Here is a 57671-nt window from a genome sequence, read left to right as displayed (position 1 = left end):
CCGCGGTCCGCATAATCGAACAACCGCTTGATGAGATCGCCTTTATCCAGTTGCTCGACCCACCAATCCAACGCGTGCCCGCATTTATCCTCGCGCCAGGCGAGATAGCATTGCGTATGCTCGCGCACGCCGGTGACGCGTTTCGCGACGAGCCTGCCTTCGCCTATCGCTCGTTCGGCCACGCGCTCAGGCAACATGCCCACCGCTATCCCCTCGCACAACGCACCCAGCTTGGCGGCCAGCGTGGGCACGATGATTACCGGCTGTCCGTCGTGCGTAGCCACCGATTGAGGCCGCAATTCGCGCGATGTATCGCTGATCACGACGCCGCGATATCGGGCAATCGTGCCGCTATCCAACGGCTCGGGCATGGCCGCAAGCGGATGACCGGCTGCCACCACGAAGACATGCCTCATGGTTCCAATAGGCTGTACCGCGATGTTCGCCGCGTGCGGCGGCTCGCCGACCGCGCCCACGGCGAGATCGGCGCGCCGCGTGATCAGTGCGTCCCATACGCCGCCAAGCACCTCAGTCGAGAAGCGCAGCCGCGTGATCGTTTCAAGCGTGTAGAACTCTCGAACCAAAGGCCATAACGAACCGAACGGCAATATCTCGTCAAGGCAAATACGCAGTTCGGATTCCCAGCCCTGATGAATGCCCTGCGCTTTCTCCTCCAGTTGCCGCGCCGCTTTCAACAACTGACGCCCCTCTTCGACGACCACACGGCCAGCCGGCGTGAGTTTGGCGCGTCTTCCACTGCGATCAAACAGCTCGACACTCAGGTCGCTCTCGATCTTCTGCACGAGGTACGTCAACGTTGACGGTACTTTGTGCAGCAGATCCGCCGCTTCGGCGAAGGTGCCTGTCCTGTCGATTGCGTCCAGTACTTCAAGCGCTTCAAGAGAAAGCTTTATCGCCATTCGGCGTCCCCGGTCCTGCCATGATATTGAAACTATGCGCGATGACGACGCACCGCATGCTCGTGCATCGCTCATTGCGAAGCGAAGAGATGAAGCGCGACACGCGAAGCTGCAGCGTCTGCACACCGCAAGCTGGCGCAACTCGAGCGTGGGAGGGGATTGTAAAGCGGACGTAAAGAAGCGACAAATACAATTAGCGCGGACGAGCCGCGCGCACAAGCAACGCAGACGGGATTCCGACGTGCAGAATCCGCCAGAGCGCTTAGAAGGAATGACGCATGCCGATACGCACGTCTGCCTGCGTGCTGGTGGACGACGGCGTGAAGCTGTAGCCAATGACCGCATTCACGCCGTCCGAGGCACGCAGGTAATCGCCGGAGATGTACACGTCCGTGCGTTTGGACAGCAGGTAGTGGAGTCCGAGCGATCCCTGGTTCCAGTGGTTCCCTTCGAACCGCGTGTGTTGATAGCCGCCGTAGAGCATCAACGCGGGCGTGAACGTGTAGGAAGCGCCGCCTTCGTACACCTGCATATGCGACGTTTGGCCAAGCCCCTTGATGGTCGTATACGTGAAGTTGCCGCTCAGCATCACGTTGCCGATCGTGTAGGCAGCGCCCACGGCAAACGCACCCTGCTTGTCGACCGGAAACGAAGTGGAGCTGTACAGATCAGTGACCGCTCCGGTTGCAGGATCGACCGAAACGGTGGGCCTGCCGAGGAACGTACGGGTGCCGATCATCGCGTACGGGTCGAACGCGTAAATGCCAAAGGGGTTGTTCAACTGCGTATAAGCGGCGCCCATGTTAAAGGGACCGTGCTCGTAGCGCGCCCCGACGCTCCATGCGCTCTTCTGGTGGAAGTCGCCCGCGGTGTTGCCGAACGAATACATGCCGCCGAAAGAAAAGCCGGATATATCGTTGGAGAGGAACTTGATGGAGTTGGGCAGCCGGTCGCCGTTCATGCGGTCGAAGTCGCCCTGGTGGATCGCGTAACCGCTCGCCCACGCAGAGATGTTGTACAGGTAGGCAAACTCTTCGGTCATATCGAGCTGATTACCGAACGACAAGGTGCCCCAGCTGTTCTTCAATCCGACATACGCCTGGCGGCCGAATTCGGCCCCACCGAATCCCAATTGACCATTGCCCAGGTGGAAACCCGACTCCAGCACGAAAACCGCCTGCAAGCCGCCGCCGAGATCCTCGGTGCCCTTGAAGCCGATACGGTTGCCGTATGAAATGCCGTCGTCGAACTTGACCTGGTGCGAGCCACCGGCATTATTCACGTAGGTAATGCCGGCATCCAGAATGCCGTACAGCGTGACGCTGCTTTGTGCGTGGACAGCCGTGGGGGCAAATGCGGCGCTTGCCGCAATGGCGAGTCCCGAAAGACCGACGGCATTTCTCTTCTTCATCTGATTCTCCCCTGCTCTATGACTGCGCAATTCGTTGGATGAAGCGATCCCTGCCGCGCTGTTGTGAGGCGCGCGGCACTTCTCGCGTGACGGGCAGTTCGAAACCGGTTGAGACCGGTCAATGAGGCCTGGCTACTATTTGTCGAGCATGAATTTCCGCGAGGCCTGGCATCGACGGGTCAAGAATACGAGTCCAGATTTATGGCGAATCGATCGGATGCGACATGAATCTGTCGCATCGCGACCTTGCGGTTGCAAGGTATCGTGTCATTTCACGCCAAGCGCCGTCTGAACGGCTTGCAAGCCATTGCCGCCGCTCGCTGTGTTCACGCCGTCAAGCCATGATTTGAGAAGTTCGGGATGGCGCTTGAGCGCTTCGGTGGCGGCAACATCCACACTGGTCTTCTTTTCGAGTACTTCGGTAATTACACCGTTTTCGAGGTCGACGTTAAACGTAAGCTGCCTGAAAAGACGGCCCACGTTTGGACACTGCTCTGCATAGCCGGTGCGCGCCACGGTATTCACGGTGGCGCCCCCATAGTTCGGACCAAAGTACTTGTCGCCGCCGTCCAGATACGTCAGCTTGAATTTGGTGTTCATCACATGCGGCTCCCACGCGAGAAACACAATCCACTTTTTCTCGCGAACCGCACGCTCCACCTGAGTGAGCATGCCGGTTTCGCTCGATTCCACGACCTTCCAGCTGTCGAGCCCAAAGGCCTTGTCGTCCACCATCTTCTTGATGTTCTGATTGGCCGGCGCGCCCGGCTCTATGCCGTATATCTTGCTGTCGAACTTGTCGGCATTCTTCGCGAGATCGGCGAACGAGTGCACGCCCGCGGCCGCCACGTAGTCGGGCACTGCCAGCGTGAACTTGGCATTGCTCAGGTTCGGATGCACGACCACAATCGACTTTTCTTCCTCGAACGGTTTGACGACCGGCGCCTGAGCGGGCATCCAGTTGCCGAGAAACACGTCGATTTGACCTTTTTTCAAGCCCTGATAGGTGATGGGCACCGACAGGTTCGCGACCTTCTGCTTGTAGCCGAGTGCCTTCAGCACGACGCCCGTCATCGCGTTCGTTGCATCGATATCGGTCCATCCGGGCCCCGCCATATTGACCTGCATGCACGATTGCGGCTCGGCGGCCGATGCGAGACTCGCCGCCGCGCATAGCAGCGCAACGCCGGATATGGCCTGTTTGAATAGCTTTTTCATCATCGCGGCTTCCTGTGGTGGGTGAATCATGAGGCCGCAGGGACATAGTTGCCCTGCGTTATCGATCAGTGCACGACAGCGGGAAACCGCGCCATGGCTTCCAGCGTATCGAGGTCGATGTGATTGCGCATGTAACGCTGGCTCGCATCGACCAATGGCTGCCAGTCCCACGATGCAACCGCGCCTTGCGTGGTCGCAGCGAAATGAAAGCGCCGGCGGCGCTGGCTTTCAAGCACCTGTTTGTGCAGTGCCGCGAGGTCCCAGCGGGCGGCAATTTCCTTGCGCCACGCGTCGACCTCGGCGGCGTACTCGGGGTTCGGCGCGAGATTCACACGTTCGAGCGGATCGCCCTGCACGTCGTAGAGCTGGTCTGGATCAGCGGGCGTATGAATGAATTTGAAACGCCCGCGCCGAAGCATCACGATCGGTGCAATCGCCCCTTCGGCAAGGTATTCGCCAATAGCCTCGTCATGACCATGCTGAGCGCTTTGCAGATGCGGCACGAGGCTATGTCCGTCGAGCGAATCGGGCCACGCAGAAGGCGCCTCGCCGCGCGCCAGTTCGACGAGAGTAGGCAGCAGATCAAGATGCGAAACAGAAGCCTGCACCCGATGCGCGTCGAACTGCTGCGGCGCATGCACGATCAGCGGTACACGGCAGCCGCCTTCGAAAAACGTCATCTTGTACCAGAGTCCCCGTTCGCCGAGCATTTCGCCATGATCGGAAGTGACGACGATGATCGTATCTTTCGCAAGCCCCGCCTGCTCCAGCGCTTCGAGAATCGCGCCGAACTGGTCATCGACATAAGAGATCGCACCGTAATACGCGCGCCGTGCGTTACGGACCTGCTGCGCGGTAGGAGGCGTGCGATCGGTTTCGCAAACGTGGCGTAAGCGCCGCGAATGTGGATCGGCTTGGTCGAATGAATCGTAATGGCGGGGCATGTCGATATCTTCGTCCTGGTACATGTCCCAGTACTTTTGCGGAACGGCATACGGATCGTGCGGATGCGTCAACGAGGCGACCATGCAGAAGGGCCGCGCGTCCTTGCCGGCATGACGTTCGCGCGCGATGTCGAATAGCTTCTGACGCGTCGTAAACGTGACTTCATCGTCGAAATCGAGCTGGTTCGTGCGCACGCATGGGCCCGCGTCGATCACGGAACTCATGTTGTGATACCACGTGGGCCGTGTTTCGAAGTCTTCCCAGTTGGGTGTCCAGCCGAAGTCGGCGGGGTAAATGTCGGTAGTGAGGCGCTCTTCGAAACCGTGCAATTGATCGGCGCCGCAGAAATGCATCTTCCCCGACAGAATCGTGCGGTACCCTTCGGCACGCAGGTAATGCGCGAACGTCAGCGTTTGCGACGGAAATTCCGCTGCATTGTCATAAGCGCCGATCGCAGACGGCAGCTTGCCCGAAAGAAACGAAAAGCGCGACGGCGCGCATAGAGGGCTCGCGCAGTACGCCGAATCGAAAACCACGCCCTGCCGCACCAGACGGTCCAGGTTCGGCGTTCTGGTCAACGGGTGTCCGTATGCGGCGAGCGCGAACGGGGTCATCTGGTCGGCCATCAGAATGAGAATATTCTTTTTGCTGTCAAGCATTGGGGCGTGCCTCGAATAAAATCATGAATGTCAGTGCAAGTACTCGTGCGGGCGCCACTGCCAGCGCTACCGCAACCACTCATGCTGTAGCAAACGGGCCTGCGGCGCGTGCACGGTATGAACGCACTATTGCCGGTCAATTCTGCGCTGTGAAGACGGCAATTCGTTATGTGGCTATAAGGGGGCGTTATGTCGAGGCTGGACCGTTTGCCGCCAATGCAGGCATTGACGATGTTCGAATCCGCCGCGCGTCTTGCGAGCTTTACCGCGGCTGCCCGGGAACTCGGCTCCACGCAGCCGGCGGTGAGCCAGCGCATCGTGCAACTCGAAGAAACGCTCGGCGCGCCGCTTTTCGAGCGAGGTCATCGTGGCGTGCGGCTCACGCACGACGGCGAGCGGCTTTTCGAGGCGGTACGTCATGCGCTTGATACGATCCGCGGCGCCACCGCCGAAATTCGCGCGCGTCGCACACCGCAAACACTCACGCTCTCCACAGACTTCGGCTTTGCGACCTATTGGCTGATGCCCAGGCTTTCGCAATTCAAGGCGCTGATGCCCGATGTCGACGTCAAGATCATCACCTCGCAAAGCGTATTCGAGCCCTCGCACGAGCAGGCGGACGTGGCAATTGCATTCGGCGACGAACATGCGGACTGGAACGCCCGCAGCGTCATCAAGTTGTTTCCCGAGCGCGTGACCCCGGTATGCAGTCCCGCGTTTCTCGCCGCGCATCTCCCACTCGCATCGCCGTCCGAACTACTGGTGCTGCCGCTGCTTCATCTCGAACCCACGCAACCGGCGCGCTGGCTGTCGTGGGCCGACTGGTTCACAGCGCACGACCTGACCGCCCCGGCTGCACATCGGGGCATCACTTTCAACAGCTTCACACTGGTCGCGCATGCGGCCATCATGGGTCAAGGCGTTGCGCTCGGCTGGGCGCCGCTCGTCGACGAACTGCTCGCCACAGGGCAACTGGTCGAATTGTTCGATGCGCCGGTAGTCACCGAGCGCGGCTATATGCTGGTCACGCAACGCGCGGCCACGCCCGCAGTAGATGCTTTCCGCCAATGGCTGCTCGGCGAATGCGGGCTCGACGCCGAATGACCGTCTGACGCTCCCGTTCCATTGCTGCGGCGATTCGCTTCTATCCGCGCACAGTGCCGATTTGTTCTACTGCGACGATACATGCCGCGCTTTGCGGCATGACACTATTGTCTCTGTGGAGAGCGCATGTCCGCCGATTCCCGTCCTGACCAACTGGTTCTCACCGTTGCCTGCCCGAGCGCCGCGGGCCAGGTTGCCGCCGTTGTCGGCTTTCTCGACCGGCATCATTGCTATATCGACGAACTCACCGTTTTCGACGACGAACTCAGCGAGCGCTTTTTCGTGCGCTGCGTTTTTCACGGTGTGGACAGCAAGGAAACGCTGAATATTGCAGCGCTCAAACACGAGTTTGAGCCGATTGCCCAGCGTTTTCACATGACGTGGGCAATGCATGACGTCGCCACGCGCCCCAAAGTGCTGATCATGGTGTCGAAGCTCGAGCACTGTCTCGCGGACCTTCTGTTCCGCTGGCGCATGGGCGAGCTCAAAATGGACATTGTCGGCATAGCCTCGAATCATCGCGACCTGGAGCCAATGGCCAGGCAGCACGGCTTGCCGTTTCATCATCTGCCAATCTCGGCAGAAACCAAGCCGCAGCAGGAAGCGAGTCTTCTGGATCTGTTCGAGACTTCAGGTGCCGAACTGATGATTCTCGCTCGCTACATGCAGATTCTTTCCGGCGAGACGAGCCGGGCCCTCGCCGGGCGCGCAATCAACATTCATCATTCGTTTCTGCCTGGCTTCAAGGGCGCGAAGCCGTATCACCAGGCTCATGCGCGCGGCGTCAAACTGATCGGCGCAACTGCGCACTTCGTGACGGACGATCTTGACGAAGGTCCGATCATCGAGCAGGCGGTGGAACGTGTCGATCATTCGTACAGCCCCGAGCGGCTGCTTGCAACCGGGCGCGACGTCGAATGCATCACGCTTGCACGTGCAGTGAAGGCGTTTATCGAGCGGCGCGTGTTTATCAACGGCGACAGGACTGTCGTGCTGCAATAGTGCTGCAAATAGTGCTGCAATAGTTGTTGCAGCAAGCAGCGGGGAATCTGGAAGTACAAAAAAGCACGCCGCTTTTATAAGCGGCGTGTTTTTGTACCACATGCTACGGCGGAACCGGCCGGCTCACTTCACCCAGCTATCCACCCGGTCGCCATGCGCACCGATCCACGCGTCCGCGGCAGCGGTCGGCTTTTCGCCGTTTTGCGTTGCGAGCATCACGCTGTCGATCTCGCCCGGCTTCCACTGGAATTTCTTCAGGAACGACACAACCTGAGGCGCCTTCTTCTCGAGCTCCGGATTCACAACCGTGTCGACGTGCTCCGCTTCGCCGAATACCTTCTTCGGATCGTCGAGGAATTTCAGCTTGTACTTCGCGAACATCCAGTGCGGCTTCCAGCCGGTCACGATAATGGGCTTGCTGGCCGCTTCAGAACGTGCGAGTTCTGCAGTCATCGCACTGCCGGAGCTCGGCATCAGCTTGTAGTCGAGGCCGTACGCCTTGATTGCTTCGCTGGTCTTCTGCATTACGCCAGCGCCCGCGTCAATGCCGACGATGCGCGAGCCGAATTCCGCCTTCTTCGCCTCCAGATCGCCCACCGTCTTCACGTCCAGATTCTCAGGCACGATCAGACCGATTTTCGCGTCGTTGAAGTTTGCGCCGAGGTCGACCACCTTGTCCTTGAAGTTGTTCCAGTACGCGCCATGCGTGACCGGCAGCCAGGCGGACAAGGTCGCGTCGAGGTCGCCGCGCGCCACGCCCTGCCACATCACCCCTGCCGCGACCGGCACGAGTTGCACTTGATAGCCGAGACGTTTTTCGATCACGCGTGCGGCCACGTTCGACGTCGCGACGCTGTCATCCCAGCCTTCCACGTAACCAATCTTGATGGTCGGCTTCGTGTCCGCGGAAACGCTCACGCTGCTTGCGGCGAGCGCCGCGCTCAGGGTGCTCAACACCAATATCTTTCTGATCAGTCTCATCGCCATTCTCCCGTTCACTTCCACAAACAACCCAATGAGCATTTAGAATCGCCAGCCAGAATTGCCAGGTAACGTTGTTTTGCGACATGCAGTTGTCCGCACGCGACCTGGCTCGTGGTCTTTCTGCACGCCGCGCAGCAGGCCTTTTTGCTGGCGCTCGCGCCGGTTACTTCTCCACTACGAGATCGCTGAGCGGCTTACTGCAGCACAGCAGCACCATGCCCTGGTCAATTTCCCGCTGACGAATGCCGCCCGCGTGTTTCATCGCCACTTCCCCGGACACCAGTTTGACTTTGCAGGTGCCACACATACCCTGCGTGCACGATGCCGGCAGTCGCACGCCCGCTTTTTTCGCCGCGTCCAATACGTGCTGGCCGCTGCCGCATTCAATCTCGCGATTGCTCTTCGTGAAGCTCACCTTGTAGCGCGTTTCGGTTTCGGGCGCAGCCGGAGCGGGCTCGAAAGCCGGCGCCTGTTCTCGCGCTTCTACGAAGCTGTCCGCAGTGACGGGTTCCGGCAAGGCTTGCAGCACATCGCCGACGTGAGCGGTCGTCAGTTGCGCGGCGACCTCGCTGACCGTTTCGAACGAGAAGCTTTCCTCGTGATAATGGCTGCGGTCGAACCCGCCCTCGGCGAGAAGATTGCGCACCGCCTGCATATAAGGCGCGGGACCGCAGGTAAAGATCTCGCGCTCGAGAAAGTCCGGCGCAATCAGCTTGAGCAGTGGCAACGTCAGAAAGCCCGTGACGCCAGGCCAATTCGTGCGCGCACCGACACGTTCGCACACGAACGCCGTGCGGAAATGCGCCTGATTCGACGCGATCAGATCGAGCTCCCGTGCGAAGATAATGTCGTCGGGAGTACGGGCGCTGTGCACGAAAACGATGTCGCTGTCCTCACCCAGTTCGTGATGCGCGCGGCTCATCGACATCAAGGGCGTGATGCCCGAACCCGCCGACAAAAACAGAAACTTGCGCGCCGGGTGGCGCGCACAGGTGAACTCGCCAGCCGGCCCAAGTACGCGGACCTCGCCGCCCGCCTGCAGATTGTCGTGAAGCCAGTTCGATACCTTGCCGCCCGGCACGCGCTTCACCGTAATCGAAATAGTGTGCGGTCGCGTGGGCGGTGACGAGATGGTATAGCAGCGGTTGATCGTCTCGCCGTCTATATCGAGCTCCAGTGTGATGAACTGTCCCGGCTCGAACACGAACGCCCGCTCAGAGGGCGCACGAAAGAAAAAGCTCTTTACGTCATGCGTTTCCTGCCGCACGTGACAGCACACCAGCGTGTCGTCGAGGTCGCTGTTCCACCGCGCGGGCAGCGCGTCCCAGAAGCGCGGCTGCGTAACACGGCTTGTTGCAGGGCTTGAGCCCGGCGTGACGCCTGGCTGGAACGTCGCCTGATCGCGCATCATTGTTTTCTCCCGCTCCTGGTTGCGCTCGTGTGCTCAGCGCACGAAGGACACGACGTTTTCGCCGCGATTGGCCGGCGTGGCATCGTGCGTTTGCGGTGCATTGCTGTAATCCGCGATGCGGCCGATATACCATTCGCAAAACTTCTCCACGAGACCTTCCGTGAACGGCGAATACGGGCCCGGTTCATAGGCGCTGCTCGCTGCGCCGCGTTGCGAATATTCGACGAGCGCACGGTCCTGATCGTTGGTCGCCCGCCATACCGCCGTGAGATTGTTCACGTCGTAGTCGATACCTTCGCGTGCGTCCTTGTGAACGAGCCACTTCGTGCGTACGAGTGTCTTACCGGCCGAGAGCGGAATCACCGAGAAGCTCACGATGTGATCGCTCATGAAGTGATGCCACGAATTGGGCTGCGTCCAGAAAGACAGACCGCCCAGATCGGCCTGCTCGAAGCCGCCGAGCAGTTTCTTCGACGCGACTTTGGCGTCCATAGTCTGCGATTCGCCGTCGCGATCGAGCGGAAGACGCTGGGTGCGAAAACCGGTGACGAGGTCTGCGAGCCGCTCGATTTCCGCCGACGGCAGCTTCATCGCTTCCCATTGCGCGGTGCGCCGCGCAACCGTCTCTTCAAAAGCCGCCATGCCCTCTTCGTTGGCCGGCGTGCGTTGATAGCCAAAGCCGTATTCGTAAAGCGAAATGGTCAACTCGGGATGGTTCGCGACGCAGTGATAGCACTCGCGATTGTTCTCCATTGTGAGCTTCCAGTTGCCTTCTTCGATAATGTCGATCGAAGCCGCGATCTTGCAGCCGGCCAGATCGTGAGGCAGCAGGTACGGCTCCATCGCCGCGCGCATCACGGAAAAGTCCGCAGGCGGGTTGTCAGCGAGACAGATGAAGATGAGACCCGCGAGGTTCTCCACGTGCACCTTCTTCAGGCTATGCTTGCAGCGGTCGAACTGATCGCCCATATGCTCGGCGAACATCAGGTCGCCGGTCAGGCTATACGTCCAGCTGTGGTACGGACACACGATGTTGCCAAGCGAGCCCTTGTCGGTATTGCACAGGCGCGCGCCGCGGTGACGGCACACGTTATGGAACGCCCTCACCTGCATGTCGTCGTCGCGAACGATCAGAATAGAATCCTGACCTAGCTCGACCGTGATGTAATCGCCCGGTTCGGGCACGTCCGGCTCCACCGCGACCTGGATCCAGTGCTGCCGGAAAATTGCGTCCATGTCGAGCGCGAAGATGTCTTCGCTCGTATAGAACGGCGCTTCAAGCGTGTAATTCTTCTTGCGGCGTTCGATCATTGCGCGAACGTCTGCGGAAACTTTCATTGTGTGCTCCGTTGCGTGTCACGTCTGGCGCCGCGCCAGGCCCTCCTGGCCGCATGCTCGCCTGAACCGGGAATCAGTAATCCACGAGTTGATGCTCGCGCAAATACGCGAGAATCACTTGTGCTTTTTCGACGGAACTCCCTTCAATTACGACGCTGCCGCCGCGGCTTTCCGTCGTGGTTGCCGAAAGCATGCGGGCATGGCCGGAGCGCTTTTCGGCAGCGGCAAGACGCACGGGTTTGGCGGTGGCCGGGCGAATCGTCCACGCCGGCCCCGCAGCGTTGGCGCGCGGGCTCATGGCGCCGCTGGAAACCGGGCGAATCGTGCCTTCGCGCATTCGTGCGTAGGCATAGGTCGGCGTGGCGTTTGCCATTGGATGCACGGCGATCAGCGCGGGCAGTTGGACCTCGACGCGTCTGCGCAAACCCTTCGGCATGAACTGGCGCACTTGCGCGCAACCGTCCTTCAGCGTCACGTCGACTGCTGCGCCGACAAGCGGCGTGCCAAGCGCATTTGCCACGCGATACGGCAACATGCCGCTGTCAAATGCGCCTTCCGCGCGCGTGCCGGTCAGCACGAGGTCATAGCCGGCAAGACGCGCGGCGAGCAGTGCCGACGCATCTACCTCGTCGCCTGCATCGCCAGACGCGAGCACTTCAACCGAGCGTGCGCCTAGCGCGAGGTATTCCTGCAACGCCGGATTGCTCGGGTCGCCCACATGCAGCACGTCGAGCGTCGTGTTCTGCTGCTTCGCGAGCGACAATGCCAGTGTCAATGCGGCCGCGTCGTTGCGGCTGTATCGCGCAACCCCGCTCACGGGATGGCGCCCCACGGAGACGAGTACGGCGATTTTCATGCGAGTGCTCCTTCCGCGACGGCCTTCGAATTCAGTAACGCAGCGCCGGTGCCGCGCGCGGAACGCGCGGCGGCGGCCGCATCGTTCAGCGCCGCGATGGTTTCCTGAGCATCCGCAATGACGGTGAGATTCGCGCGCTTCGCAATCGGCGCGCTCGCGTCGAGGTTCACGGCAATCACGTGGCGGCAATCCTTGATGCCCTGCAAATGCTGCACTGCGCCGGAAATGCCGAACGCGATATACACGCTCGCCTCGACTGTCTTGCCGGTCGCGCCGATCTGCTTGTCGCGGGTGAACTTGCCGTCGTCCACGGCCACGCGGCTCGCGCCGATCGCCGCGCCCAACGTGGCCGCAAGACGCTCGAATGCGGGCACGTCGCTCACGCCGTTGCCGGCGGAAACGATGAAATCCGCCTCCTCCAGCGCGAGTTGCGCCGCATCCATTTCCTCGATGCCGAGATCGCGCAGCTTGCCTTGCGCGGCTGCAGACTCGCCCCCGAAATGCCAGGCCACGCGTTCTCCCGCGCCGACGAACGGCAGTTTGGGGTCTACTGCATTGGGCGCGAGCAAGATCACTTCAGGCAGCGCGCGCGAAGCGAACGCGGTATTTGCATGCACGTAAGTCGCCACGTGTGACGCGTCTATTTCCACGACGTGCGTCGCGACGCTGGCATTCGCGGCGGCTGCATAACGGCGACCGAGGTCGCCGTCGCCACTCGCGTTGTCGGGCAGAAACAGGTGTATGGGTGCGTAAGCCGCGGCGCACGCCGCAAGCGCGTTCAGTTCATCCGCCGGCGCGAACTTGCGTCGGTCGAACGCGGGCAGTTCGATCAGCTTGTCCGCGCCGAGCGCGGCGGCGTCGCCGGTAAATTCGCCGAACACCAGAAGCACGATTTCGGTCGATGCGTCCGCAACCAAAGCGGCGGCGGCGAGGGTTTGACGCGCGTGCTCGTCGAGCGCGCCGCGGTCCGCATGCGCCGCGACCAGCATTACGTGCTGCGCGGCGGCCGTGGTGCGGCGCGGCTTCGGCTGGTGGCGATGCACCGTGCCCGCGGCGGCGAAATCCACGGTACCCGCCACGCCGGTCATGCCCAACGTGATGCGCCTCAGGCCGTCCGCGGTCACCGTAAACGGCCGACGCGGATTGATTCGTTTGAGTGTGTTCATCGCGTTACTCCAGCGCCGCTGCAACCAGTTCGGCGACGTCCAGCACTTCGGGACGCGGCCCCACCACGCCTTCGAGCATCGCCGTGCAATTCGGGCAACCTACGGCGACGATTTCCGCGCCAATGCCGCGAGCGTCGTCGATACGAATGTCGGGAATGCGTCGCTTGCCGGGAATGTCGGTCAACGGCGCGCCGCCGCCACCGCCGCAGCAACGCCCGCGCATGCCGCTGCGTTCCATTTCGACCACCTTGATGCCGATGCTCTTCAGCACGCGGCGCGGCGCCTCGGTCTCGCCGTTATAGCGGCCGAGGTAGCATGGATCGTGATAAGTGATCTTGCGATCCGCGTATGCGGCAGCCGCGCGCGGCGACAGCTTGCCACTGGCAACCAGCTCATCAATCAGCGCCGTGTGGTGCTGCACCTCATAAAAGCCGCCCAATGCGCGGTATTCGTTGCGCAGGCTGTGCAGCACGTGCGGGTCGGCAGTCACGATCTTGCCGAACGAATACTGCGAAAGCGTGCCAATCAGCTTGCCGGCGAGTTGCTGGAAGGTGGCTTCGTCGCCAAGACGCCGCGCCGTGTCGCCGGTATCCGTTTCCACGCCGCCCAGCACCGCATAGTCGATTCCCGCACGATTGAGGACCTTTACGAGAGCGCGCAGCGTGCGTTGATAGCGCATGTCGAACGCGCCTTCTCCGGCGATCAGCAGCACGTCCACGTGACGCCCCGGCTGCGCGACCTGCACCTGCAGATCGACGGCCCAGTCATAACGCGCGCCGATGTCGTAACCGTTCGCACTGCCGGTTTCGCGCAGATTGGCAAGCGTAATCGGGCCCTTGCCAGGCACGGTGCCTTCCACGAGCGTCTGATTGCGGCGCATATCGACAATTGCATCCACATGCTCGATCAGCATCGGACACTCCTGCACGCAAGCGCGGCAGGTGGTGCACGACCACAGCGTGTCCGCTTCGATCAGGCTGGAAATCAGGGGCTTTTGCGGCGCGCCCGCATGCTTGCCTACGGGAATGCCCGGCGTGGGGCTGCCCGCGTACTGGGCGTCCGTGCCGCCCACCATGCCCGTCACCAGGTCCTGAATCAGCTTCTTCGGGTTCAGCGGCTGGCCGGCCGCGAACGCGGGACATGCCGCCTCGCATTTGCCGCATTGCACGCAGGCATCGAAACTGAGCAACTGGTTCCAGCGGAATTCCACCGGCTTGCCGACGCCATATTCTTTCGCGTCGAGAAGCGGCGCCTTTAACGCGGTAGGCGGCACCACGTCCTTGTCGTTGCGCTCCGCAAAACGCTCCTGACGCGGATGAAACGCGAGGTGCAGCAGACCCGCAAGCGCATGTTTCATCGGACCGCCGCGCGCCGCGCCGAAGGTCATCGTGAACGCACCCACTGCAATCAGCAGCGCGACGATGATCGCGAGCGCACCCGACATCGCGGCAGCGGGCAACGCGACGAACAGCACGAGGCCGAGCGCAAACGAGCCAAGCAGCAGAGGCAGGTGATCCCACGGCCCCCGCGAAAGCCGCGCGGGCACCGCCTTCGCGCCATGCCGACGGCGCCAGACGAACACGGCGCCCACCAGCATGACGAGCGCGGCAAGAAAAATCAGCTTGTCTAGCCACGGCGAGTAAATCGCGAGACCGTAGTTGACGAACACGAGCGCCATCGCGAGGATCGCGCCGCCCGCCGTCGCGACGTGCGTTTTCGCAATGTACGGATCGCGCGCAACCACATGGTGCAGATCCACGAAATAGCGCTTCGGAATGGACAGCAGATTGGCCCAGCCGTACGCGCCCGCCGCGGTTGCGCGACCCTCGCGCCAATAGGCGGCGCGCTTTGCGAGCGCAAACGCCAGACCCGCCATCGACAACCACAACAGCACGGTGATGACAGATACGGGGCTCATCGTCAGAAGTCCTTGCAAAGGCGCAGCGCGTCGTAGATAGCGCCGTGAATGTTGTGCATGGAAATGCAGTCGCCGACACGGAACAGCAGGAAGCGTCCATTGCCGAGCGGCTCCGAGAGCGAAGGCTGCGGCTCGGAGGCAAAGAGCTTGTGCACGTCCACCTGGCCGCGATTCACCGACTCGGGCTTGAGCTTCCAGTACAGCGCGTCGTTCGGAGTGCTGCCGTTTTCGATCACCACCTGATCCACTGCGCGCTCTTCCTGCTCCTCGGTGTACTCGTTGCGAATCACGGCGATCTTCTTGCCGTCTTCTTCGTACACCTTGTCGAGCCAGTAATTCGGCGTGTGTATGACGCCCTGCGCATAGAGACGCCGGTAGAAAATCGGGAACGTCGTGCCGCCGACATCGTCGGCAACTTTCACGTCGGGCGTGACGATCTCCACATTCGAACCGCGGCTCGAGATGAAGTCCGCTACGCCCGCACCCGCGTGCGTGCTCACGCCGTCATAGACGAGTACGTTCTTGCCCGGTTCGACCTTGCCGGAGAGGACGTCCCACGAGCTGACCGCGAGACCTTCTTCGACGCCCCACGCCGCGACCTGCGACGTGAAAGACGAGCCGCCCGTTGCCAGCACGATGATGTCCGGCTTCTCGTTCATGATGGTCTTTTCGTCGGCGGCGACACCGAGGCGCCGGTCTACGCCAAGGCGCTTCGTCTCCATGTCGAACCAGCGGACAATGCCTGCCATCTGCTCGCGCTGCGGCGCCTTTGCCGCGAGCATGATCTGGCCGCCCACGTAATCGTTCTTCTCGAACAGCACGACGTCATGACCGCGCGACCTGGCGACGCGGGCCGCCTCGAGTCCCGCCGGGCCCGCGCCGACCACGACCACTTTGCGCTTCGGCCCGCTCGTGCGCGCGATCACATGCGGCATGGTCGCTTCGCGCGAGGTCGCCGCGTTCTGCACGCACAGCACGTCCAATCCGTTGTACTGGCGGTCGATGCAATAGTTCGCGCCGACGCATTGCTTGATTTCGTCTTCGCGGCCGTCGCGGATCTTGATCACCATATGCGGGTCCGCAATCTGCGCGCGCGTCATGCCGACGAGATCAACCATGCCGCTTGCGAGTAGCCGCTCGGCCTGGCCCGCGTCGCGAATGCTCTGCGCATGCATGACCGGAATCTTCACGACCGACTTGATGCCCGCTGCCAGATGCACGAACGGCTCGGGCGGCAACGCCATCGGCGGCATGCAGTTGGCGAGGGTATTGTGCGTGTCCGCACCCGAACCGATCACGCCGAGATAATCGATCAGGCCGCTTTCGCTCATTGCCTGAGCGATTTCTTTGAGTTGCCCGTGATCGAGCCCGTCTTCATGGAACTCGTCGCCGCACATGCGCAAGCCCACGCAAAAATCCGCGCCTACTGCTTCGCGCACGGCTTTCAGTACTTCCACGCCGAAGCGCAGACGGTTTTCGAGCGAGCCGCCCCATTCGTCGGTGCGAAAGTTGGTACGCGGGCTCCAGAACTGATCGATCAGATGCTGGTGCGCCGCGGAGATTTCGACGCCGTCCATGCCGGCGTCTTTCACGCGTTTTGCGGCCGCTGCAAAGTCGGTGATGATGCGGCGGATCTCTTCCACCTCGATGATCTTCGCATTGCCGCGGTGCACCGGCTCGCGCACACCCGACGGCGACATCAGATGCGGCCAGTGCTCGCCGTGAAACGCCGAGCGGCGGCCCATGTGCGTGGCCTGAATCATGATCTTCGCGCCGTGCGTATGCATTGCTTCGGCGAGGCGCGCGAGCGGGTCGATGATCTTGTCTGTCGACAGATTCACCGACTTCCACCAGCCTTGCGGACTGTCGATCGACACCGGACTCGAGCCGCCGCACACCGCGAGGCCCACGCCACCCTTGGCCTTTTCTTCGTAGTAGCGGATATAACGGTCGCCAGGCAAGCCGCCCGGCTCCGCATACACCTCTGCGTGCGCGGTACTGACGATGCGGTTGCGCAAGGTCAGCTTGTTCAGCGTGAGAGGTTTGAAAAGGTTCGGGTAACGCATTGCGATCGACCTCGGAATGATATGACTGGTAGTGCTATGCCGTGAGCAGTTAAGGCCCGCTCGTCAGCGCGTCACGCGGCGAGCGGCGACACTTCGAACACGCAATGATCGTGGCCTTCCGCTGCGCAGCTCGCTTCGCGAGATTGCGAGCGCGGGCCCTTGCGCGACGAGTCTGGCGCCGTGTCGTTGACCCAATCCATGGCGCCCGCGAACCAGCCGGCGAACATGTAGCAGAGCTTGCCTACCTTGCCAGGCTGCGCGAGCACGAACGACGAATGATGCAGCTCGATACGCGCGTGCGAAGTGGACGGGTCGGCTTCAGCAATCGTGAAGATGCCCCAGCCGCGCTGCGAGAGCCGCTTCAGGTAATGTTCGAACACCGCCATGCCGGCAATCCCGTGCTGCTTCGCTTCCTTGTCGCACCAGAAGTACGCGGACTTGTAGCCGGCCTTGTACAGAATCTCGGCATACGTCTCGGCGCCGAGCGCTTCTTCCACGGCCGTATGGTTGTTGGTGAAGAAATGACGCGGCACGTACAGCATCGGCAACGCGTCGGTGGTCCAGACGCCGGTGTTCGGATCGACGTCGATAGGCAGTTGGGGTTGCATGTGGAGACTCCGCTTTTTATAGGGTGATTTGTCTGGCTGAACGAGGTGGAGGCTCAGACCTTCCACACTTCGCCGAAAACGCGCACCCAGTTCTCGCCCATGATCTTCTTGATGCGTGTCTCGCTCCAGCCCGCGCGCTCCATCGCGGCGGTCAGATTCGGAAACTCGCCGATGGTCCGAATGCCTTCCGGGTTCACGACCTTGCCGAAGTTCGTCAACTGGCGATAGCGGCCCTTGTCGTGGGTGATCCAGTCGAAGAATTCGGTGCTGTAGCCTTGCGTGAAGTCGGTGCCTATGCCGACCTGATCTTCGCCGATCAGATCGACCACGTATTCGATTGCCTCGAGATAGTCGTCGACAGTCGCGTCCGCACCGCGCTTGAGGAACGGAGCAAACATCGTGACGCCGACAAAACCGCCTGCGTCCGCAATCTCTTTCAGCTGCTCGTCGCTCTTGTTGCGCGGATGCTCTTTCAGGCCCGACGGGCAGCAGTGCGAATAGCACACCGGCTTTTTCGAAGCCGCAATTGCTTCGGACGAAGTCTTGCCGCCCACATGCGAGAGATCGACCATGATGCCGACGCGGTTCATCTCCTGGATCACTTCGCGGCCGTAACCCGACAGGCCGCCGTCGCGCTCATAACAGCCGGTGCCGACGAGGTTCTGCGTGTTGTAGCAAAGCTGCACCACGTTCACGCCGAGATCCTTGAATGCCTCAATATAGCCAAGGTTGTCTTCGAACGCGTGTGCATTCTGGAAGCCGAAAATAATGCCCGTCTTGTTCTCTTTCTTCGCGCGGAAAATGTCGTCGGTCGTACGCACGAGCGTCAGAATCTCGCCATATTCGCGGATCTGCTGCTTCATCTCCGCAATGTTGTCGACCGTCTTCTGGAAGCTCTCCCACACCGACACGGTGCAGTTCACCGCGGTCACGCCGCCCTTGCGCATGTCCTCGAACACCGAGCGCTCGAACTTCGAAATGTTCAGACCGTCGATGATGATGCTGTTTTCGTGCAGATTGCTCATCGTTTGCTCCAGGCGTTCTTAGTAGATGGGGAAGCGCTCGCACAGCGCAAAGATCTCGCGGCGCACGCGTTGTTCGGTGGCCGCATGGCCTTCGGGGTGTTCGCGCAGCGCGTCCAGCACTTCCACGATCAGACGGCCCACGTCGCGGAACTCGTTCACGCCGAAGCCGCGCGTCGTGCCTGCCGGCGTGCCGAGGCGCACGCCGGAGGTGACGGTCGGCTTTTCCGTATCGAATGGAATGCCGTTCTTGTTGCAGGTGATGCCCGCGCGCTCCAGCGCCTGCTCGACCTGATTGCCCTTTAGCCCCTTGGGACGCAAATCGACCAGCAGCAGATGGTTGTCCGTGCCGCCCGTGACGAGATCCACGCCGCCGTTTTTCAGCACTTCGCCGAGCGCCTGCGCGTTGGCGAGCACACTGTCGATGTAGGTCTTGAAGCCCGGTTGCAGCGCCTCGCCGAACGCGACCGCCTTGCCGGCAATCACATGCATCAGCGGGCCGCCCTGCAGGCCCGGGAACACCGCCGAGTTGATCTTCTTCGCAATCTCTTCGTCATTCGTCAGCACGAAACCGCCGCGCGGGCCGCGCAACGTCTTGTGCGTGGTCGACGTGACCACGTGAGCATGTTCGACCGGATTCGCATGACGTCCCGCCGCAATCACGCCCGCGATGTGAGCCATATCCACCATCAGCTTCGCGCCGACGCTGTCGGCAATCGCGCGCAACCGCTTGAAGTCCAGCGCACGCGGATACGCGGAGAAGCCCGCAATCAGCAACGCGGGTTTGTGCTGCTGCGCGAGTTCTTCGATCTGCTCATAGTCGATCAGCAGCGTGTCGCGATTCACGCCGTACTGCACCGCGTTGAACCACTTGCCGGAAAGCGCCGGCTTCGCGCCGTGCGTGAGGTGACCGCCCGCGTCGAGCGACATGCCGAGCACCGTGTCGCCCGGCTTCACCAGCGCGAGCATGACCGCGCCGTTGGCCTGCGCACCCGAATGCGGCTGTACGTTCGCGAACTTTGCGTTAAAGAGCTGCTTGATCCGATCGAGCGCCAGCGTCTCGATCTCGTCGACATATTCGCAACCACCGTAGTAACGCTTGCCCGGATAACCTTCGGCATACTTGTTGGTCAGAACCGAGCCTTGCGCTTCGAGCACCGCGCGCGACACGATGTTTTCCGACGCGATCAGTTCGACTTGCGACTGCTGGCGTTCGAGTTCTTTCAGAATTGCGCCGCGCACCGCCGCATCGCGCGCGGAGAGCGAATCTTCAAAGAAAGGATTCGGGTTCGACATGGAAGGTCCGTAGAGTCGTTGACGTTAGGCGCTGCAAGCGTTGACAGGCCTTCGTTTCTGCCCTGCCGACGCCGGATTGCGTACGTCTATTCTTGACGCTTGCTTGGCGCGTCAATTTATGAATTCAGACGCGTTCTTTACCTTTTCCGCCATAGGCGACCATTTTCGACAAGTCGCGCGGGAAACCGCCTTTGCGCAATTGGCAGAGGCGGTTTAGTCACTGGTGAAAAGCGCTGGTTAACCATTAATCGCACTAATGCATGCGCCCGACGCACGACCGCGAAGGTGTATCGCACGATCGTTCGCCGAAAAGGCAATGCTGCACTGCGGCTGAACGCAATGCGCGTTCGCGGTGCGATGCGCGATAGCGCGCGGCGCTGTTGTGGTGCCTCGCGTGCCGCGATTCACAGCGCCGCCTACGCGCAAGCCGCGACAACCAAGGGTTTAGCCTGATGGCATGGTAGTTGCGCTAGTACTCAAAATTACATAGGTCGCTGCTCCCCCCAGCGACGCGACACTATAGATTCGAAGGAATCACTCCTCACCATGTCCACCGATCGCACGGCGTCACTGTCGCATTTCGCCTTCATGCCCGTTCCGAACTTCACGATGATCGCGTTCACCAATGCGATCGAAGTGCTGCGCATGGCGAACTACCTGACGGGACAGACGCTTTATCGCTGGTCGATCGTCAGCCCCGAGGGCGGCCCGGTGACCGCGAGTAATGGACTGTCCGTCGACACCGGTCCGGTCGAATGTGTCGGCCAGCCCGACATCGTGTTCGTGATCGGCGGCATTGACGTACAACGCGCGACCACTCCCGCGCATCTGTCGGCATTGCGCCGTTTTGCGCGCATGGGTTGCGTGCTCGGCAGTCTGTGCACCGGCACTTATGCGCTCGCGCGTGCCGGCCTGCTCGCTGGCTATGCATGTGCAATTCACTGGGAGAACATGTCGGCGCTCAAGGAAGAGTTTCCCGATACGCGCTTTCTGAAAGAACTGTTCGTGGTGGACCGCGATCGCGTGACCTGTACGGGCGGCGTCGCACCGCTCGACATGATGCTGAACCTGATCGCGCCGCGCGTGGGCACCGCACGCGTTACGCAGATCGCCGAGCAGTTCATCGTCGAGCATGTGCGCGACACGAGCGCACAACAGAAAATGCCGCTTGTGGCGCGGCTCGGTTCGGCCAACAAGTCGCTGTTCGAAGTGATCTCGCTGATGGAGAACAACATTGAAGAACCGCTGTCGCGCGAGGAACTGGCACGCCTTGCCGGCATGTCGCAACGTCAGTTGCAGCGACTGTTCCGCGAGCATCTCGGCATGACGCCGACGCACTACTATCTGACACTGCGTTTGCGGCGCGCACGCGAGCTGCTGCTGCAAACCGATATGTCGATCATGAACATTACGATGGCGTGCGGCTTCCAGTCGGCGTGCCACTTTTCGAAGAGCTATCGCGATGCATTCGGCACCGCGCCCACGCGCGAGCGTCGCAAGCAGGCGCCTTCGCTGTCTTCCGCGCCGCCGGTGCTGGCGGCCTGAAAAGCGCCGCGCTGCGCCTGTTTAAGCTCTATCGTCCATATCGGCAAAAACGCGTTGAACGAGCTTGCGTTCAACGCGTTTTCTATTGCGCGCTTCTACTCCGACGCGTTCACGCCGCCTTCAGCAGCCCGTGCGGATCGATCACGAACTTGCGCGGCGCGCCGCCGTCGAACTGGCGATAGCCGTCCGGCGCCTGATCGAGCGACACCACCGTCACGTTCACGATGTCCGCAATCGGCAGGCGGTCCCACAAGATCGCCTGCATCAGATTGTGGTTGTACTTCATAACCGGCGTCTGGCCGGTGTGGAACGAATGCGACTTCGCCCAACCAAGGCCGAAACGGATGCTCAGGCTGCCTTTGCGCGCGGCGGCGTCAACGGCGCCCGGATCGTCGGTCACGTAGAGGCCCGGAATGCCGATCGCGCCCGCGGCCCGCGTGATTTCCATCAGCGAGTTGAGCACGGTGGCCGGCGCCTCTTCATGCGAACCGCTACTGCCGTGGCCGTGCGCCTCGAAGCCCACGCAATCCACCGCGCAATCCACTTCCGGTTTGCCGAGAATCTGCTCGATCTGTTCGCCGAGCGTCGCGTCTTTCGACAAGTCCACCGTTTCGAAACCCATCTTGCGGGCATGCGCGAGGCGCGCTTCGTTCATGTCGCCGACAATCGTACATGCCGCGCCCAATAGGCGCGCCGACGCGGCCGCCGCCATGCCGACCGGCCCCGCACCCGCGATGTAGACCGTCGCGCCGGGCTTCACGCCTGCCATGACCGCGCCGTGATAGCCGGTGGGGAGAATATCGGACAGGCATGTCAGGTCGCGGATCTTCGCCATGGCCTGCGCGCGGTCGGGAAACTTCAGCAGATTGAAATCGGCGTACGGCACCATCACGTACTCGGCCTGGCCGCCGATCCAGCCGCCCATGTCAACATATCCGTATGCGCCGCCCGCGCGCGAAGGATTGACGTTCAGGCACACGCCCGTATGCTGCGACTTGCAGGTCGGGCACCGGCCGCAAGCCACATTGAACGGCACCGAGACGAGATCGCCGATGGCGAGCATTTCCACGTCGCGGCCCACTTCGATTACTTCGCCGGTAATTTCGTGGCCGAGCACGAGGCCGACCTCGGCAGTGGTGCGACCGCGCACCATGTGCTGGTCCGAGCCGCAAATATTCGTGCTGACTACCTTCAGAATCACACCGTGACCGATTGCACGGCCACGTGGGTCGACCATCTTCGGATAGTCGATGGATTGCACTTCAACCTTGCCCTGTCCCAGATAGACGACGCCGCGATTGCTGCTCATTGATTGTCTCCATGTCCTGTAAGCGGTGCGCGGCCTGTGCGCCGCACGCCGTTCAACGAGCGTAGCGCCCGTCGTGCATCACCACCTACACCCAACGCGACACGGGTTTGACTCCAACCGACATACCTGCCGCGCCCTGTTTTTATTGATTGACCGTTCAATATAAAAAAACTACCATGCGTCGATCGAATAGGCCCCGCAGCACGCGAACCGCCTGCCGGCCGCGCGTCACTCAATCTGCACATCAACCCCATGCCCAAGCTCGGAATGCGCGAAATCCGCCGCGCTCAGCTGATCGACGCGACGCTGCTCACCATCGACCAGACCGGCCTCGCCGGGGCCACGCTGGCCTCGGTCGCGCAGCGCGCGAGCATTTCCACCGGCATCGTCAGCCACTACTTCGGCGACAAGGACGGTCTGCTCGAAGCCACCATGCGACATGTGCTGCGAGATTTGTGGCAGGCCACCGCGCGGCGGCGGCGTGCGGCGAAGGCCGACCCGCGCTCGAAACTGCGCGCGGTGGTGGCGGCCAACTTCGACGCTGAACAGACCAGTGCGCCCGTCATGAAGACGTGGCTCGCATTCTGGTCGGAGAGCATGCACAAGCCGCACTTGCGGCGCTTGCAGTACGTGAATACGCGCCGTCTGAACTCCAATCTGTGCGCGGACTTTTCGAAAGCGCTGCCGCGCGCGGCAGCACGGCGCGCGGCCAGCGGGCTTGCCGCACTAATCGACGGATTGTGGCTGCGCGGCGCATTGTCCGGCGAACCGTTCGACACGAAAGCGGCGCTGCGCGTGGCAAACGAATACATCGACCTGGTTCTGGCGGCACGCGAATAGCCTTATTTGGCGCTGCGCGGCAGCACGCCAACGCCCGGCGAGATCTTTATCAAGGAGCAAGCAATGGCGGTATTCGAAACGCAACGTCTCTATATCGGCGGCGCCTATGTCGAGGCGACCAGCGGTGAAACCTTCGACACCGTCGACCCCGCGACCGGCGAAACGCTGGCTGCCGTGCAACAGGCAAGCGCCGCGGACATCGACCGCGCGGTGCAATCTTCGCGCGAGGGTCAGCGCGCGTGGGCCGCGCTCACGGCCATGCAGCGCTCGCGAATTCTGCGCCGGGCAGTCGAGATTCTGCGCGAGCGCAACGACGAACTTGCCACCCTTGAAACGCGCGATACCGGCAAGCCGATTGCGGAAACGCAGGCGGTGGACATCGTCACCGGCGCGGACGTGATCGAGTATTACGCGGGGCTGGCGACCGCCATAGAAGGTCAGCAGATTCCGCTGCGGCCGTCGTCGTTCGTGTACACGCGGCGCGAACCGCTCGGCGTGTGCGCGGGCATTGGCGCATGGAACTATCCGATTCAGATAGCGTGCTGGAAGTCGGCGCCGGCGCTTGCCGCGGGCAATGCGATGATCTTCAAGCCGAGCGAAGTGACGCCGCTCACGGCCCTGAAACTCGCCGAAATCTACACCGAGGCCGGCGTGCCGCCGGGCGTCTTCAACGTCGTGCAAGGCGACGGCCGGGTGGGCGCACTGCTCGCCGGCCATCCGGACATCGACAAGATTTCATTTACCGGCGGCGTGGAAACCGGCAAGAAAGTCATGTCGATGGCGGGCGCGTCGTCGCTTAAGGAAGTGACGATGGAACTGGGCGGCAAGTCGCCGTTGCTGGTTTTCGACGACGCCAATCTGGAACGTGCCGCCGACATCGCCATGAGCGCCAACTTCTTCAGCTCGGGACAGGTCTGCACGAACGGCACGCGCGTGTTCGTGCAGCGCAATGTGCTGGAGCGCTTCGAGGCTCTGGTGCTCGAACGCGTCAAGCGCATTCGCGTGGGAGCGCCGACAGAGGCAACGACCAACTTCGGTCCGCTCGTGAGCGCCGTGCAACTGCAGAAGGTGTTGGGCTACATTCAAAGCGGCATACAGGAAGGCGCGCGCCTGATCGCCGGCGGCAAGCGTCTGAGCGAAGGCCATTTCGGCCGCGGCCAGTATGTCGAGCCCACCGTGTTCACTTCCTGCCGCGACGACATGCGCATCGTGCGCGAGGAAATCTTCGGGCCGGTCATGAGCATCCTCGCATTCGACGATGAAGAGGAAGTCATCGCACGCGCGAATCGCACTGCCTATGGTCTCGCCGCGGGCGTCGTCACCGAAAACCTGTCGCGCGCGCATCGCGTGATTCATCGGCTTGAAGCAGGCATTTGCTGGATCAACACGTGGGGCGAGTCACCCGCGGAGATGCCGGTAGGCGGCTATAAACAATCGGGCGTAGGCCGCGAAAACGGCATCACCACGCTCGAGCACTACACGCGCATCAAGTCCGTGCAGGTCGAGCTGGGTGCCTATCAACCGGTGTTCTGAGGGCGCTGTCATGAGTAAGAATGAATACGACTACATCGTCGTCGGCGCGGGTTCGGCCGGCAATGTGCTGGCGTCGCGTCTCACCGAAGACGCCGACGTGAGCGTGCTGCTGCTCGAGGCAGGCGGCCCCGATTACCGCTTCGATTTCCGCACGCAGATGCCGGCCGCCCTCGCGTATCCGCTGCAAGGGCGCCGCTACAACTGGGCCTACGAAACGGACCCGGAGCCGCATATGAACAACCGTCGCATGGAATGCGGCCGCGGCAAGGGACTGGGCGGCTCCTCGCTGATCAACGGCATGTGCTATATCCGCGGCAATGCGCTCGATTACGACGGCTGGGCCGAGCGCCGCGGCCTCGAAAACTGGAGCTATCTGGACTGCCTGCCTTATTTCCGCAAAGCCGAAACGCGTGACATAGGCCCCAATGCGTACCACGGCGGCGACGGTCCGGTGCACGTGACCACCAGCAAGCCCGGCAACAATCCGTTGTTCGCCGCCATGGTGGAAGCCGGCGTGCAGGCCGGCTTTCCGCGCACCGACGATCTGAACGGCTATCAGCAGGAAGGTTTTGGGCCGATGGATCGTACAGTCACGCCGAACGGCCGGCGTGCGAGCACGGCACGCGGTTATCTCGACCGTGCGAACGCGCGGCCAAATCTGACCATCGTCACGCACGCGCTGACCGACCGCGTGCTGTTCTCGGGCAAACGCGCGGTGGGCGTCGCCTATCTGCATGGCGGCGCCTGCATCAACGCGCACGCGCGCCGCGAAGTGCTGGTGTGCAGCGGCGCGATCGCGTCGCCGCAACTGCTGCAACGCTCCGGTGTGGGCCGCTCCACATGGCTGCGGGAATTGGACATTCCGCTCGTGCACGATCTGCCTGGCGTCGGCGAAAATCTGCAGGATCATCTGGAGATGTATATCCAGTACGAGTGCAAGGAGCCGGTGTCCCTTTACCCCGCGTTGCAGTGGTGGAACCAGCCGGCCATCGGACTCGAATGGATGCTGAACGGCACCGGCATCGGCGCGAGCAATCAGTTCGAAGCGGGCGGTTTCATCCGTACGCGCGACGACGATTTGTGGCCCAACATCCAGTATCACTTTCTGCCGGTGGCGATCAACTACAACGGCTCCAATGCGATCAAAATGCATGGTTTCCAGGCGCACGTCGGGTCGATGCGCTCGCCGAGCCGTGGCCGCGTGAAGCTGACCTCGCGCGACCCGGCGGCCCACCCCAGCATTCTTTTCAACTATATGGCCGATCCGCTCGACTGGCGCGAGTTCCGCGACGGCATTCGCATTACGCGCGAGATCATGCGGCAGCCGGCGCTGGATCGCTATCGTGGACGCGAGCTCAATCCAGGCGCAGAACTCACTACCGACGCACAGCTCGACGCATTTGTACGGGAGCGCGCCGAGACGGCGTTTCATCCTTCATGCTCGTGCAAGATGGGCTACGACGACATGGCCGTGGTGGACAACGAAGGACGCGTGCATGGCATGCAGGGACTGCGTGTCGTGGACGCATCCATCATGCCGCGCATCACCACCGGCAATCTGAACGCGCCGACCATCATGCTGGCCGAAAAAATCGCAGACCGGATTCGCGGACGCGAGGCACTACCGCGGGTGGACACGCCCTACTTCGTTGCTAACGGCGCACCGTCCAGAAAGCGCGAGCGCGCCACGGTCTGATTTGCGCAGCGGGGGCTCGCGGGTGTTATTGGGCGGAAAGTAGCGCGGCGCTCTTTCCACCCATCATTTTTTCTTGGCCTTTCCGCAAGTTTTCCTCGATTGTCAGTGCGGCTGGAAGCGCGGATAGTGCTGCGTCAGCCCACTGTTCAACACAATTCAAGGAAAACGCAGCAATGAAGCCAGGAGTCATTAGCGTGATGGCCAGTGTCGTTTTTGCGCTCTGCACGACTACCACGACCAGCCTCGCAGCAAACGACGCAACAGGCGAGATCAAAGCCGTGGTCGACTCGACGGTCGCGCCGCTCATGCAGAAGCACCACGTGCCCGGCATGGCGATCGGCGTGATCGCCAACGGCAACACGTATGTGTTCGACTATGGCGTGGCCTCCACCGAGACGGGCGAGCCGGTCACGCAGCGCACGCTGTTCGAAGTCGGCTCGGTGAGCAAGACGTTCACCGCGACGCTCGCCGCGTATGCGCAACTGAACGGCAAAATGAATCTCTCCGATGACACGCAGCGGTACTTGCCGTCATTGCGCGGGACTGCGTTCGGCCAGGTGAGTCTGTTGAACCTGGGCACGCACACGCCTGGCGGTCTGCCGCTTCAGGTGCCGGACGGCATACATGACAACGCTCAGTTGCTGCAGTACTTCAGCGCCTGGAAACCGGCCTTTGCGCCGGGCACTTACCGCACTTATGCCAACCCCGGCATTGGTACATTGGGGCTGATTGCCGCGAAAAGCATGGGCGGCAGTTATGCGTCCCTCGTCGAACAGCGCATCTTTCCCGCGCTCGGCATGAAGGACAGTTACATCCACGTGCCGGCGGCGAGAATGTCCGATTATGCGCAAGGCTATACGAACGCCGGTGCGCCGATCCGCATGAAAGGCGGCGTTCTCGCGGACGAAGCCTATGGCGTGCGAACCACGGCCGCCGACATGGTCCGCTTCGTTCAGGCGAACATGAACCTGATAAAAGTGGACGACACGCTTGAGCGCGCGATCACCGCCACGCACACGGGCTATTTCAAGGCCGGCCCGCTGACGCAGGACCTGATATGGGAGCAGTACGCGTATCCGGTCACGTTGGACACCTTGCACGAAGGCAATGCGCCCTCGATGGCCATTACGCCGACGCCCGCCACGGCAATTGAGCCGCCGCTTGCCCCGCAGCAGGACGTGTGGATCAACAAGACCGGTTCAACGAATGGCTTTGGCGCCTATGTTGCGTTCGTGCCGAGAAAGCGCATAGGCGTCGTGCTGCTCGCCAATAAAAACTTTCCCATTGAGGACCGCGTGAGCGCAGCGTATCGGATCATGTCGGCACTGGCGCCGCTTCAACAGTAGTCAACAGTGACTTTCTGTTACGACGCGTCAAAAAAGTGCAGCCGGGTACGGCCGCACCCACGTTTCCTCATTCGCGTGCCGGGCTCAGCACGCCCTGAGCCTCGCTCTCCACGGCTTCGGAAACCAGCGTCTCGAGTGCCAGCCCGCGCGTCTCGACGCCGAGTATCCACACCGCCGCGGCCGCGATTACGAAGCACATTGCGCCGAGCGAAAATACGCCGCCCTGCCCGAACATCGGCAACACCACGCCCACCACATACGGTCCGATCAGCGAGCCCACGCGTCCGATCGCCGACGCGAAACCCGAACCCGTTGCACGAGCACCGGTGCCGTATAGCTCCGGCGTGTACGTGTAAAGCACCGCCCACATTGCAAAGAGGAAGAACTGCATTGCGAGCCCCGCGCAGATCAGCAACGTAGGCGTTTGCGCGTGCAGCGCGGTTTGCCCATACACGTAGGCCATTACCGCGCTCCCCGCGAGCGACGCAATACAGGTCGGCTTGCGTCCCCACCGTTCCACCAGCCACGCGGCGCAGATAAAACCCGGTATGCCGCCGAGCGAAATCAGCACGGTGTACAGCACCGATTTCGTCACCGCAAAGCCCGCCTGCTGCATCAACGCACCGAGCCACGAGGTGAGGCCATAGAAGCCGAGCAGCGCGAAGAACCACAAGGTCCAGACCATGATCGTGCGACGCCGGTAGGCCGCGCTCCAGATCTCGCGAAACGCGCCGGCCCCTTTTGCCGCCACCGGCTCAGCGAGCATGACGGGCGCGCTCAGGCGCGTGAGACCTGCGGCCTTCATCACCTTCGCCTCGACCTGCGCGAGAATCTTGTCGGCTTCGCCATGACGTCCGCGATGTTCGAGCCAGCGCGGCGACTCAGGCACGATGCGCCGCACGACCAGCACGAACACCGCAGGAATCGCGAGCAATGCAAATTCCGTGCGCCAGCCGAAGGACGGCAGCACGAAGTACGACACCACGCCGGCCGTAATGAAGCCGAGAGGCCAGAAACCATCCATCAGCGCGATCAGACGGCCGCGCGACGATGCCGGTACGAATTCCGACAGCAGGGTCTGCGCAATCGGAAACTCCATGCCCATGCCGAAGCCCAGCAGCACACGATAAAAGATCAGCGCCTCCACGCTCTGCGCGGTCGAGCACAGGTAGGAAGCCACGCCCCACAGCACCATGCTCCACTGAAACACCGGGCGGCGCCCGAAGCGATCCGCAAGCAGCCCCGCCACTGCCGCACCGCCCACCATGCCGAAGAAGCTCGCGCTCGCCACGAGTCCGGCGGTTGCAGTGGAAAGACCGAATTCCGTTTTGATCGAGCCCAGCACGAAAGTCATCGTGCCGAGATCGACGGAGTCGAAAAAGAACGCAATGGCAATGATGATGAAGATCGTGCGGTGATAGCCGGAGAACGGCAGGCGTTCGAGTCGCGCCGCGGCACTGGCGCGCGGCTGAGAAGCGGTAGGCATTGGCATCCCCTGAATGATGCGGCGACAGCCGCGAGTGATGTTCCGATCAGCGCATTCAGTAGACGCCGACATAAAACAGCCACATAGAAGGATTGCGCCATACGGATGGAACGCAGACGCCGTTCGGGCCAATGCAGACGTCAAGTCCCGCAAACACCGCCGGGGCTATCGGTTCAGGCGTGCCCGCGCCGCGCTCGCAATGCGCGCGAGCGCCTCCGCGCTCAGCCGCGCGGCAATCTTCTGCACATATTGATGGTGCCGCTCCTGCAGCGGCGCGCCGAGTTGCTGCGCGAGCAGATAGCGGATCAGCGCGATGCGCCGGTGCCGCAGCAGCATGCTCTGCTCGAGCAGCGCGAGCGCGGCATCGGCATCGCGTTGGTGACACGCGCGCCTGGTGAGGTGCGCGGTGACGACACGGGTCGACGTCATGTGAGTGCCGCAGCGGGAAAGCCGCGAGCGGTGCGACAGAACACCGCTCGCCGCGTCACGACATCAGCGGCTCGGCTGCATCGAGCATGATCTTCACGAAGTAGTCCGCGAAGCTGCGGCGCACCACGATGTCGAAGCTGTCCGCGCCGGTGGGCACCAGCGTCATCGACGCCTTGAAATAGTGGCTCTGCGCGCACTGCCCTTCACCGAACAGCTTGGGATGAAGATCGAGCGGACAGCCGCGCGACAGCACCTCACGCGTGCGCGTGCCGCTTATTTCGAGCACCGTATAGCCGCTGCCGATATCCACCGCTGACGCAAATACCCCTGCAAATGCAGTGCCGAGCGCCGCTTGCAACGGCGCGGTGCGGGACGCGTCGTGTGCGGTTGCAGAGCGCACCAGCCATTCGTCGGGACCGAGCCACAGCATATCGTAGCCATTGCCGCGCGCTACCGTGTTCGGCTTTTCCGGCGGCTTGCAGCCGAGAACCTGCTGCACGGCCGCGACGAATGCGGCGTCGCGCGTATCGCCACGCACGTTGACGAGTTCGAGAAACGGCCGCTCGCCAAGCCTGAATGCCGTGCCTGCCGTTGCCTGATGCTTCTTCAGCAGCGCATCTGCCCCGACGAGCGGCGACTCCTGCCACACGCCCGTTTGACTGCCGACGGCGCGATCCACGACCGAGGCCGCCACTTTGGTTTCATTCCACATGTTGACGCGCTCCTTCGCTGTCGTAGAACACCGAGCTGGTGATCTTCGCTGCAATCTGTTTGCCGCTCGAAAGCGGGATCGTGACCGATTCGCCGATCTTGTCGAGGCCGCCCTTCACGACTGCCATCGCGATGGAGCGCTTCAGAATCGGGCTGAAATAGCTCGACGTGACATGCCCGAGCATCGGTGCGGTATCGCCCTGGAACGGACCCGCGACGATCTGCGAACCCTCCGGTATCACGAATGACGGATCGTCCGCCAGCAGCCCGACCAGCTGCTTGCGCCCCGCCTTTGCCGTGTCCGAACGCGTGAGCGAACGCTTGCCGAGAAAGTCCTTCGACTTCGCGACGAGGCCGCCCATGCCGAGGTCATGAGGCGTCATCGAACCGTCCGTATCCTGCCCGACGATGATGTAGCCCTTCTCCGCACGCAGCACGTGCATCGTTTCCGTGCCGTACGGCGTGATGTCGTACTCCGCGCCCGCGGCCATCAACGCTTCCCACACCGCGCGACCGACGTTCGCCGGCACGTTCACTTCATAGGCGAGTTCGCCCGAGAAGCTGATGCGCATGACCCGCGAGGCCGCGCCGGCAACCGTGCCTTCGCGATAGCTCATGAACGGGAATGCCGCGTTCGCGAAGTCTATGTCGTGGCACACCTTCTGCAACACCTTGCGGCTGTTCGGCCCGACCACGGCGAAAGTCGCCCAGTGGTCCGTTACGGAGGCGAGACGCACACGCATGTCCGGCCATTCCGTTTGCAGCCAGCGCTCGAGCCACGTGAGCACGCGCGCGGCGCCGCCGGTCGTCGTGGTCATCATGTAATGCTGTTCGCCGAGGCGCACCGTCACGCCGTCGTCGAAGATCATGCCGTTTTCGTCGAGCATCAGACCATAGCGGCACTTGCCGACTTCCAGCTTGCTCCACGGATTCGTATAGACCCAGTTCAGCAGTTTGGCGGCATCGGGGCCCTGAATGTCGATCTTGCCGAGTGTGGACGCATCCAGAATACCGACGCTCGTGCGCACCGCGAGCGATTCGCGCGCCACCGCCGCATGCAGGTTCTCGCCCTTCTTGGGGAAGTACCAGGGGCGCTTCCAGTTGCCCACGTCCTCGAATTCCGCGCCGTTTTCGACATGCCATTCGTGCACCGCCGTCTTGCGCACCGGATCGAGGAACTCGCCCAGCTCGCGTCCCGCGAACGTGCCGAACGTGACCGGCGTGTAGTTCGGGCGGAATGTCGTCGTGCCGGTCTCGGGGATCGTCTTGCCGAGCGCCTGCGCGAGAATCGCCATGCCGTTGATGTTGCCGAGCTTGCCCTGATCGGTGCCGAAGCCCATCGCGGTATAGCGCTTCACGTGCTCGACCGACTCGAAGCCTTCGCGCGCGGCGAGGAAAATATCCGCAGCGGACACGTCGTTCTGGAAGTCCACGAACTGCTTCGGCCCACGCGTGGCGAGCTCGCGTCCGCCGACGAGCCACAGCGGCAGCATCTTCGCTTCGCTGATCTCGGCCACCTGCACCGCGTTCGGCCGCTTGACGATGTAACCCGCGGCACGCGCGGCTTCCACGCCCGCATCCACTGCAAAACGAATGCCCTGGCCCAGCGTGAAATCGCCGTTGCAGGCGCCCACGCTCGTCTCCGGCTGCATCGCCTTGCCCGGCACGAAGCAGGCCTTCTGGTCATGCCAATGCGCCTTGCCGCCCGATTGCGCGAACAGGTGCAATACGGGGCTCCACCCGCCGGACATGGCGAGCAGATCGCAGGACAGTTCGCTTTGCTTCGCACCCACCTGCCCATTCGAGTACGACGCAACGTCCACGGATGCCACGCGCAATTTGCCGTGCGCCGCCGTGATCACCGCCCCGCTGATCACCTTCACGCCGTAGCGGCGGGCGAGCGCGGGCAGCGTGCCCTTCGATTCGCCCGCGCGCGGATCGATCACCGTCACCTGCGCGCCGGCTGCCTTGAGATCGAGCGCGCACTGGTAGCCGTCGTCGTTGTTGGTGAAGACCACTGCGTCGCGGCCCGGCAGCACCGCATAACGATGCAGATAGGTCGACACGGCCGACGCCAGCATCACGCCCGGCAGATCGTTATTGCCGAACACGATGGGACGCTCGTGCGCGCCGGTCGCGAGAATCACGCGTTTGGCGCGGATCTTCCACATCAGCTCGCGCGTGCCCTTGCGTTGCGACACAGGCAGGTGATCGGTCAGACGCTGCGTGACCGTGACGAGATTGTGGTCCTGATAGCCGAAGGCCGTGCTGCGCGAAAGAATCTTCACGTCAGGCATTTGCCGCAGTTCGTCCTCGATCTTGTGCACCCATTGCAATGCCGGCTTGCCGTCTATCTCCGCGCGGCACGACAGCAGCGAGCCGCCGAGTTCCGGCTGATCGTCGACCAGCGTCACGCGCGCGCCGGACAACGCGGCTGCATGCGCGGCCGCGAGGCCCGTCGGGCCGCCGCCCACCACCAGCACGTCGCAATGCGCGAAGCACTTGTCGTAGCGATCGGCATCCCGTTGCTCGGGCGCCTTGCCGAGACCGGCGGCGTCGCGGATCACCTCTTCATACTTGGGCCAGAATTTGCGCGGCCACATGAAAGTCTTGTAGTAGAAGCCCGCGGGAATGAAACGCGCGATCTTCTGATTGACCGCCATGCGGTCTTTCTCGATGCTCGGCTTCGCATTCACGCTGCTTGCAACGAGCCCCTGGTACAGTTCCACTTCGGTCGCGCGCGCGTTCGGCACGGTGTACGCGCCGGTTTCGAGCTGCACGACTGCATTCGGTTCTTCCACACCCGCGGTGACAATGCCGCGCGGCCGGTGATACTTCCAGCTGCGGGCCACGAAATGCAGGCCGTTGGCGAGCAATGCAGAGGCGAGCGTGTCGCCCTGATAGCCCTGGTATTGGCGGCCGTTAAAGGTGAACGTGAGCGGCAATGCGCGGTTGATACGCCCGCCGTTCGGGAGTCGGTCTTTCTGGCTCATTGCTTCTTGCCCTCTTGTGCGGTGCCGTCGTTGCCATCCATCTTCAGCAGCGGACGATCAAACGTCTCGTAACCCTGGATCTCGTAGCTCACCGTGTCGCGTTGCGCCTTGAACCAGCGGCGACAACCTTGCGTGTGCATCCATTGCTCGCGGTGCACGCCGCGCGGATTCTTGCGCATGAACAGGTAGTCGCCCCATTCCTTGTCAGTGAGCTTCTCGGTGTCGAGCGGACGCATGATGTCCGCCTCCCCGCCGCAGGAAAATTCGGTTTCGGCGCGCGGCCCGCACCAGGGGCATTCGATCAGCAGCATGATTAAGTCTCTCTGTGGCTCTAGTGCGTTAGTGGGCGACGGCGGCAGCGCCGTGTTCGTCGATCAGGTGGCCGGTGTAGAAGCGCTCCAGCGAAAACGGCGCATTCAGTTCATGCGGCTCGTCTTTCGCGATGGTGTACGCATAGGCCCAACCCGAGCCCGGCGTCGCCTTGAAACCGCCCGTGCCCCAGCCGCAATTGAAGTAGAGGCCCTTCACGTCGGTCTTGCTGATGATCGGGCACGCGTCCGGCGATACGTCCACAATGCCGCCCCACTGGCGGTTCATTCGCACGCGCGAGAACACCGGGAACATTTCGACAATCGCTTCGAGCGTGCCTTCGATAATCTGGAAACTGCCACGCTGACCAAAGCCCGTGTACTGGTCAACGCCCGCGCCGATCACCAGATCGCCCTTGTCGGACTGGCTGATGTACGCATGCACCGCGTTGGACATGACCACCGTATTGACCACCGGCTTGATGGGCTCCGAAACGAGCGCCTGCAACGGATGGCTTTCGAGCGGCAGACGCACGCCGGCCATATCGGCAAGCGTGGAGGTGTTGCCCGCGGCCACGATCGCCACTTTCTTCGCCTTGATGAAGCCCTTGGTGGTGTCCACGCCCGTCACCTGGCTGCCGTTGCGGCGAATGCCCGTTACCTGGCAGTTCTGCACGATGTCCACGCCGGCCTGATCCGCGCCGCGCGCAAAGCCCCAGGCCACCGCGTCGTGCCGCGCGACGCCGCCGCGCCGCTGGATCGAGGCGCCCAACACCGGATAGCGGCTGTTCAGATTGATGGTCGGTTCCAGCTCCTTGATCTGCGCGGGCGTGAGGAATTCGGCGTCCACGCCGTTCAGCCGGTTCGCATTCACGCGGCGCTCGGTGTCACGCACGTCCTGCAGTGTATGCGCGAGATTCATCACGCCGCGCTGGCTGAACATCACGTTGTAGTTCAGGTCTTGCGAGAGACCTTCCCACAGCTTCATCGCCTTTTCATAGAGCGCGGCCGACTCGTCCCACAGATAATTCGAGCGCACGATGGTCGTATTGCGCGCCGTATTGCCGCCGCCAATCCAGCCTTTTTCGAGCACGGCGACATTGCGCACGCCATGTTCCTTCGCGAGGTAATAGGCAGTGGCAAGACCGTGCCCGCCGCCGCCGACGATCACCACGTCGTACTCGCGTTTGGGCTCGGGACTCTTCCACTGTCGTTCCCAGTTCTCGTGATACGACATCCCGTTGCGCAATAGGCTGAATATCGAATAGCGGCTCATCATTGATCCTTGTGGGTACTGTCGGTGCTTGCTGCCTGGTGCTTCATGAAATATGCAAAACGTGCTTCAACATTCGATGACGTTCACGGCCAAGCCGCCGCGCGACGTTTCCTTGTATTTGGTCTTCATGTCCGCGCCGGTTTCCCGCATGGTCTTGATGACGTTATCCAGCGATACGTAGTGCTGTCCGTCGCCTTTCATCGCCATGCGCGCCGCGTTGATCGCCTTGATTGCGCCCATCGCATTGCGCTCGATGCACGGGATCTGCACGAGGCCGCCAACGGGGTCGCAGGTCATGCCGAGGTTGTGCTCCATGCCAATTTCCGCGGCGTTTTCCACCTGCGTGGGCGTGCCGCCCATAACGGCGGCGAGCGCTGCCGCGGCCATCGAACAGGCCACGCCCACCTCGCCCTGGCAACCCACTTCGGCGCCGGAAATAGAAGCGGTTTCCTTGTAGATGATGCCGATGGCCGCGGCGGTCAGCAGGAAATTGACGATGCCCTCGTCGTTCGACGCGTGCATGAACTTCACGTAGTAGTGCAGCACTGCGGGAATCACGCCGGCCGCGCCATTGGTGGGCGCCGTGACGACACGCCCGCCCGCGGCGTTTTCTTCGTTGACGGCCATCGCGTAGAGATTCACCCAGTCGAGCATGGAAAGCGGATCGCGCAGCGACTCTTCCGAGCGCGAGCGCAACTGCGCGCACAGATCGGCCGCGCGGCGCTTCACGTGCATCGGGCCGGGCAATTCGCCGCGCACCTTGCAGCCGCGTTCGACGCACGCGGCCATGGTGCGCCAGATCGCCAGCAGCCCTTCGCGTACTTCGCTTTCGGGGCGTGCCGCGCATTCGTTCTTCAGCGTAACCTGCGCGATGGAAAGACCGGTCTCGCGGCATACGCGCATCAGGTCGTCGCCGGTGCGAAACGGGTACGGCACCTCGGCGCCTGCGCGCACGCCGTTCACGCGGTCGCCTTCGCGGTTCACCACGAAGCCGCCGCCAATCGAGTAGTACTCTTTTTCGACGAGCAGTTGCCCGTTTTCGTCGAAAGCCTGGAAGCGCATGCCGTTCGGATGCACGATGCCCGAACCGGGTGCGCCCGGCATCAGTTTGCGGAAAAAGCCGAGGTGCTCCCGCTCGTCGAATTTGACCGGCTGTTTGCCGAGCAGTGAGAGCTGCTTCGTCTCGCGAATCGCAGCGAGGCGCGGCTCGATCAGGTCCGGGTCGATCAGTTCGGGCAGGTTGCCTTCGAGCCCGAGCAGAACCGCCTTGTCAGTGCCGTGGCCCTTGCCGGTCGCGCCGAGCGAACCGAACAGCTCGACCTTCACACGGCGCACGAAGCCAAGCAGGTTCGCATCTTCGATATGCGACGCGAAACGGCAAGCAGCGATCATCGGCCCGACCGTGTGCGAGCTTGAAGGACCGATACCGATCTTGAAGAGATCGAAAACGCTGACGTTCATGGCGTGCCTTATGCGTTGCAATACCTGGGTGGCGGGATTTACCTCTACACAGGCCCTATTGCACCGCACGTCGAATTGAACCGATAGAATAAAAACGGCATGACAGTGGGATAGTGGCGTCAACTGCCCGGCGCGCCAAGCGCTGCGGCGGATTTACGAAGCCTTCTGACGCATTTGCGACAGGCGCTGCGCAGGCGGTGAAGAATTGGCGCCGCACAGGGACTACGCAGGCGCCTGTGGTTGCAGTTGCGGTTGCGGTTTGAGTTGCGGTTGCCGCTCCGGCTGCCTTACGATGCATGCCGCGCCGCGCCCCGGTGCTATGCTTGGCTCAACTCTCTTTACTCGTTTCCGGCTGCATTGCATGAACTCCGCTGAACCGCTTCCCCTGCAGTCCATAGACGGTGCGCCGAAAGAGCGCATTCGCTTCGGCATTATTCTTCTGCCGAACTTCACGTTGACGGCGTTCTCGGGTTTCGTCGACCTGCTGCGTCTGTCCGCGGACGAAGGCGACTTCAGCAAACCCGTGCGCTGCTCATGGACCGTCATAGGGGAAACCCTCGCACCGGTGCGCGCGAGCTGCGGCATTCAGATCACGCCGTGGGATACATTCGAAAGCGCCGAGGCGTTCGATTACGTCGTCGTGGTGGGCGGCCTGCTGCATTCCGGACCGGCTGCGAGCGACGCGACGCTCGCTTTCATCCGGCGCGCGGCCGCAACGGATGCCACGCTCGTCGGCATGTGTACAGGCGTGTTCTCGCTGATGCGCGCGGGGGTGCTGGACGGCTATCGCATCTGCGTGAGCTGGTTTCACTATTGGGACTTCATTGAACGGTTTCCGGCGGTCAACGAAGAGGCGCTGGTGGCCGACCGGCTTTTCGTGATCGACCGGCGGCGCATTACGTGTTCCGGCGGGCGCGCGTCGATCGACGTTGCAGCCGCTATTCTGCTGCGCCACTTCGAAACCGCGACCGTCCAGAAGGCGCTGCGAATTCTGCTTGTCGACGACATGCAGAAAGGCAACGCGCCGCAGCCGCATCCGCCGGGTCTCGCGCCCGCCACCCATCCGAAGGTCAAGCGCGCGATTCTGCTGATGGAACAGCACGTGGGTCGCTCGCTGTCGCTCGAGGAACTGGCGCGCAAACTCGACCTGTCGCCGCGTCAACTGGAGCGGCTTTTCAAGGCCGAAACCGGCAAGGCGCCGCAGGCGTACGCCAAGCAGGTGCGTCTGCGCACCGCCGCCTGGCTGCTGACGAGCTCGGACAAGACTGTGGCCGACATTGCGTCGAGCTGCGGCTTTTCCGATGCGTCGCATCTGGGCCGCGAATTCCGCAAACAATTCGGCCTGCCGCCGATGATGTATCGCGAGCAGCGCGGCACGCCGGCCGAAGCGGAATACGGTGCGGATTACGACGAGACGTTCCCAGGGCGGGCGCAGGCGATTTGAGGTCCTGATTCGGGGGCTTTTTCCGCTGGCTATTGCCTGGCTCTTGCCTGGCTCTTGCCTGGCTATTGCCTGGCTATTGCTTGCCATCTACCGGGCTTATTGCGGTTGTTCCCGGTTCTTGTTGTCAGTACCTGTTCCGGGCGTTATCGGCGCTTTCTGCTCTGGGCCCTTCTTTCAAGGACTCAGTCATGAGCCGCTCACAAGTCGGCTCATGATTTGGCTCATGACCTGACAGCCGTCGCACACATTTTCGCGCCGCACGACGCGGCGCGAACAACCACATCACTTTCCGGCTACATATGCCTTCACCGCCGGCAAGCCGTCCTTGCCGTCGAATGTCTTGACGCCCGCTAGCCACTGGTCGAGTATCGCGGGGTTCGCCTTCAGCCACTCGCGCGCGGCCTTGTTGGGGTCCGTCTTGTTCATGATCGGCAGCATCACGTGGTTCTCGATGTCCGTCGTGAAATGCAGGTTCGACACCAGCTTTGCGACGTTCGGACAGCGCGCCGCATAATCGGTCGGCGTGACCGTCATGACTTTCGCTTCACCATAGTTCGGGCCGAACACGTCGTCGCCGCCGGACAGGTAGTCGATTTTCATCTGCACGTTCATCGGATGCGGTTCCCAACCGAGGAACACAATCGGCTTCTTGTCGCGAATCGCGCGGTTCACCTCGACCAGCATGCCCGCCTCGCTCGACTCCACCAGTTTGAACTTGCCGAGCCCATACTGATTGCTGTCGATCATCTTCTTGATGAGCGCATTGCCGTCGTTACCCGGCTCGATGCCATAGATCTTGCCGTCCAGCTTGTCGTAGTTCTTCGCGATGTCCGCGAACGACTTGATGCCCGCCTGATACGCGTAATCCGGCACCGCCAGCGTATATTTCGCGCCCGTCAGATTCGGCGTGGGCAGCACGTTCACCTGGCCGGCCTTCCTGAACGGATCGATCATCGGGTCCATGGTCGGCGACCAGTAACCGAGGAACACGTCGATCTGCTTGCTCTTCACGCCGGCAAATGTGATGGGTACGGAAGCGATCGTCTTGGTCGGCTTGTAGCCGAGCCCCTCCAGTATTGTCGACGCAAGTCCGGTCGTGGCCGCAATGTCGGACCAGCCGACGTCGGCAAAACGGACGGAGCGGCACGCAGCCGGTTCCGCGGCAACGGCCGGGGTAACTGACAATGCAGACAGTGCAGACGACACGGACAACGCGCACAACGACGCAGCCCACAAACGTTTCATGGCGGTTCCTCAGGGTCTCAGGGTAAGTTGTTGCTTGCTGCGCTCTGTCACGCGGACAGCCGCCGCTCCACGCTCGGCGCATGACCGAACTGCGCGCGATATGCCTTGCTGAAATGACACGGCGAATGAAACCCGCAGACGGCGGTCACGCGCGCAATCGAAGCGTCGGTGTTGCGCAGTAGTTCACGGGCGCGGCGCAGGCGCAGCGTCAGGTAATAATGGGTTGGCGATACGCTCAGGAACATCTTGAACATGCGCTGCAAGTGTCGTTGCGACAGATGCACGAGCCGCGCGAGTTCGTCGAGCGACAACGGCTCTTCGATGTTCGCCTCCATCAACCGCACTACTTCGATCAGCTCGGCGCGCGTGAAGCCGACACGCGCATCGACCGGAATGTGCTGGTAATCCGTCGAGCCGCGAATCCTTTCCACGATGAACTGCTCGGACACCTGCGCCGCGACCGAATGACCGAGGCGCATGCCCACCAGATTCAGCATCAGATCGAGCGGCGCGGTGCCGCCCGTGCAGGTCAGGCGATCGCGATCGATCACGAAGAGCTCGTCGGCAAAACGCACATGAGGGTAGCTCTTGTGCAGCGGCGACATGTCTTCCCAATGCACGGTGCAGCGATAACCGTCAAGCAGGCCCGCGGCGAGCAGCGCATACGGCCCTGTGCAGATGCCGCCAAGCGGTATGCCCTGAGCCGCAACGTCGCGCAACAACGCGACTACCGTGTCGTCCACATAATCGCGCACGTGCCAGCCGGCGCAGACGATCAGCACGTCCGGCATGCCCGCCTGCGCAAGCGTGGTGGTGGGCCTCACCGTGATGCCGTTGCTGGCCCGCGCGGGTTCGCCGTCGGGCGTGATGACCGACCACCTGTAATGCTCCGCGCGGCCCACGTAGTTGGCCATGCGCAGTACCTCGACCGCGCTCGTGAACGCGATCATCGAAAAGTTCGGCAGGGTCAGGAAGCCTACGTGTGCAAGCCGCGAGAGCGGCGACTCGCACGGGGCTTCGACGTGGGTGATCGCGTCGCGCTTCATAGGCGGCTCAGCTGTGCTGCGCCGTCGGCGCGCGGCGCACCTTCATCAGATTGCGCAAGCCGGAGAAGAGCGGCGCGCGTGCCATGCCCGGCGAGCGGCCAAAGCTCTCCGTGATGCGGTCCAGAATGATCGCGAGCATCACGACCGAGAGTCCACTCTCGAAGCCGAGACCGATGTCGAGCCGCTGAATACTGGCGAGCACGTCGTTACCGAGGCCGCCCGCGCCCACCATCGACGCGATGATCACCATCGACAACGCCATCATGATGGTCTGATTGACACCCGTCATGATGGACGGCAGCGCATTGGGAAACTGAACCTTGTAGAGCAGTTGCCACGGCGTGCAGCCGAACGCCTGCCCTGCTTCGACGATTTCGCGATTCACGTGCTTGATGCCGAGCGACGTGAGACGCACCGCGGGCGGCATTGCGAAGATCACGGTGGACAGAATGCCGGGCACGCGGCCAAGACCGAACAGCATCGCAGCCGGAATCAGATAGACGAATGCGGGCATGGTCTGCATCAGATCGAGCACGGGACGCACGATCATTTCCACGGTGCGGCTTTTCGCGGTCCAGATGCCGAGCGGCACGCCGAGCACGAGGCTGATGAAGGTGGACGACAGCGTGAGGCCCAGCGTAATGACCATCTGATCCCAGAAGCCGGTGCCGTAAATGAGTAGCATCGCGAGCAGCGTAAAGAGCGCGAAACGCCAGCCCACCCGCCATAAACCGATGCCGACGAAGAACGCCATCAGCGCCCACATCGGCACGGCTTGCAGGCCGTGTTCGACAATGGCCGCGAAGCTCTCGATGACCTTGCCGATCGAATCGAAAGTCTTTGCGTCGTGATCGAGCAGATAGTGAACGCCGTGATCGACCCAGGCGCCAAGTGGAATGACTTCAGACATGAGAACCTCGATGGCGCGTGAGAACGTGCAGCACGTTCGTCTTGTTGACCGAACCACAGTAGGAGCCGTCCGCTTCGACGACCGGCAACGGCGCGCGGCTCGCGACCACGCGTTGGACCACGTCGTCTAGCGGCGTAGTGCGTCGGATGCATTCCACGTAATTGAGTTTTGCGGACGCATTGCCCGTTTCGTCGCGGCACACGAAGCCGCGAATCTTGCGCTCGCTGTCGAGCACGAACGCGTATTCGGCGCTGCCGTTCAGCGTGGCCGACACGCTGGACACGTCGATCTGCGCAGAATGCGAATGCATGAGCGGCACGGCGTCGGTCTGCATCAGATCGCCGGCGGTCAGATAGCGGCTCGTGTCGATGCCTTCGAAGAATGCGCGCACGTAGTCGTCGGCGGGATTGGTGATAATCTCCTGCGGCGTGCCGATCTGCACCACCTTGCCGCCTTCCATGATCGCGATTCGCGTGCCAATGCGCATCGCTTCTTCGAGATCGTGCGACACGAACAGAATCGTGCGTTGCTGCTCGCGCTGCAGTTCGAGCAGCACGTTCTGCATTTCCTTGCGCTTGAGCGGATCGAGCGCGGAGAACGCTTCGTCCATGATCATCAGCGACGGGTTCACGGCCAGTGCGCGCGCGAGACCCACACGCTGCTGCATGCCGCCCGACAGTTGCGCCGGCAGCTTTTGCGCGAACGCTGCAAGGCCGACCTGCTCCAGCACCGTCATTGCGCGCGCCTCGCGCTCCTTGCGTCCCATGCCCGCGACCTCGAGCCCGAAGGCCGCATTGGAGAGCACCGTGCGTTGCGGCATCAGCGCGAACGACTGGAACACCATGCTCATGTCCTTGCGGCGCAGCGCCGTCAACTCGCTGCGCGGGACGCTGGCCACGTCGCGGCCGTCGATCAGCACCTTGCCCGCCGACGGTTCCACCAGCCGGTTGATCAGGCGTATCAGCGTCGACTTGCCCGAGCCGGACAGGCCCATGAGCACGAAGATCTCGCCTTCCTTCACTTCGAACGATACGTTGTGAACACCGACAATCTGGCCGGTGCGCGCGAACACTTCTTCTTTCGTCGCGCCTCCTGCCAGCATGCCGAGCGCCTGTTTCGGGTTGGTGCCGAACACCTTGCACAGCCCTTCAACCACGACCTTCGGGGAATTCATTGAATGCTCTCCTATGTCGGCCAGAGTCGGTGCGAAGCCCATGCCCTGGTCCCATGCAAAGCTGCGTCGCGAACGTCCGTCCGCGCTGTGCATACATAGTTGCCAGAAAAAAGTACGCCTAGCCGACTATTTGCGACAAGCACATGTGGAAATACGACACCCATGTCGCATGTGCATCGTCAGGCGGGCGTGAAAGCCTTGCTGGGCAAGCGTTTGAAGGATATCAAGCAGAGTGCCGCGCGATGTCGTTCCAAGGCAAATGAAGGGATTTTGGCGGCGCATGGACGAGGCGCTCGCGACAAGCAGCAATGCCGCGCTGCAACAGACGATACGCGCCGACTGTCACGCTTGCGCGACGCTTCGATCAGCGCGAGCGCGGCGACGCGAAACTGCCCGCCAGGCGGGCGCGCAAAGCAACGTCCGATGAATAGAACAGGTCATGCGCCGCGGCGAGCGGCGCCCGCTGCGGCGTCATGAGTTGGGCCATGCGGTATGCCACATCGCACCGCACGGCCGCTGCCACTACGGGTTAATGCTTACTGGCTTGCGCCCGTGCCGATGCCCGCCTTTTTCTGCGCTTTCTGCAGGTCGCTCGGATAGTTAGGGTCGTCGCGGGAGGGCTGATAACCTGCGTCTTCGAGCTTCTTCAACTCGGCATTTTTCTTCGCGCGGGCCTGCTTGCGCGCCGCTTTGCGTTCGGCCTTGGTCGGCTTTGCCGTGCCGGTTGCACCGGGTTGCGCAGTTTGCGCGTCCGTGCCGGCGGCGGTTTGCGCAGCGGCAAGCGGCATGCCGCCCGCCACCAGCGCGGACATTGCAAGGCCAAGCATGATCTGTTTGACGGTATTGCGCTTCATGGATTGACTCCTCTTAAGTTGGCAAGCGTACTCAGGTGTTCACGACGTATCGTTCATTGCAGCGTATGCCGTACGATGCGATGCACGGCTCGCGCACAGAGCTTAATGCGAAACCGCTCGGCGCGTACTGCTGCGTGCCCGCGCCTGGTCCGGCCCGTGCGCATGCCGGCGCGACTGGGCATGCCTGTGACTCGCACGCGCGGGCGCATCTTGCTGCCAGAAGCACACCGGTTCGCGCCATAGTCAGTTTTTTTGAGCATGAGCGCGTGCGCTGGACTATTGTTTAAGCGCGCCGGGGGCGCCACCGTAGCGATGGCGGGACAAAACAGAATGCTCCCCGTGAGCACCAAACCGCTCACAGGCGGGGCTTTTCTTGCATGCAACGAAGCGACATTAACCTTTTAAGGATGGAGAAAACGTGAAAACAGTCAACCTTCTGAAGGCGCTCGGCATTGCGTTGTGCGTTGCGACTGCGTCGAGCGCTTATGCGCAGGCGAGCGGCGCGACCGACTCCGGCATGGCGGCATCGAGCACTTCGCGCACGAAAACAGTGAAAAAGGCGGACCGCAAGCTGGGGCTCGACGTACGCAAGGCCTTGTCCAGAGCTCAAGGCTTCGACGTGTCGAACGTGTACGTTCGTGCTCGCGGCGGTGCCGTCACGCTGACAGGATCGGTGCCCGACAGCGGGCAGATTTCGCAGGCCGAAGATGTGGCGAAGAACGTCGCCGGCGTGAAGTCGGTGTCGAACAAACTCACTGTGGCCACTCCGAACGGTGGCGGAGGTTAATTCCAGCACGGCAGAACGAGCGGGTTCAATGGCGTGGCGCCAGATTGCATCGGACGCCGAAGGATTGCGCCGGCACCGCACGGGCACTGCTTTGGTGCGAGTGCGGCGCTACCCTTTGTCCCGCTATGTGAAGCGACGCGTGGCTAAGGCTCGCGCGCTGCGCGCCGCTCACGCCCGGCTTGTTTACGCACGGCTCGTATGCGACGATCTCGCATAACGCGCGAGCATCCATACGGCAGCAGCGCCCGCGGCAAGCAAGGCGGTTTGCCGCGGGTGCATCGAAGCCTGCGTATACAAGCTCGATTCGAGCACTCTGCGCTTTTGCCCCGAGCGCTCGCGCAATGCGCCATCGGCGCCCTGATTTCCTTCAGGAGTGCGCGGCGGTTCATCGGTGCGTTGCGACGCAATGCCAAAGCGGCTCATCACACGGTCGTACAGATTCGGCGCACGGCGCGCGAACGTCACCATCGCTGCCGATGCGCCACCCACGTAGAGATCGCGAACCGGCGTGCAAGCCGCATGCAGAATCGCCTTCGCGACGATGTCCGGTGCATAGAGCGGCGGCGGCAACTTGGGCTGCACGTCCAGATGGTTGCGCGCATGCTCCACGAACTGCGTATGAATGCCGGACGGTTTGATCAGCGTGACAGAAACCGGCGCGCGCTCTTCAATCAACTCCATGCGCAACGCGTCGGTGTAGCCCTTCACCGCGTGTTTGGACGCAACGTATGCGGCCTGTAACGGCAACGCGATTTCAGACAGTTCGCTGCCCAGGTTCACGAGCGCACCACCGCGCTGTTTCAGGTGCGCAAGCGCAATCATCGAACCCTGCACCACGCCCCAGAAGTTCGTCTCGAACAACGCCTTTTGCTCGTCGATGGGTACGTCGGCGCAACGTCCGAAAATCGACGCGCCCGCGTTGTTGACCCACGTGTCGAAGCCGCCGAAACGTGCAATGGCCTTGTCCGCCGCTGCCTGCAATTGGTCCGCGTTGCCGACGTCGGCGACCGCGTATTCGACGAGCGCCCCCTGGTCGGCGAGTTGGGTGGCAAGCGTGCGCAGCGCCTCCTCGTCGCGTGCGACCAGCATGAGGCGCGCGCCTCTGCTGGCGGCCAGACGCGCGGTGGCAAGACCAATGCCGCTCGTCGCACCTGTAATGACGATGACCTGCTGCGCTACCGGTTTGAGCTTCACTGTCATGGCAAAGTCCTCGGAAAGATGACGGGTCGCGGCACGCCGGTTCGCAGCCGACCTGCCGCGCGAAGTACGTTTGCCTGCAGCAGCATTCGTCGTGCCTCGCAGCCCGCGCATGCCACCAGGCATGCCGCGCAGCGCTCGCCTTTGTTAGCTCGGCGTCAGCAATGGTTATGCAATTGAAGGTCGATCGAGAGCCGACGTAATATGCGCGCCCTTAAATCTTAATCATCGAATGCTTCAATGCGCGCAGCCTGTCGGGCTGCAAGATCACGGCATCGGCAGGCACCACACTATTTCCAATAAACAACATCCCCGGCGAATTCCACGCGTGCATCGTTGGAAACGCTGAACGGCGAAGTCGAATCTGGAGCCTGCCACATGTTTCGCAGAACCCTGTTACCCATTCCGTTTGCCGCGCTGCTGACGCTCGCGGCCTGCGGCGACCACAACGTCAATTCGACTGCTTCGTCGACGCCGGCTTCGTCCCCGGCGCCCACCGTGACCGCGCAGGACGCCCTTGCCACCGCCACGCCGATCAAGCACGTGGTGGTGATTTTCGGCGAGAACGTCTCGTTCGATCACTACTTCGCGACCTATCCGCAAGCGTCGAACCCGGTTGGCGAACCGCAGTTCACCGCGGCAGCCGGCACGCCGACGGTCAACAACCTGGCGAACAACAACCTGATCGCGACGAACCCGAACGCGCTTCCCACGTCGCCGAATACGGCAGGTCGCACAGTCGGCGCCGTGACGATTGCAGGGTTGGGGCTGCCCGCGGCAGATCTGCTGCCGTTCCGCCTCGATCGCTCGCAGGCGAACACAGCGAGCCAGAATCACGCCTATGCCGCCGAACAGCTCGCGTACAACAACGGCGCAATGGACTCGTTCCCGCTCTTCACGGCTGCTGGTTCGACAATCGCGGGCAGCACCGGCGCATTCGCAACCAAGGGCCAGGTGCTCGGCTATTTCGACGGCAACACCGTCACCGCGCTGTGGAACTACGCGCAGCACTTCGCGATGAACCAGAACGCGTACACCGACACATACGGTCCGTCGACACCGGGCGCGCTCGCTGTGGTCTCCGGGCAGAACAACGGTGTGATCGTGTCGGGCGGCACGTCGGCCAACGCGATTCCTGACTCGGCCGGCGGCTTTACGATGGTCGGCGACCTCGACCCGACGGGCGACGTCTGTACGATTGCGGCGGGCAGCAAAGTGACCGGCACCATGTCGCCCGGCAACAAGAACATTGGCGACCTGCTCAACGCGAAGAACATTACGTGGGGCGGCTTCATGGGCGGCTTCAATCTGCAGACGGTGAACGCGAACGGCACGACCGGTTGCGCGCGCTCCACGTTCTCGCAGGTGCTCAACGCGACGAAGACCGACTACGTGCAGCACCATGCGTGGTTCCAGTACTACGCGAGCACGGCGAACCTCGCGCACACGCGTCCTTCGTCGACGGCGGTGATCGGCGCCACCGATCCGCTGGACAATACCGCAACGCCGGTTCATCACCAGTACGACATCGACGACTTTTATACAGCGGTCAAAGCGGGCAACTATCCGTCGGTCAGCTTCCTGAAGGCGCCGGCTGTTGGCGACGGACATCCGGGCAACTCGGACCCGATCGACGAACAGGCATTCGTCACGAACGTGATCAACTTCCTGCAGCAACAGCCTGACTGGAAGAACACGGCCGTAATCATCGCCTATGACGACTCCGACGGCTGGTACGACCACCGCTTCAAGGCGCCGACGAGCTCCTCGTTCGATTCGACTACGGCGCAGTCGGCCGGCGGCAAGACGGTAGCGGGCAGCGACAACCTGAGCGCGGCAGGCCAGTGCACGGCCGCGGGCGCGGTTCAGCCGCAAGGCGTGAACGGCGGCGCGGTGAACGGCCGCTGCGGTCCGGGCACGCGCACGCCGTTTATCGTGGTGTCGCCGTGGGCGAAGGCCAATTTCGTCGACGACACTCCGATCACGCAGGCATCTGTGGTCCGTTTTATCGAGGACAACTGGCTTGGCGGTCAGCGCCTTGGCGGCGGTTCGTTCGACGCCACCGCGGGCAGCATGATGAACATGTTCGACTTCGCAGGCTCGGGCAACAATCCGCCGCTGTATCTGGACCCGAACCTCGGCACGAAGCTGGCGACCGCGCCCGCCATCTGAGCCCGACGCGAAACTGAGCCGTGCGTGCATGGTTGGCCGTGTCAAGCGTGGTTGTCAATGCGATGCGGGTGAGCCCCTTGCCTGCATCGCGGACAAACGCGCTTGCATAACACAGCGCACGGCTCAGCCTGCGACATAGCCGGTCGTCGAGCCAGTGCGCACGTGCTGGCTCGATTCGTTTTTTTCATCGCATTCGTAGAACTACTTCGTCACCATCGTCATGAACCAGACTCCAGACGCTGCCCTGCCGCCGACACTTCCCGCCGGCGGCGAACCGGGCCCTGTCCGCGTGCAACGCTCGTTACGCGGCGTCGTTGCGTGGGCCGCTGCGTGCGTCGCCAGCGCGGCCGTTGCGTTCGGTGCGTATGCACTGACTTATCCCGAGCGCATGCCGGTTGCGCTCGGCGCGCTTGTCGAAGAGATAACCGGCGCGAATCCGCAGCCGGTGCATCTGCTGCGTCCTGCGCGTGCACCGTTGAGTGCGGTTGCACTGCTTGGCAAGGAGATATTTTTCGACCAATCGTTATCCGCTTCAGGCACGCAGTCGTGCGCGTCGTGCCACTCGCCGAACAACTCGTATTCGCCGGATAATGCGTTTCCGGTTCAACTCGGCGGCGCGCACATGAACGAAGCCGGTTATCGGCCGCCGCCGTCGCTCACTTACTTGTATCGTCAGGCGCCGTTCAGCATTGGTCCGGACCAGGGCGACACCGACGCGCCGGTGGACCTGACGCAACTGGCCTCACAAGCCGCCGGCACGCAGCGCGCGCAAAAGACTGCACTCGCCGCGCCTGCCGCTCCGGCACTGGTGCCGCAAGGCGGTCTCTTCTGGGACGGACGCGCCGATACTTTGCAGGACCAGGCAATCGGACCGCTGACCAATCCGGTGGAAATGGCCAACAAGACGCCGGAAGACGTTGCGCAGAAGCTTTTGCACACCCGCTACATCGGCCAGTTCAAGCAGATTTTCGGCCCGGCCATCGAGGCGAACCCCAGTCTGCTGGTGTCCGAGGCGATGTTCGCCGTGGGGCGTTATCAGATTGAAGACCCGTCGTTTCACGCCTTTACCAGCAAGTACGACTACTGGCTGGAAGGCAAGGCTCGCCTCACGCGCGCCGAACTGCACGGCCTGCAACTGTTCAACGACAAGGACAAGGCCAACTGTGCAGGCTGTCACCTGAGTCAGCCTGGCAAAGACGGCTTGCCGCCGGTGTTCACCGATACCCAATACGAGGCGCTCGGCGTGCCGCGCAATCCGGCCATTCCTGCGAACAGGGACCCCGGCTTCTTCGATATGGGGGTATGTGGGCCGTTTCGTCATGACCTCGCAAAAGAGACGCAGTATTGCGGCATGTTTCTCACGCCGACGCTGCGCAATGTCGCGAACCGCAAGGTGTTTTTCCACAACGGCGTGTATCACGACCTGAAGCAGGTGATGGACTTCTACAACCTGCGCAATACGTCGCCGGAAAAAATCTATCCGCGCGACGCGTCGGGCAAGGTGCAGAAGTACAACGATCTGCCCGCGCAGTATCACGCGAACGTGGATGCTTCGGACGCGCCTTTCGACCGCAAATTGGGCGATAAGCCCGCAATGAGCGACGCGGATATCGAGGACATCATCGCGTTCATGAAGACGTTGAGTGACGGGTATCACGTCGGGGGATCCTGATTCGCGAGGACTGGGAGCAGAACGGGATCGGGACACGAGTAATCTTGCATACGTGCCTGTTCCCGTACGGGCAATGCCGCGCTGGTTGAGGTATCCTAGCCCGTTCTGCGATCCACGCCCTGCCCGATGACCCATTTCCCCTTCGACGCCGTTCTTTTCGATTGCGACGGCGTGCTCGTCGACTCCGAACCGATTACCAACCGCGTGCTCACTGAGATGCTCGGCGAGCTGGGCTGGCATTTGAGCGTCGAGGAGACCATGCGCATCTTCGTCGGCAAAGCGGTGAAAGACGAAGCGTCGTTGATCGAAGCGCGCACTGGCGTGGCGATTACAACGGACTGGCTGACGCAATTCCGCGCGCGCAGAAACGCGGCGCTCGACAGCGAACTGAAGGCGATTCCCGGCGCGGCTGCGGCTGTGCGCTCGCTACATACCACGTTGAATGGACGCATCGCGGTGGCATCCGGCGCGGACCGTATCAAGGTCGAGTTGCAACTGAACAAGGCCGGTATCCTGGACTGCTTCACGGGACGCATTTTCAGCGGGCACGAAACGCCGCGCAGCAAGCCGTTTCCCGATGTGTATCTCGCGGCGGCGGCAGCGCTCGACGTCGATCCGGCCCGCTGCGCGATTATCGAAGATACGGTAACGGGCGCGACTGCCGGGGTGGCAGCCGGCGCGACGGTGTTCGGCTATTGCCCGGGCGAACCCGGACACAGCAGCGCCGAGGCGTTACACGCGGCGGGCGTCGTGCAGGTGTTCCGGGACATGGAGGCTTTGCCGCACCTGCTCGCCGCGTGGCGCCGTGCGGCGTGATTCCGGCTATTCGAAGGCAGGGTCGATGGGCACGCGGTAGCCGACCGCGAGCCGGTTGGTTTCGTTAGCCATCCCAACTACTGCGAGCAGCTCGCCGAACATTTCGTCGGTCATACCCGCGCGGCGGGCGGCAGCGGTGTGGCTCGCCACGCAATAGCTGCAGTTGTTCGTCACGCTCACGGCCACGTAGAGCAGTTCCTTTATCAAGGGATCGAGTGCGCCCGGCGCCATCACGTCCTTCAAACTCTCCCACGTGCGTTCCAGCGTCGGCGGATGCTGCGCGATGTACTTCCAGAAGTTGTTGACGTCCTCGACGTTGCGAGTCTCTTTGATATCGTCGTAGACGGCTTTGACGGCGGGCGACGCTGCACCATACTCGACAGGCTTTTGCTGGCTCATGGATTCTCCTTGACGTGACTGCGGAAAAGCGCGATTCGCGCCCGGCGCGCATGCGCGTCATCTGCGGCATGTGCGCCCGGCACCGCGTGCGCGTCAGACAGGCACGCGCACGGGTCGACCGCGAACCCGCATCACGTTAGCATCAATCCATTAACCAGGAATTATCGAGGCATTTGCCAGGCACCAGCCAGACATCGGCCAGACATTAGCCGCGCATTAGCCGGGCACTAACCACGCATCAACCAGGCGTGCGCGCAGCCACCGTTGCCGGCGCAGCCGCCTGCAGATGCTCGCTGTTCTCGCCCGGAGCCGGCTCCGCGGGGCGCGTGGAGCGCTCCGATTGCGCAAGCAAGGTGCCGACCGAAGGATCGATTGCGTCGGTAAAAGGCTTCGGATCGAGTCCGATCGCGAGTACCAGCAACGCCATTGCACCCAGCAACACGAATTCGCGCTTGCCGAGATCTTTGAGGGTCGCGACTCGCGCATTTGCAATCGCGCCGAAAATCACGCGCTTGTACATCCACAACGTGTATGCGGCGCTCAGAACGAGCGTGGAAGCCGCGATTGCACCAATCCAGAAGTTGAAGCGAATCGTGCCCATCAGCACCATGAATTCGCCGACAAAGCCGGACGTACCGGGCAAACCGATGTTGGCCATCGAGAACAACATCACAAACGCTGCGAAACGCGGCATGGTGTTCGCGACGCCGCCATATTCGTCGATCGCGGCAGTCTTCGTGCGATCGTAGAGCATGCCCGTGCACAACAGCATGGCACCCGACACCACACCGTACGAGAGCATCTGCACGATTGCGCCGGCCTGCCCGATACGGTTGAACACGAAGAGGCCGAGCGTAACGAGTCCCATGTGGGCCACGGTCGAATACGCGAGCAGCCGGCGCATGTCGGTCTGTACGAGCGCAAGCAGGCTCGCGTAAATCACGGCGACGAGCGAGAGCGTGATCATCATCGGCGCGAAAAAGTGGCTTGCCTGCGGAGCGATGGGCAACGCGAAGCGCAGCAGGCCGTAGCCGCCGAGCTTGAGCATGCCGATCATCACGGCGGCGCCGGTGGGCCCGTCCAGATGCACGTCGGGCAACCATGTATGCAGCGGCCACATCGGCACCTTCACGCCGAATGCCGCGAGAAAGCCGAGGAAGATCAGCACTTGCGGCATCGTGCCAAGCCGCGTTTCCCGCCACAGCGCCAGGTCGAAACTGTGCGTCTGACTGTACAGATACAGCATCGACATCAGCATCATCAGCGAGCCGAGAAACGATACGAAGAAGAATTTCACCGCGGCATACGAGCGGTTCGCGTGGCCCCACGTACCGATCAGCAGGTATAGCGGAATCAGCGTTGCCTCGAACGCGACGAAAAACATCATGCCGTCGAGCGACGTAAAAACGCCCTGCATGAAGCCCGACAACATCAGAAACGCGCCGAAGTACTGCGCGGTGCGCCGGGTAATCGACTCCCACGAAGCAATCACGATGATGATCGTGGTGAGCGCGGTGAGAGCGACGAGCCACAGCGAAATGCCGTCGACGCCCACGTGCCAGGCAATGTCGAAGGTCGGCGACCATCTGATGTTCTCGACGAACTGCATCGACGTCACGTCGTTGCGAAAGCCCGCCACCAGCGGAATCACCGGCACGAAGCCGGCAACCGCGCCGGCCAGTGCAAGCCAGCGTGTACGGGCGAGTGCCGTGTCGGACCCGGCCCGCATCACCACCAACCCGGCGACGATAGGGATCCAGATGAGTAGACTGAGAAGAGGCAATGGCATGTGCGCTATCGGAGACTTGAAGGACAAAACGCCGCCCCATGCTTTCCATTTCGAAAGCATTGAAGCGAATATGTAGGCTTTGTGTTTGGCGGAAGATCGTGAACGCGCTGCTACCGAGGTTCACGTTTACCCGCAGTCGAACGACAAGGGTGGGAGATTACCAAGATAAGAATAATTTTGCATCGCAACAATACGTCTGGGTCATGGACAACGCACTATTGCGACGAGAGCCTCTTGCGAAATGCTTAGAAATGTGCACTCGCACAATGCGGGCGAAAGGCTGACTCCGTGCATGGTTTTGCCCGCCGAAGCCTGCTTTTCGGCACTATTTGGGAGAAAATCGGGACGCCAATCCGGCGGACGCGAGCGAACGCCCGTTCACCTTTGCGGGCATCCAGCCCGATGCTCGCTTTTTTGCCCGCTTTTCCGGCACAACCCGGTATTAGTCGGAAATATTTTTATTTGCGCAGACGAGCCAGGACGCACCCCACTGCGGCGGCAAACGCTCACGAACAACGTCTCGCGAAAGCGGCAAGCGGCTCTTCGAACGCGCCTTACAGAAGCCGAATATACTCAGCGCTCAACAGGCCGAAAGCTGCGCACTTCACCGAACGAAACGCCGCCGCCCGGCCACATTCCGCGGACCCTGCATGCAGTTTCATCACAAAGGCGAAAGCGCGCCTGCCGCGCTCGAGTGCCGCGCACTCAGCAAGCGGTACGGCAGCGGCCGCGTCGTGCTCGATCGTCTCGACTTCACGCTCGCGCCCGGCGAGTTCGTTGCGATCATGGGCGACTCGGGCGTCGGCAAATCGACGCTCCTCAATCTGATTGCCGGTCTGGATCAGGCGGATGGGGGCGAAGTGATCATCGGCGGCACGGCCGTTTCCCGACTGGACGACAATGCGGCGACACGTTTGCGGCGGCAGAAACTTGGATTCGTGTTTCAGGCGTTTCATGTGCTGCCGCATCTCACGCTCGCGCAAAACGTCGCGTTGCCGCTGCTGTTGAATGAATTGCCGGTTGCCGGCGCGCTTGAAATGCTCGCGGCAGTCGGGCTCGAAGGCCGGGGCGACGATTTTCCGCGGCAACTGTCAGGGGGCGAGTTGCAACGCGTTGCCATTGCGCGAGCGCTCGTGCATCGCCCTACTCTGATTCTCGCCGATGAGCCGACGGGCAATCTCGATCCCGACACTGCGCACGGGGTGCTCGAGCTGTTTAGCGCTCAGTGCAAGGCGACTGGGGCGGCCACGATCATGGTCACGCATTCCGAGGCCGCGGCCGCCGTTGCGGACCGCATCCTGATTCTCAGCGAGGGCGGCCTGCACGGCACGCCGCAAGCGCGGGCGCCTTCACGAGAACATCACGGCTTGCAACCGGCAGCCCGTTCGACCGATGACGCCCGCTGATCCGCTCGCGCCGGCGCAAACCCGTGGATATCGCACTCTCGCTCGCTGGCTGCTGGGTGCGGAATGGCGCAGTCATCGGGGACGCGCACTGGTTGCAATCGCAACGATCGCGCTCGGCGTGGCGCTTGGCTACGCGGTGCAACTCATCAATAGCGCGGCGTTCAACGAATTTTCCGCCGCGGCGCGCAGTCTCTCCGGCGAGGCGGATTTGCAGGTGCGCGGCGCGCAAGCTCTCTGCGACGAGTCGATCTACCCGCGCCTTGCCAACAGGGCAGGCGTTGCGCTCGCGAGCCCCGTTCTCGCGCTGGACGTCGGCGTGCACGAGCGTAATGCCACGTTGCAGGTGCTCGGCATCGACGTATTCAGGGCGAGCCGCATTGCGCCCGATCTGATCGGCCTACCGTCGACCGATCGGCCTTTCGACGCGCTCGCCGCGGACGCCGTGTTCCTTTCCACTGCCGCGCAGGAATGGCTGCGTGTCAAAACGGGCGATCGGATCGTGCTGCAGAACGGTACGTCCCTCGTGCCTCTGCGCGTGGCCGGCGGCATCACGAGGACACGGCCGGGTCAACGCCTTGCCGTCATGGACATTGCCGCCGTTCAGTGGAAGTTCGGCGTGTTGGGCAAGCTCTCGCGGGTCGACGTACAGCTGGAGCGCGGCGTCGACCGCGAGCGCTTCAAGCGCGCATTGCAGAATGAGCTCGGCAGCCAATGGGTGGTCGCCGAAAGCCGCGATGTCGAGAGCCGCACAGACAGGCTCTCGCGTGCCTACCGGATCAATATGAACGTGCTCGCGCTGGTCGCGCTTTTCACCGGCGCGTTCCTCGTATTTTCGACGCAGGCGCTGAGCGTCGTGCGTCGCCGCGCGCAGTTCGCGATGCTGCGCGTGCTCGGACTCACACGCGGCCGGCTGTTGCGTCAGATCCTGCTGGAAGGCGCGCTGCTCGGCCTGCTCGGATCGCTGGGCGGTCTCGCGTTGGGTTTCGCGCTCGCGGCCGGGGCATTGCGCTTTTTCGGCAGCGATCTCGGCGGCGGTTATTTTCCCGGCGTGCAGCCGCAAGTCGGCTTCGAGCCGTTCGCAAGCGCGGTGTTCCTGACGCTCGGCGTCGCGGTGGCTGTCCTTGGCAGTCTTGCGCCAGCGCTAGAGGCGGCGCGCGCGCGGCCGGCGGCAGCGCTCAAGGCGGGCGCCGAAGAAGGCGCACTCGCTCGGCTGGCTACGCCGTGGCCTGCATTGCTATGTCTGCTGGGCGGCGCCCTGCTCAGCCAGGCACCGCCGTGGTCCGGTGCGCCCATTGGCGGTTACGTGGCGGTCGCCCTGCTGCTCGTCGGCGGAATTGCGTTGATGCCGCGCGTCACCGCCTCTGTTTTCCGCAGCGTAGGCCGGGCATTTGCAACGCGACCGCGGCGCGGCGCAGCGAGCACGCTAGCGCTTGCGCGGCTCGCGAATGCGCCGGGTCATGCGTCGATTGCGATGGGCGGCGTGCTGTCGAGCTTCGCGCTGATTGTCGCGATGGCGATCATGGTCGCGAGCTTCCGTGTATCGGTGGAAGACTGGCTCGTTCACCTGCTGTCGGCCGATCTGTATGTGCGCACCGCACAACACAGCGACTCCGGCGGCCTGAGCCTCGACGAACAGCGTCGGCTGGCGGCCGTGCCCGGCATCGCAAAAGCGGCCTTCGGGCGGACTTCCCCTATCACGCTCGATGCGTCGCGCCCCGACGTCGCGGTAGTCGCCCGCGAAATAGACGGGAACGACCCGGGGGCCAATCTGCAGATGACAGGACCTGTACTGCCTGTACAGGAACTGAAGCACGATGAAATACCTGTTTGGGTGTCCGAAGCAATGGTGGATCTGTACGGCTACAGACTCGGGCAACATGTACGCCTGCCGCTCGGCGCACGCGCAGGAGATTTCGTGGTCGCCGGCGTATGGCGTGATTACGTGCGACAAAGCGGGGCCATCCAGATACGGCTTGCCGATTATCGCCGCCTCACGGCGGACATGACCGCGATCGATGTCGCCGTCAGCGTCGAACGAGGCGTGAGCGTGGAGCGCGTCATAGCGGGGCTGCGTGCACTGCCGTTCGGCGCGACGCTGGACATCTCACAGCCGGGAGAGATTCGCGCGCGCACGCTCGTGATTTTCGACCGCAGCTTTGCGGTTACGTATCTTCTCGAGGCGGTCGCAATCGTAATCGGCCTGTTCGGCGTAGCCGCGACATTTTCCGCGCAGACGCTCGCGCGCGCTCGCGAATTTGGCATGCTGCGGCACGTCGGCGTAACTCGCGCGCAGATCCTTGCGATCCTCGCGCTCGAGGGCGGCATGCTCACGGCGTGCGGCATTGCGGTGGGCTTCGTTCTCGGATTTGCGATCAGCCTGATGCTGGTATTCGTCGTCAATCCGCAGTCGTTTCATTGGACCATGTCGCTGCATGTGCCGTGGACCATTCTCGGCACCGTTGCTGTGGTGATGCTGGCGTCATCCGTATCCACTGCTGTGGTCGCGGGACGCGGCGCGGTTTCCGTCAATGCGGTGCGCGCAGTGAAGGAGGACTGGTGATGCGGGAACGGTTGCGGTTAGTGGCTCGCCAGATGGCGGGTCGCGCGCGAGTGCTGGTTCAGGAGCCGCTTACCGCCCTGCGGTTCCGACCTACGCGTTGGGGCCTGTACTGCGCCTCTGCTTTGCCGGTGATCGGCATGCTTGCAGTTGCTCCCTGCTTTGCTGCACCGACGGAGTTTGCCGTAGTCAACGAGGACCGTCCGGTCAAGCTGCCGACGGACACCGGCGCTCACGCCGATTTTCGCACCGAGTGGTGGTACGCGACAGGCTGGTTGACCACGCCGGACCATAAGCCGCTCGGTTTTCAGATCACGTTCTTCCGCTCTGCAACGGGTCATGATGCGGCCGATCCGAGTTCTTTTGCGCCCTCTCAATTGATCATTGCGCACGCCGCGTTGAGTGACCCCGCGCTCGGTCACCTCGTGCACGATCAGCGGATTGCCCGCCAGGGATTTGGGCTCGCTTATGCGAAGGCGAATAACACGGACGTGAAGCTCGACACATGGAAAATCGTGCGGGCCGCCGATGGCCACTACGATATGACGGCCGACGCGGGCGAGTTCGCATTGCACCTCGCGCTGACGCCAACGCAGCCTCCGCTGATTCAAGGTGAGCGCGGCTATTCGCGCAAAGGTCCGCGTCCCGAACAGGCGAGCTACTACTACAGCGAGCCGCAATTGCGGGTGTCCGGCAGCGTGATGCGACCGAGCGCCGGCGGCGATTCATCGCAACGGCCGACTGTAGTCACCGGCGTGGCATGGCTCGATCACGAATGGTCGAGCACCCTGCTCGACACCAATGCCGCGGGATGGGACTGGCTCGGCGCCAACCTGTCGGACGGTTCGGCGTTAATGGCCTTCAAGGTACGCAGCCGCGACGGACACACCGTCTGGGCGCACGCCGCATTGCGCGACAGCACGGGACGCGTCACGTCCTTCGCGCCGAGCGACGTCGACTTCACGCCACGGCGCATGTGGCGCTCGCCGCACACCAACACGTCGTATCCGGTGGCGATGACAGTGAGGACCGGCGCGCTGACCTGGCAACTCGATCCGCTGATGGACGATCAGGAGCTGGACTCGCGGCAGTCCACGGGCGCGGTGTACTGGGAAGGTGCGACGCGGGTGAGCCGCGACGGCGTAGAAGTCGGGCGCGCCTATCTGGAACTGACGGGTTATGCGGACGCGCTGCGCATTGGAGGGAAGTGAGCGGTGTCCGACGCCGCCTGATGGTTTGTGCCCTATCGTACGGCGGGCGTTTTTCTCCCGCGTAAACGCCGCAACCCCACCTTTGCGGGGTGGGGTTGCGGTCACTGCTGGGGAGCCTGACGATTACCTACTTTC

Annotated in this window: 46 protein-coding genes (1 of these 46 running past the window's edge); 15 read left to right on the top strand and 31 right to left on the bottom strand. The window is 62.4% G+C overall.

All coding sequences use genetic code 11. The features are described from left to right. From JNB89_RS16785 to betC, 4 genes are all read right to left on the bottom strand, one after another. Nucleotides 1–920: the 5' portion of a LysR family transcriptional regulator gene (locus tag JNB89_RS16785; protein ID WP_220363004.1), read on the bottom strand. The gene continues 22 nt to the left of window position 1, outside the view; only the first 920 of its 942 coding nucleotides appear in the window; the start codon lies at nucleotides 918–920; the stop codon falls past the left edge of the window. Nucleotides 921–1182: 262 nt separating this feature from the next. Continuing rightward, the gene (locus JNB89_RS16780) at nucleotides 1183–2331 is read right to left on the bottom strand and encodes a porin (RefSeq protein WP_013343324.1); all 1149 of its coding nucleotides are present in this window, start codon (nucleotides 2329–2331) and stop codon (nucleotides 1183–1185) included. Between the two features lie 267 nt (nucleotides 2332–2598). Then, a complete protein-coding gene (locus JNB89_RS16775; protein ID WP_220363003.1) occupies nucleotides 2599–3552 on the bottom strand; it encodes a choline ABC transporter substrate-binding protein in 954 nt (317 codons plus the stop codon). Nucleotides 3553–3614: 62 nt separating this feature from the next. After that, on the bottom strand, nucleotides 3615–5153 hold the full coding sequence (gene betC, locus JNB89_RS16770) for a choline-sulfatase (protein WP_220363002.1): 1539 nt from the start codon (nucleotides 5151–5153) through the stop codon (nucleotides 3615–3617). A 189-nt stretch (nucleotides 5154–5342) separates the two neighbouring features. Here betC and JNB89_RS16765 point away from each other — a divergent pair, with 189 nt between their 5' ends. Both JNB89_RS16765 and purU read left to right on the top strand, forming a co-directional pair. Continuing rightward, nucleotides 5343–6257 (top strand): choline sulfate utilization transcriptional regulator, encoded by a 915-nt coding sequence (locus JNB89_RS16765; RefSeq protein WP_220363001.1) that lies wholly within the window; start codon nucleotides 5343–5345, stop codon nucleotides 6255–6257. A 126-nt stretch (nucleotides 6258–6383) separates the two neighbouring features. Continuing rightward, nucleotides 6384–7259, top strand: a complete 876-nt coding sequence (gene purU / locus JNB89_RS16760) for a formyltetrahydrofolate deformylase (protein WP_220363000.1) — start codon at nucleotides 6384–6386, stop codon at nucleotides 7257–7259. Between the two features lie 123 nt (nucleotides 7260–7382). Here purU and JNB89_RS16755 read toward each other — a convergent pair whose 3' ends face one another. From JNB89_RS16755 to JNB89_RS16710, 10 genes are all read right to left on the bottom strand, one after another. Next, on the bottom strand, nucleotides 7383–8240 hold the full coding sequence (locus JNB89_RS16755) for a glycine betaine ABC transporter substrate-binding protein (protein WP_027210336.1): 858 nt from the start codon (nucleotides 8238–8240) through the stop codon (nucleotides 7383–7385). A 166-nt stretch (nucleotides 8241–8406) separates the two neighbouring features. Beyond that, complete coding sequence (locus JNB89_RS16750; protein WP_220362999.1) at nucleotides 8407–9654, bottom strand: hybrid-cluster NAD(P)-dependent oxidoreductase; 1248 nt, start codon at nucleotides 9652–9654, stop codon at nucleotides 8407–8409. A gap of 33 nt (nucleotides 9655–9687) precedes the next feature. Further along, complete coding sequence (locus JNB89_RS16745) at nucleotides 9688–10992, bottom strand: aromatic ring-hydroxylating oxygenase subunit alpha (protein ID WP_135894564.1); 1305 nt, start codon at nucleotides 10990–10992, stop codon at nucleotides 9688–9690. A gap of 73 nt (nucleotides 10993–11065) precedes the next feature. Beyond that, complete coding sequence (locus JNB89_RS16740; protein WP_220362998.1) at nucleotides 11066–11848, bottom strand: electron transfer flavoprotein subunit beta/FixA family protein; 783 nt, start codon at nucleotides 11846–11848, stop codon at nucleotides 11066–11068. Then, the gene (locus tag JNB89_RS16735; RefSeq protein ID WP_220362997.1) at nucleotides 11845–13014 is read right to left on the bottom strand and encodes an electron transfer flavoprotein subunit alpha/FixB family protein; all 1170 of its coding nucleotides are present in this window, start codon (nucleotides 13012–13014) and stop codon (nucleotides 11845–11847) included. Before JNB89_RS16735 ends, JNB89_RS16740 begins: the two co-directional genes overlap by 4 nt. A gap of 4 nt (nucleotides 13015–13018) precedes the next feature. Next, nucleotides 13019–14932, bottom strand: a complete 1914-nt coding sequence (locus JNB89_RS16730) for a (Fe-S)-binding protein (protein ID WP_220362996.1) — start codon at nucleotides 14930–14932, stop codon at nucleotides 13019–13021. A gap of 2 nt (nucleotides 14933–14934) precedes the next feature. After that, entirely contained in the window at nucleotides 14935–16998 is a 2064-nt protein-coding gene (locus tag JNB89_RS16725; RefSeq protein ID WP_220362995.1) for an NADH:flavin oxidoreductase, read from the bottom strand. A 71-nt stretch (nucleotides 16999–17069) separates the two neighbouring features. Further along, the gene (locus tag JNB89_RS16720; protein WP_013343312.1) at nucleotides 17070–17606 is read right to left on the bottom strand and encodes a DUF5943 domain-containing protein; all 537 of its coding nucleotides are present in this window, start codon (nucleotides 17604–17606) and stop codon (nucleotides 17070–17072) included. Nucleotides 17607–17659: 53 nt separating this feature from the next. After that, nucleotides 17660–18631, bottom strand: a complete 972-nt coding sequence (locus JNB89_RS16715; RefSeq protein WP_013343311.1) for a dipeptidase — start codon at nucleotides 18629–18631, stop codon at nucleotides 17660–17662. 18 nt (nucleotides 18632–18649) lie between these two features. Further along, entirely contained in the window at nucleotides 18650–19924 is a 1275-nt protein-coding gene (locus JNB89_RS16710; protein WP_013343310.1) for a serine hydroxymethyltransferase, read from the bottom strand. 546 nt (nucleotides 19925–20470) lie between these two features. Between JNB89_RS16710 and JNB89_RS16705 the strand changes: the two genes are divergently transcribed. After that, nucleotides 20471–21469: a GlxA family transcriptional regulator gene (locus JNB89_RS16705; protein ID WP_013343309.1), complete on the top strand. Its 999-nt coding sequence runs from the start codon at nucleotides 20471–20473 to the stop codon at nucleotides 21467–21469. Nucleotides 21470–21578: 109 nt separating this feature from the next. On the opposite strand, the gene fdhA is transcribed toward JNB89_RS16705, so the two are convergent. Continuing rightward, entirely contained in the window at nucleotides 21579–22778 is a 1200-nt protein-coding gene (gene fdhA / locus JNB89_RS16700) for a formaldehyde dehydrogenase, glutathione-independent (RefSeq protein WP_220362994.1), read from the bottom strand. A gap of 252 nt (nucleotides 22779–23030) precedes the next feature. Here fdhA and betI point away from each other — a divergent pair, with 252 nt between their 5' ends. The 4 genes from betI (at nucleotide 23031) to ampC (ending at nucleotide 28193) form a co-directional block, all read left to right on the top strand. Next, entirely contained in the window at nucleotides 23031–23618 is a 588-nt protein-coding gene (betI, locus tag JNB89_RS16695; RefSeq protein WP_013343307.1) for a transcriptional regulator BetI, read from the top strand. A gap of 63 nt (nucleotides 23619–23681) precedes the next feature. Beyond that, nucleotides 23682–25151 (top strand): betaine-aldehyde dehydrogenase, encoded by a 1470-nt coding sequence (betB, locus tag JNB89_RS16690; protein WP_220362993.1) that lies wholly within the window; start codon nucleotides 23682–23684, stop codon nucleotides 25149–25151. Between the two features lie 10 nt (nucleotides 25152–25161). Continuing rightward, nucleotides 25162–26847 (top strand): choline dehydrogenase, encoded by a 1686-nt coding sequence (gene betA, locus JNB89_RS16685; protein WP_220362992.1) that lies wholly within the window; start codon nucleotides 25162–25164, stop codon nucleotides 26845–26847. Nucleotides 26848–27020: 173 nt separating this feature from the next. Beyond that, on the top strand, nucleotides 27021–28193 hold the full coding sequence (gene ampC / locus JNB89_RS16680; protein WP_220362991.1) for a class C beta-lactamase: 1173 nt from the start codon (nucleotides 27021–27023) through the stop codon (nucleotides 28191–28193). A 67-nt stretch (nucleotides 28194–28260) separates the two neighbouring features. On the opposite strand, the gene JNB89_RS16675 is transcribed toward ampC, so the two are convergent. The 7 genes from JNB89_RS16675 to JNB89_RS16645 form a co-directional block, all read right to left on the bottom strand. Then, nucleotides 28261–29679 carry an MFS transporter gene (locus tag JNB89_RS16675; RefSeq protein WP_220362990.1) on the bottom strand — a complete coding sequence of 473 codons (1419 nt, stop codon included), beginning with the start codon at nucleotides 29677–29679 and terminating at the stop codon, nucleotides 28261–28263. 165 nt (nucleotides 29680–29844) lie between these two features. After that, the gene (locus tag JNB89_RS16670) at nucleotides 29845–30108 is read right to left on the bottom strand and encodes a hypothetical protein (protein ID WP_220362989.1); all 264 of its coding nucleotides are present in this window, start codon (nucleotides 30106–30108) and stop codon (nucleotides 29845–29847) included. 55 nt (nucleotides 30109–30163) lie between these two features. Then, complete coding sequence (locus JNB89_RS16665) at nucleotides 30164–30820, bottom strand: sarcosine oxidase subunit gamma (protein ID WP_220362988.1); 657 nt, start codon at nucleotides 30818–30820, stop codon at nucleotides 30164–30166. Continuing rightward, on the bottom strand, nucleotides 30810–33812 hold the full coding sequence (locus JNB89_RS16660) for a sarcosine oxidase subunit alpha family protein (RefSeq protein WP_220362987.1): 3003 nt from the start codon (nucleotides 33810–33812) through the stop codon (nucleotides 30810–30812). The genes JNB89_RS16665 and JNB89_RS16660 overlap by 11 nt, the downstream gene beginning before the upstream one ends. Beyond that, the gene (locus JNB89_RS16655) at nucleotides 33809–34123 is read right to left on the bottom strand and encodes a sarcosine oxidase subunit delta (RefSeq protein ID WP_220362986.1); all 315 of its coding nucleotides are present in this window, start codon (nucleotides 34121–34123) and stop codon (nucleotides 33809–33811) included. Before JNB89_RS16655 ends, JNB89_RS16660 begins: the two co-directional genes overlap by 4 nt. A gap of 28 nt (nucleotides 34124–34151) precedes the next feature. After that, on the bottom strand, nucleotides 34152–35396 hold the full coding sequence (locus JNB89_RS16650) for a sarcosine oxidase subunit beta family protein (RefSeq protein ID WP_025602158.1): 1245 nt from the start codon (nucleotides 35394–35396) through the stop codon (nucleotides 34152–34154). 66 nt (nucleotides 35397–35462) lie between these two features. Beyond that, complete coding sequence (locus tag JNB89_RS16645; RefSeq protein WP_013343297.1) at nucleotides 35463–36857, bottom strand: L-serine ammonia-lyase; 1395 nt, start codon at nucleotides 36855–36857, stop codon at nucleotides 35463–35465. Nucleotides 36858–37218: 361 nt separating this feature from the next. On the opposite strand from JNB89_RS16645, the gene JNB89_RS16640 reads away from it, so the two are divergent. Further along, complete coding sequence (locus tag JNB89_RS16640) at nucleotides 37219–38301, top strand: GlxA family transcriptional regulator (protein ID WP_220362985.1); 1083 nt, start codon at nucleotides 37219–37221, stop codon at nucleotides 38299–38301. A gap of 282 nt (nucleotides 38302–38583) precedes the next feature. On the opposite strand, the gene JNB89_RS16635 is transcribed toward JNB89_RS16640, so the two are convergent. From JNB89_RS16635 to JNB89_RS16615, 6 genes are all read right to left on the bottom strand, one after another. Continuing rightward, nucleotides 38584–39546, bottom strand: coding sequence for a choline ABC transporter substrate-binding protein (locus JNB89_RS16635; protein ID WP_135894548.1), 963 nt, complete (start codon nucleotides 39544–39546; stop codon nucleotides 38584–38586). Between the two features lie 47 nt (nucleotides 39547–39593). Then, on the bottom strand, nucleotides 39594–40592 hold the full coding sequence (locus tag JNB89_RS16630; RefSeq protein WP_013343294.1) for a GlxA family transcriptional regulator: 999 nt from the start codon (nucleotides 40590–40592) through the stop codon (nucleotides 39594–39596). A 7-nt stretch (nucleotides 40593–40599) separates the two neighbouring features. After that, nucleotides 40600–41502, bottom strand: a complete 903-nt coding sequence (gene choW, locus JNB89_RS16625; protein ID WP_013343293.1) for a choline ABC transporter permease subunit — start codon at nucleotides 41500–41502, stop codon at nucleotides 40600–40602. Further along, the gene (locus JNB89_RS16620; RefSeq protein WP_013343292.1) at nucleotides 41495–42676 is read right to left on the bottom strand and encodes a quaternary amine ABC transporter ATP-binding protein; all 1182 of its coding nucleotides are present in this window, start codon (nucleotides 42674–42676) and stop codon (nucleotides 41495–41497) included. The genes choW and JNB89_RS16620 overlap by 8 nt, the downstream gene beginning before the upstream one ends. 364 nt (nucleotides 42677–43040) lie before the next feature. Then, complete coding sequence (locus JNB89_RS31230; protein ID WP_262928129.1) at nucleotides 43041–43163, bottom strand: hypothetical protein; 123 nt, start codon at nucleotides 43161–43163, stop codon at nucleotides 43041–43043. A gap of 49 nt (nucleotides 43164–43212) precedes the next feature. After that, a complete protein-coding gene (locus JNB89_RS16615) occupies nucleotides 43213–43530 on the bottom strand; it encodes a DUF4148 domain-containing protein (protein ID WP_013343291.1) in 318 nt (105 codons plus the stop codon). Between the two features lie 418 nt (nucleotides 43531–43948). Here JNB89_RS16615 and JNB89_RS16610 point away from each other — a divergent pair, with 418 nt between their 5' ends. Further along, nucleotides 43949–44317, top strand: a complete 369-nt coding sequence (locus JNB89_RS16610) for a BON domain-containing protein (protein ID WP_013343290.1) — start codon at nucleotides 43949–43951, stop codon at nucleotides 44315–44317. 183 nt (nucleotides 44318–44500) lie between these two features. On the opposite strand, the gene JNB89_RS16605 is transcribed toward JNB89_RS16610, so the two are convergent. Continuing rightward, entirely contained in the window at nucleotides 44501–45517 is a 1017-nt protein-coding gene (locus JNB89_RS16605; protein WP_220362984.1) for an SDR family oxidoreductase, read from the bottom strand. A gap of 375 nt (nucleotides 45518–45892) precedes the next feature. Here JNB89_RS16605 and JNB89_RS16600 point away from each other — a divergent pair, with 375 nt between their 5' ends. From JNB89_RS16600 to JNB89_RS16590, 3 genes are all read left to right on the top strand, one after another. Next, entirely contained in the window at nucleotides 45893–47686 is a 1794-nt protein-coding gene (locus tag JNB89_RS16600; protein ID WP_220362983.1) for a phospholipase C, read from the top strand. 220 nt (nucleotides 47687–47906) lie between these two features. Beyond that, on the top strand, nucleotides 47907–49358 hold the full coding sequence (locus tag JNB89_RS16595) for a cytochrome-c peroxidase (protein WP_220362982.1): 1452 nt from the start codon (nucleotides 47907–47909) through the stop codon (nucleotides 49356–49358). A 126-nt stretch (nucleotides 49359–49484) separates the two neighbouring features. Next, nucleotides 49485–50174 carry an HAD family hydrolase gene (locus JNB89_RS16590; RefSeq protein ID WP_220362981.1) on the top strand — a complete coding sequence of 230 codons (690 nt, stop codon included), beginning with the start codon at nucleotides 49485–49487 and terminating at the stop codon, nucleotides 50172–50174. A gap of 6 nt (nucleotides 50175–50180) precedes the next feature. Here the strand turns inward: JNB89_RS16590 and JNB89_RS16585 are convergent, their stop codons facing one another. After that, a complete protein-coding gene (locus JNB89_RS16585) occupies nucleotides 50181–50573 on the bottom strand; it encodes a carboxymuconolactone decarboxylase family protein (RefSeq protein WP_220362980.1) in 393 nt (130 codons plus the stop codon). 238 nt (nucleotides 50574–50811) lie between these two features. Then, a complete protein-coding gene (locus JNB89_RS16580; RefSeq protein WP_135894541.1) occupies nucleotides 50812–52362 on the bottom strand; it encodes a complex I subunit 4 family protein in 1551 nt (516 codons plus the stop codon). A 650-nt stretch (nucleotides 52363–53012) separates the two neighbouring features. On the opposite strand from JNB89_RS16580, the gene JNB89_RS16575 reads away from it, so the two are divergent. The 3 genes from JNB89_RS16575 (at nucleotide 53013) to JNB89_RS16565 (ending at nucleotide 57536) form a co-directional block, all read left to right on the top strand. Further along, nucleotides 53013–53768 carry an ABC transporter ATP-binding protein gene (locus tag JNB89_RS16575; RefSeq protein WP_220362979.1) on the top strand — a complete coding sequence of 252 codons (756 nt, stop codon included), beginning with the start codon at nucleotides 53013–53015 and terminating at the stop codon, nucleotides 53766–53768. Further along, the gene (locus JNB89_RS16570) at nucleotides 53755–56328 is read left to right on the top strand and encodes an ABC transporter permease (RefSeq protein ID WP_220362978.1); all 2574 of its coding nucleotides are present in this window, start codon (nucleotides 53755–53757) and stop codon (nucleotides 56326–56328) included. Before JNB89_RS16575 ends, JNB89_RS16570 begins: the two co-directional genes overlap by 14 nt. A gap of 137 nt (nucleotides 56329–56465) precedes the next feature. After that, nucleotides 56466–57536, top strand: coding sequence for a carotenoid 1,2-hydratase (locus JNB89_RS16565; protein ID WP_223216786.1), 1071 nt, complete (start codon nucleotides 56466–56468; stop codon nucleotides 57534–57536). Nucleotides 57537–57671 lie beyond the last annotated feature (135 nt).

This window comes from Paraburkholderia phenoliruptrix, from assembly GCF_019511605.1.
Classification (GTDB): Bacteria; Pseudomonadota; Gammaproteobacteria; order Burkholderiales; family Burkholderiaceae; genus Paraburkholderia; species Paraburkholderia phenoliruptrix_A.
Note: the sequence above shows the minus strand (reverse complement) of the source record. Positions and strands in the feature narration are given on the sequence as shown.

What these genes read in the sequence shown, in the direction of transcription:
- JNB89_RS16665 (WP_220362988.1), bottom strand. Translation starts at nt 30,820, where the DNA reads ATGTGGAATGAAACCAAAGTGGCGGCCTCGGTCGTGGATCGCGCCGTC.
- JNB89_RS16765 (WP_220363001.1), top strand. Translation starts at nt 5,343, where the DNA reads ATGTCGAGGCTGGACCGTTTGCCGCCAATGCAGGCATTGACGATGTTC.
- JNB89_RS16675 (WP_220362990.1), bottom strand. Translation starts at nt 29,679, where the DNA reads ATGCCTACCGCTTCTCAGCCGCGCGCCAGTGCCGCGGCGCGACTCGAA.
- JNB89_RS16780 (WP_013343324.1), bottom strand. Translation starts at nt 2,331, where the DNA reads ATGAAGAAGAGAAATGCCGTCGGTCTTTCGGGACTCGCCATTGCGGCA.
- betB (WP_220362993.1), top strand. Translation starts at nt 23,682, where the DNA reads ATGGCGGTATTCGAAACGCAACGTCTCTATATCGGCGGCGCCTATGTC.
- JNB89_RS16725 (WP_220362995.1), bottom strand. Translation starts at nt 16,998, where the DNA reads ATGCGTTACCCGAACCTTTTCAAACCTCTCACGCTGAACAAGCTGACC.
- JNB89_RS16570 (WP_220362978.1), top strand. Translation starts at nt 53,755, where the DNA reads ATGACGCCCGCTGATCCGCTCGCGCCGGCGCAAACCCGTGGATATCGC.
- JNB89_RS16635 (WP_135894548.1), bottom strand. Translation starts at nt 39,546, where the DNA reads ATGAAACGTTTGTGGGCTGCGTCGTTGTGCGCGTTGTCCGTGTCGTCT.
- JNB89_RS16650 (WP_025602158.1), bottom strand. Translation starts at nt 35,396, where the DNA reads ATGAGCCGCTATTCGATATTCAGCCTATTGCGCAACGGGATGTCGTAT.
- JNB89_RS16605 (WP_220362984.1), bottom strand. Translation starts at nt 45,517, where the DNA reads ATGACAGTGAAGCTCAAACCGGTAGCGCAGCAGGTCATCGTCATTACA.
- fdhA (WP_220362994.1), bottom strand. Translation starts at nt 22,778, where the DNA reads ATGAGCAGCAATCGCGGCGTCGTCTATCTGGGACAGGGCAAGGTTGAA.
- betA (WP_220362992.1), top strand. Translation starts at nt 25,162, where the DNA reads ATGAGTAAGAATGAATACGACTACATCGTCGTCGGCGCGGGTTCGGCC.
- JNB89_RS16750 (WP_220362999.1), bottom strand. Translation starts at nt 9,654, where the DNA reads ATGATGCGCGATCAGGCGACGTTCCAGCCAGGCGTCACGCCGGGCTCA.
- JNB89_RS16730 (WP_220362996.1), bottom strand. Translation starts at nt 14,932, where the DNA reads ATGAGCCCCGTATCTGTCATCACCGTGCTGTTGTGGTTGTCGATGGCG.
- JNB89_RS16670 (WP_220362989.1), bottom strand. Translation starts at nt 30,108, where the DNA reads ATGACGTCGACCCGTGTCGTCACCGCGCACCTCACCAGGCGCGCGTGT.
- JNB89_RS16615 (WP_013343291.1), bottom strand. Translation starts at nt 43,530, where the DNA reads ATGAAGCGCAATACCGTCAAACAGATCATGCTTGGCCTTGCAATGTCC.
- JNB89_RS16715 (WP_013343311.1), bottom strand. Translation starts at nt 18,631, where the DNA reads ATGAGCAATCTGCACGAAAACAGCATCATCATCGACGGTCTGAACATT.
- JNB89_RS16580 (WP_135894541.1), bottom strand. Translation starts at nt 52,362, where the DNA reads ATGCCATTGCCTCTTCTCAGTCTACTCATCTGGATCCCTATCGTCGCC.
- JNB89_RS16710 (WP_013343310.1), bottom strand. Translation starts at nt 19,924, where the DNA reads ATGTCGAACCCGAATCCTTTCTTTGAAGATTCGCTCTCCGCGCGCGAT.
- JNB89_RS16600 (WP_220362983.1), top strand. Translation starts at nt 45,893, where the DNA reads ATGTTTCGCAGAACCCTGTTACCCATTCCGTTTGCCGCGCTGCTGACG.
- JNB89_RS16660 (WP_220362987.1), bottom strand. Translation starts at nt 33,812, where the DNA reads ATGAGCCAGAAAGACCGACTCCCGAACGGCGGGCGTATCAACCGCGCA.
- JNB89_RS16630 (WP_013343294.1), bottom strand. Translation starts at nt 40,592, where the DNA reads ATGAAGCGCGACGCGATCACCCACGTCGAAGCCCCGTGCGAGTCGCCG.
- JNB89_RS31230 (WP_262928129.1), bottom strand. Translation starts at nt 43,163, where the DNA reads ATGGCCCAACTCATGACGCCGCAGCGGGCGCCGCTCGCCGCGGCGCAT.
- JNB89_RS16655 (WP_220362986.1), bottom strand. Translation starts at nt 34,123, where the DNA reads ATGCTGCTGATCGAATGCCCCTGGTGCGGGCCGCGCGCCGAAACCGAA.
- JNB89_RS16590 (WP_220362981.1), top strand. Translation starts at nt 49,485, where the DNA reads ATGACCCATTTCCCCTTCGACGCCGTTCTTTTCGATTGCGACGGCGTG.
- JNB89_RS16565 (WP_223216786.1), top strand. Translation starts at nt 56,466, where the DNA reads ATGCTTGCAGTTGCTCCCTGCTTTGCTGCACCGACGGAGTTTGCCGTA.
- choW (WP_013343293.1), bottom strand. Translation starts at nt 41,502, where the DNA reads ATGTCTGAAGTCATTCCACTTGGCGCCTGGGTCGATCACGGCGTTCAC.
- ampC (WP_220362991.1), top strand. Translation starts at nt 27,021, where the DNA reads ATGAAGCCAGGAGTCATTAGCGTGATGGCCAGTGTCGTTTTTGCGCTC.
- JNB89_RS16720 (WP_013343312.1), bottom strand. Translation starts at nt 17,606, where the DNA reads ATGCAACCCCAACTGCCTATCGACGTCGATCCGAACACCGGCGTCTGG.
- JNB89_RS16585 (WP_220362980.1), bottom strand. Translation starts at nt 50,573, where the DNA reads ATGAGCCAGCAAAAGCCTGTCGAGTATGGTGCAGCGTCGCCCGCCGTC.
- JNB89_RS16740 (WP_220362998.1), bottom strand. Translation starts at nt 11,848, where the DNA reads ATGAAAATCGCCGTACTCGTCTCCGTGGGGCGCCATCCCGTGAGCGGG.
- JNB89_RS16620 (WP_013343292.1), bottom strand. Translation starts at nt 42,676, where the DNA reads ATGAATTCCCCGAAGGTCGTGGTTGAAGGGCTGTGCAAGGTGTTCGGC.
- JNB89_RS16775 (WP_220363003.1), bottom strand. Translation starts at nt 3,552, where the DNA reads ATGATGAAAAAGCTATTCAAACAGGCCATATCCGGCGTTGCGCTGCTA.
- betI (WP_013343307.1), top strand. Translation starts at nt 23,031, where the DNA reads ATGCCCAAGCTCGGAATGCGCGAAATCCGCCGCGCTCAGCTGATCGAC.
- JNB89_RS16745 (WP_135894564.1), bottom strand. Translation starts at nt 10,992, where the DNA reads ATGAAAGTTTCCGCAGACGTTCGCGCAATGATCGAACGCCGCAAGAAG.
- JNB89_RS16595 (WP_220362982.1), top strand. Translation starts at nt 47,907, where the DNA reads ATGAACCAGACTCCAGACGCTGCCCTGCCGCCGACACTTCCCGCCGGC.
- purU (WP_220363000.1), top strand. Translation starts at nt 6,384, where the DNA reads ATGTCCGCCGATTCCCGTCCTGACCAACTGGTTCTCACCGTTGCCTGC.
- JNB89_RS16645 (WP_013343297.1), bottom strand. Translation starts at nt 36,857, where the DNA reads ATGAACGTCAGCGTTTTCGATCTCTTCAAGATCGGTATCGGTCCTTCA.
- JNB89_RS16575 (WP_220362979.1), top strand. Translation starts at nt 53,013, where the DNA reads ATGCAGTTTCATCACAAAGGCGAAAGCGCGCCTGCCGCGCTCGAGTGC.
- JNB89_RS16755 (WP_027210336.1), bottom strand. Translation starts at nt 8,240, where the DNA reads ATGAGACTGATCAGAAAGATATTGGTGTTGAGCACCCTGAGCGCGGCG.
- JNB89_RS16735 (WP_220362997.1), bottom strand. Translation starts at nt 13,014, where the DNA reads ATGAACACACTCAAACGAATCAATCCGCGTCGGCCGTTTACGGTGACC.
- JNB89_RS16705 (WP_013343309.1), top strand. Translation starts at nt 20,471, where the DNA reads ATGTCCACCGATCGCACGGCGTCACTGTCGCATTTCGCCTTCATGCCC.
- JNB89_RS16640 (WP_220362985.1), top strand. Translation starts at nt 37,219, where the DNA reads ATGAACTCCGCTGAACCGCTTCCCCTGCAGTCCATAGACGGTGCGCCG.
- betC (WP_220363002.1), bottom strand. Translation starts at nt 5,153, where the DNA reads ATGCTTGACAGCAAAAAGAATATTCTCATTCTGATGGCCGACCAGATG.